The 53,904-nt window shown below is 38.2% G+C and carries 61 protein-coding genes and 2 riboswitches (1 of these 63 running past the window's edge); of the genes, 56 read left to right on the top strand and 5 right to left on the bottom strand.

Features of this window, described 5'->3' with window-relative positions; translation table 11 throughout:
- Both ACE1TI_RS06685 and uppP read right to left on the bottom strand, forming a co-directional pair.
- Positions 1-165 (bottom strand): helix-turn-helix domain-containing protein (locus ACE1TI_RS06685; RefSeq protein WP_375006816.1); only part of this gene is annotated, 165 nt, incomplete at its 3' end.
- 367 nt (positions 166-532) lie between these two features.
- Entirely contained in the window at positions 533-1,366 is an 834-nt protein-coding gene (gene uppP / locus ACE1TI_RS06680) for an undecaprenyl-diphosphatase UppP (RefSeq protein WP_375006810.1), read from the bottom strand.
- Between the two features lie 200 nt (positions 1,367-1,566).
- On the opposite strand from uppP, the gene ACE1TI_RS06675 reads away from it, so the two are divergent.
- The 26 genes from ACE1TI_RS06675 to ACE1TI_RS06550 all read left to right on the top strand — a co-directional run bounded on the left by ACE1TI_RS06675 (position 1,567) and on the right by ACE1TI_RS06550 (position 23,449).
- Complete coding sequence (locus ACE1TI_RS06675; protein WP_375006809.1) at positions 1,567-2,091, top strand: peroxiredoxin family protein; 525 nt, start codon at positions 1,567-1,569, stop codon at positions 2,089-2,091.
- Positions 2,092-2,138: 47 nt separating this feature from the next.
- Entirely contained in the window at positions 2,139-3,197 is a 1,059-nt protein-coding gene (locus ACE1TI_RS06670; RefSeq protein ID WP_375006808.1) for a DUF3866 family protein, read from the top strand.
- A gap of 48 nt (positions 3,198-3,245) precedes the next feature.
- Positions 3,246-3,782 (top strand): NUDIX hydrolase, encoded by a 537-nt coding sequence (locus tag ACE1TI_RS06665; protein ID WP_375006815.1) that lies wholly within the window; start codon positions 3,246-3,248, stop codon positions 3,780-3,782.
- Positions 3,783-3,885: 103 nt separating this feature from the next.
- Positions 3,886-4,524 carry a stage II sporulation protein M gene (gene spoIIM / locus ACE1TI_RS06660; protein WP_375006807.1) on the top strand — a complete coding sequence of 213 codons (639 nt, stop codon included), beginning with the start codon at positions 3,886-3,888 and terminating at the stop codon, positions 4,522-4,524.
- A 127-nt stretch (positions 4,525-4,651) separates the two neighbouring features.
- Complete coding sequence (fur, locus tag ACE1TI_RS06655; protein WP_375006806.1) at positions 4,652-5,146, top strand: ferric iron uptake transcriptional regulator; 495 nt, start codon at positions 4,652-4,654, stop codon at positions 5,144-5,146.
- 332 nt (positions 5,147-5,478) lie between these two features.
- Positions 5,479-5,664 carry a DUF4227 family protein gene (locus ACE1TI_RS06650; RefSeq protein WP_375006805.1) on the top strand — a complete coding sequence of 62 codons (186 nt, stop codon included), beginning with the start codon at positions 5,479-5,481 and terminating at the stop codon, positions 5,662-5,664.
- Positions 5,665-5,694: 30 nt separating this feature from the next.
- Positions 5,695-6,582 carry a site-specific tyrosine recombinase XerD gene (gene xerD, locus ACE1TI_RS06645; protein WP_375006804.1) on the top strand — a complete coding sequence of 296 codons (888 nt, stop codon included), beginning with the start codon at positions 5,695-5,697 and terminating at the stop codon, positions 6,580-6,582.
- Positions 6,583-6,635: 53 nt separating this feature from the next.
- Entirely contained in the window at positions 6,636-7,829 is a 1,194-nt protein-coding gene (gene deoB, locus ACE1TI_RS06640) for a phosphopentomutase (protein ID WP_375006803.1), read from the top strand.
- 5 nt (positions 7,830-7,834) lie between these two features.
- Positions 7,835-8,668, top strand: a complete 834-nt coding sequence (locus ACE1TI_RS06635; RefSeq protein WP_375006802.1) for a purine-nucleoside phosphorylase — start codon at positions 7,835-7,837, stop codon at positions 8,666-8,668.
- Position 8,669: 1 nt separating this feature from the next.
- Entirely contained in the window at positions 8,670-9,491 is an 822-nt protein-coding gene (locus ACE1TI_RS06630) for a purine-nucleoside phosphorylase (protein ID WP_375006801.1), read from the top strand.
- 72 nt (positions 9,492-9,563) lie between these two features.
- Complete coding sequence (locus ACE1TI_RS06625) at positions 9,564-10,868, top strand: pyrimidine-nucleoside phosphorylase (RefSeq protein WP_375006800.1); 1,305 nt, start codon at positions 9,564-9,566, stop codon at positions 10,866-10,868.
- A gap of 194 nt (positions 10,869-11,062) precedes the next feature.
- Positions 11,063-12,238: a D-alanyl-D-alanine carboxypeptidase family protein gene (locus ACE1TI_RS06620; RefSeq protein ID WP_483860641.1), complete on the top strand. Its 1,176-nt coding sequence runs from the start codon at positions 11,063-11,065 to the stop codon at positions 12,236-12,238.
- Between the two features lie 137 nt (positions 12,239-12,375).
- A complete protein-coding gene (gene spoIIAA, locus ACE1TI_RS06615; protein ID WP_375006799.1) occupies positions 12,376-12,726 on the top strand; it encodes an anti-sigma F factor antagonist in 351 nt (116 codons plus the stop codon).
- Positions 12,727-12,728: 2 nt separating this feature from the next.
- Positions 12,729-13,169 carry an anti-sigma F factor gene (gene spoIIAB / locus ACE1TI_RS06610; protein WP_375006798.1) on the top strand — a complete coding sequence of 147 codons (441 nt, stop codon included), beginning with the start codon at positions 12,729-12,731 and terminating at the stop codon, positions 13,167-13,169.
- An 11-nt stretch (positions 13,170-13,180) separates the two neighbouring features.
- Positions 13,181-13,930, top strand: a complete 750-nt coding sequence (gene sigF / locus ACE1TI_RS06605; RefSeq protein ID WP_375006797.1) for an RNA polymerase sporulation sigma factor SigF — start codon at positions 13,181-13,183, stop codon at positions 13,928-13,930.
- A gap of 128 nt (positions 13,931-14,058) precedes the next feature.
- The gene (locus ACE1TI_RS06600) at positions 14,059-14,703 is read left to right on the top strand and encodes a stage V sporulation protein AA (RefSeq protein WP_375006796.1); all 645 of its coding nucleotides are present in this window, start codon (positions 14,059-14,061) and stop codon (positions 14,701-14,703) included.
- Positions 14,664-15,086 carry a stage V sporulation protein AB gene (locus ACE1TI_RS06595; protein WP_375006795.1) on the top strand — a complete coding sequence of 141 codons (423 nt, stop codon included), beginning with the start codon at positions 14,664-14,666 and terminating at the stop codon, positions 15,084-15,086. Before ACE1TI_RS06600 ends, ACE1TI_RS06595 begins: the two co-directional genes overlap by 40 nt.
- A 28-nt stretch (positions 15,087-15,114) precedes the next feature.
- A complete protein-coding gene (locus tag ACE1TI_RS06590) occupies positions 15,115-16,647 on the top strand; it encodes a spore germination protein (RefSeq protein WP_375006794.1) in 1,533 nt (510 codons plus the stop codon).
- 110 nt (positions 16,648-16,757) lie between these two features.
- The gene (lysA, locus tag ACE1TI_RS06585) at positions 16,758-18,077 is read left to right on the top strand and encodes a diaminopimelate decarboxylase (protein ID WP_375006793.1); all 1,320 of its coding nucleotides are present in this window, start codon (positions 16,758-16,760) and stop codon (positions 18,075-18,077) included.
- Between the two features lie 58 nt (positions 18,078-18,135).
- Positions 18,136-18,570, top strand: a complete 435-nt coding sequence (locus ACE1TI_RS06580; RefSeq protein WP_375006792.1) for a peptidylprolyl isomerase — start codon at positions 18,136-18,138, stop codon at positions 18,568-18,570.
- A 71-nt stretch (positions 18,571-18,641) separates the two neighbouring features.
- Positions 18,642-18,782: a hypothetical protein gene (locus tag ACE1TI_RS06575; RefSeq protein ID WP_375006791.1), complete on the top strand. Its 141-nt coding sequence runs from the start codon at positions 18,642-18,644 to the stop codon at positions 18,780-18,782.
- Between the two features lie 79 nt (positions 18,783-18,861).
- A riboswitch (FMN riboswitch) is annotated at positions 18,862-19,012 on the top strand.
- 250 nt (positions 19,013-19,262) lie between these two features.
- The gene (gene ribD, locus ACE1TI_RS06570) at positions 19,263-20,351 is read left to right on the top strand and encodes a bifunctional diaminohydroxyphosphoribosylaminopyrimidine deaminase/5-amino-6-(5-phosphoribosylamino)uracil reductase RibD (protein ID WP_375006790.1); all 1,089 of its coding nucleotides are present in this window, start codon (positions 19,263-19,265) and stop codon (positions 20,349-20,351) included.
- A 5-nt stretch (positions 20,352-20,356) separates the two neighbouring features.
- Entirely contained in the window at positions 20,357-21,007 is a 651-nt protein-coding gene (locus tag ACE1TI_RS06565; protein WP_375006789.1) for a riboflavin synthase, read from the top strand.
- Between the two features lie 24 nt (positions 21,008-21,031).
- Complete coding sequence (locus ACE1TI_RS06560) at positions 21,032-22,240, top strand: bifunctional 3,4-dihydroxy-2-butanone-4-phosphate synthase/GTP cyclohydrolase II (RefSeq protein ID WP_375006788.1); 1,209 nt, start codon at positions 21,032-21,034, stop codon at positions 22,238-22,240.
- A 69-nt stretch (positions 22,241-22,309) separates the two neighbouring features.
- Entirely contained in the window at positions 22,310-22,783 is a 474-nt protein-coding gene (ribH, locus tag ACE1TI_RS06555; RefSeq protein ID WP_375006787.1) for a 6,7-dimethyl-8-ribityllumazine synthase, read from the top strand.
- A gap of 282 nt (positions 22,784-23,065) precedes the next feature.
- Positions 23,066-23,449 (top strand): GNAT family N-acetyltransferase, encoded by a 384-nt coding sequence (locus ACE1TI_RS06550; RefSeq protein ID WP_375006786.1) that lies wholly within the window; start codon positions 23,066-23,068, stop codon positions 23,447-23,449.
- A 34-nt stretch (positions 23,450-23,483) separates the two neighbouring features.
- On the opposite strand, the gene ACE1TI_RS06545 is transcribed toward ACE1TI_RS06550, so the two are convergent.
- Positions 23,484-24,020 (bottom strand): DUF309 domain-containing protein, encoded by a 537-nt coding sequence (locus ACE1TI_RS06545; RefSeq protein WP_375006785.1) that lies wholly within the window; start codon positions 24,018-24,020, stop codon positions 23,484-23,486.
- 158 nt (positions 24,021-24,178) lie between these two features.
- Between ACE1TI_RS06545 and ACE1TI_RS06540 the strand changes: the two genes are divergently transcribed.
- Entirely contained in the window at positions 24,179-24,934 is a 756-nt protein-coding gene (locus ACE1TI_RS06540) for a segregation/condensation protein A (RefSeq protein WP_375006784.1), read from the top strand.
- Positions 24,934-25,509 (top strand): SMC-Scp complex subunit ScpB, encoded by a 576-nt coding sequence (gene scpB, locus ACE1TI_RS06535; protein ID WP_375006783.1) that lies wholly within the window; start codon positions 24,934-24,936, stop codon positions 25,507-25,509. The genes ACE1TI_RS06540 and scpB overlap by 1 nt, the downstream gene beginning before the upstream one ends.
- 28 nt (positions 25,510-25,537) lie before the next feature.
- Here scpB and ACE1TI_RS06530 read toward each other — a convergent pair whose 3' ends face one another.
- Positions 25,538-26,230, bottom strand: coding sequence for a DUF421 domain-containing protein (locus ACE1TI_RS06530; protein WP_375006782.1), 693 nt, complete (start codon positions 26,228-26,230; stop codon positions 25,538-25,540).
- 95 nt (positions 26,231-26,325) lie between these two features.
- A complete protein-coding gene (locus ACE1TI_RS06525; RefSeq protein ID WP_375006781.1) occupies positions 26,326-26,658 on the bottom strand; it encodes a hypothetical protein in 333 nt (110 codons plus the stop codon).
- A 326-nt stretch (positions 26,659-26,984) separates the two neighbouring features.
- On the opposite strand from ACE1TI_RS06525, the gene ACE1TI_RS06520 reads away from it, so the two are divergent.
- From ACE1TI_RS06520 to ACE1TI_RS06385, 28 genes are all read left to right on the top strand, one after another.
- Entirely contained in the window at positions 26,985-27,287 is a 303-nt protein-coding gene (locus ACE1TI_RS06520) for a hypothetical protein (protein WP_375006780.1), read from the top strand.
- 92 nt (positions 27,288-27,379) lie between these two features.
- Positions 27,380-27,850, top strand: a complete 471-nt coding sequence (gene spoVAC / locus ACE1TI_RS06515) for a stage V sporulation protein AC (protein ID WP_375006779.1) — start codon at positions 27,380-27,382, stop codon at positions 27,848-27,850.
- Positions 27,851-27,852: 2 nt separating this feature from the next.
- Positions 27,853-28,863 (top strand): stage V sporulation protein AD, encoded by a 1,011-nt coding sequence (gene spoVAD / locus ACE1TI_RS06510; RefSeq protein WP_375006778.1) that lies wholly within the window; start codon positions 27,853-27,855, stop codon positions 28,861-28,863.
- Between the two features lies 1 nt (position 28,864).
- The gene (spoVAE, locus tag ACE1TI_RS06505) at positions 28,865-29,215 is read left to right on the top strand and encodes a stage V sporulation protein AE (RefSeq protein ID WP_375006777.1); all 351 of its coding nucleotides are present in this window, start codon (positions 28,865-28,867) and stop codon (positions 29,213-29,215) included.
- Between the two features lie 454 nt (positions 29,216-29,669).
- Positions 29,670-30,755: a D-alanyl-D-alanine carboxypeptidase family protein gene (locus tag ACE1TI_RS06500; protein ID WP_375006813.1), complete on the top strand. Its 1,086-nt coding sequence runs from the start codon at positions 29,670-29,672 to the stop codon at positions 30,753-30,755.
- The gene (locus tag ACE1TI_RS06495; protein ID WP_375006776.1) at positions 30,755-31,351 is read left to right on the top strand and encodes a nucleoside recognition domain-containing protein; all 597 of its coding nucleotides are present in this window, start codon (positions 30,755-30,757) and stop codon (positions 31,349-31,351) included. The genes ACE1TI_RS06500 and ACE1TI_RS06495 overlap by 1 nt, the downstream gene beginning before the upstream one ends.
- The gene (locus tag ACE1TI_RS06490; RefSeq protein ID WP_375006775.1) at positions 31,351-31,884 is read left to right on the top strand and encodes a spore maturation protein; all 534 of its coding nucleotides are present in this window, start codon (positions 31,351-31,353) and stop codon (positions 31,882-31,884) included. Before ACE1TI_RS06495 ends, ACE1TI_RS06490 begins: the two co-directional genes overlap by 1 nt.
- A 128-nt stretch (positions 31,885-32,012) precedes the next feature.
- The gene (locus ACE1TI_RS06485; protein ID WP_375006774.1) at positions 32,013-32,735 is read left to right on the top strand and encodes a pseudouridine synthase; all 723 of its coding nucleotides are present in this window, start codon (positions 32,013-32,015) and stop codon (positions 32,733-32,735) included.
- Positions 32,736-32,940: 205 nt separating this feature from the next.
- A complete protein-coding gene (gene resB, locus ACE1TI_RS06480; RefSeq protein ID WP_375006773.1) occupies positions 32,941-34,569 on the top strand; it encodes a cytochrome c biogenesis protein ResB in 1,629 nt (542 codons plus the stop codon).
- Positions 34,570-34,593: 24 nt separating this feature from the next.
- Complete coding sequence (gene ccsA, locus ACE1TI_RS06475; protein WP_375006772.1) at positions 34,594-35,781, top strand: cytochrome c biogenesis protein CcsA; 1,188 nt, start codon at positions 34,594-34,596, stop codon at positions 35,779-35,781.
- A gap of 103 nt (positions 35,782-35,884) precedes the next feature.
- The gene (locus ACE1TI_RS06470) at positions 35,885-36,601 is read left to right on the top strand and encodes a response regulator transcription factor (protein WP_375006771.1); all 717 of its coding nucleotides are present in this window, start codon (positions 35,885-35,887) and stop codon (positions 36,599-36,601) included.
- Positions 36,601-38,388 carry an ATP-binding protein gene (locus ACE1TI_RS06465; protein WP_375006770.1) on the top strand — a complete coding sequence of 596 codons (1,788 nt, stop codon included), beginning with the start codon at positions 36,601-36,603 and terminating at the stop codon, positions 38,386-38,388. The genes ACE1TI_RS06470 and ACE1TI_RS06465 overlap by 1 nt, the downstream gene beginning before the upstream one ends.
- A 30-nt stretch (positions 38,389-38,418) precedes the next feature.
- A complete protein-coding gene (locus ACE1TI_RS06460) occupies positions 38,419-39,150 on the top strand; it encodes a class I SAM-dependent DNA methyltransferase (protein ID WP_375006769.1) in 732 nt (243 codons plus the stop codon).
- 60 nt (positions 39,151-39,210) lie between these two features.
- A riboswitch (cobalamin riboswitch) is annotated at positions 39,211-39,400 on the top strand.
- Between the two features lie 132 nt (positions 39,401-39,532).
- A complete protein-coding gene (locus ACE1TI_RS06455; RefSeq protein ID WP_375006768.1) occupies positions 39,533-40,519 on the top strand; it encodes an ABC transporter substrate-binding protein in 987 nt (328 codons plus the stop codon).
- Positions 40,500-41,549: a FecCD family ABC transporter permease gene (locus tag ACE1TI_RS06450; RefSeq protein ID WP_375006767.1), complete on the top strand. Its 1,050-nt coding sequence runs from the start codon at positions 40,500-40,502 to the stop codon at positions 41,547-41,549. Before ACE1TI_RS06455 ends, ACE1TI_RS06450 begins: the two co-directional genes overlap by 20 nt.
- Positions 41,550-41,566: 17 nt before the next feature.
- The gene (locus ACE1TI_RS06445) at positions 41,567-43,054 is read left to right on the top strand and encodes a heme ABC transporter ATP-binding protein (RefSeq protein WP_375006766.1); all 1,488 of its coding nucleotides are present in this window, start codon (positions 41,567-41,569) and stop codon (positions 43,052-43,054) included.
- Entirely contained in the window at positions 43,045-44,010 is a 966-nt protein-coding gene (cbiB, locus tag ACE1TI_RS06440) for an adenosylcobinamide-phosphate synthase CbiB (RefSeq protein ID WP_375006765.1), read from the top strand. Before ACE1TI_RS06445 ends, cbiB begins: the two co-directional genes overlap by 10 nt.
- Positions 43,997-45,073 (top strand): threonine-phosphate decarboxylase CobD, encoded by a 1,077-nt coding sequence (gene cobD, locus ACE1TI_RS06435; protein ID WP_375006764.1) that lies wholly within the window; start codon positions 43,997-43,999, stop codon positions 45,071-45,073. Before cbiB ends, cobD begins: the two co-directional genes overlap by 14 nt.
- Entirely contained in the window at positions 45,073-45,663 is a 591-nt protein-coding gene (locus ACE1TI_RS06430; RefSeq protein WP_375006763.1) for a bifunctional adenosylcobinamide kinase/adenosylcobinamide-phosphate guanylyltransferase, read from the top strand. Before cobD ends, ACE1TI_RS06430 begins: the two co-directional genes overlap by 1 nt.
- Entirely contained in the window at positions 45,620-47,122 is a 1,503-nt protein-coding gene (locus ACE1TI_RS06425; RefSeq protein WP_375006762.1) for a cobyric acid synthase, read from the top strand. Before ACE1TI_RS06430 ends, ACE1TI_RS06425 begins: the two co-directional genes overlap by 44 nt.
- Positions 47,119-47,922 carry an adenosylcobinamide-GDP ribazoletransferase gene (locus ACE1TI_RS06420; RefSeq protein ID WP_375006761.1) on the top strand — a complete coding sequence of 268 codons (804 nt, stop codon included), beginning with the start codon at positions 47,119-47,121 and terminating at the stop codon, positions 47,920-47,922. Before ACE1TI_RS06425 ends, ACE1TI_RS06420 begins: the two co-directional genes overlap by 4 nt.
- Entirely contained in the window at positions 47,880-48,488 is a 609-nt protein-coding gene (locus tag ACE1TI_RS06415; protein ID WP_375006760.1) for a histidine phosphatase family protein, read from the top strand. Before ACE1TI_RS06420 ends, ACE1TI_RS06415 begins: the two co-directional genes overlap by 43 nt.
- The gene (locus tag ACE1TI_RS06410) at positions 48,437-48,883 is read left to right on the top strand and encodes a bifunctional adenosylcobinamide kinase/adenosylcobinamide-phosphate guanylyltransferase (protein WP_375006759.1); all 447 of its coding nucleotides are present in this window, start codon (positions 48,437-48,439) and stop codon (positions 48,881-48,883) included. The genes ACE1TI_RS06415 and ACE1TI_RS06410 overlap by 52 nt, the downstream gene beginning before the upstream one ends.
- 13 nt (positions 48,884-48,896) lie before the next feature.
- Complete coding sequence (locus tag ACE1TI_RS06405) at positions 48,897-49,478, top strand: cob(I)yrinic acid a,c-diamide adenosyltransferase (RefSeq protein ID WP_375006758.1); 582 nt, start codon at positions 48,897-48,899, stop codon at positions 49,476-49,478.
- A 116-nt stretch (positions 49,479-49,594) separates the two neighbouring features.
- A complete protein-coding gene (locus tag ACE1TI_RS06400) occupies positions 49,595-51,097 on the top strand; it encodes a spore germination protein (RefSeq protein WP_375006757.1) in 1,503 nt (500 codons plus the stop codon).
- A 20-nt stretch (positions 51,098-51,117) separates the two neighbouring features.
- Positions 51,118-52,215, top strand: coding sequence for a GerAB/ArcD/ProY family transporter (locus ACE1TI_RS06395; RefSeq protein ID WP_375006756.1), 1,098 nt, complete (start codon positions 51,118-51,120; stop codon positions 52,213-52,215).
- Positions 52,212-53,309, top strand: a complete 1,098-nt coding sequence (locus ACE1TI_RS06390) for a Ger(x)C family spore germination protein (RefSeq protein WP_375006755.1) — start codon at positions 52,212-52,214, stop codon at positions 53,307-53,309. The genes ACE1TI_RS06395 and ACE1TI_RS06390 overlap by 4 nt, the downstream gene beginning before the upstream one ends.
- Before the next feature lie 76 nt (positions 53,310-53,385).
- On the top strand, positions 53,386-53,904 hold the 5' portion of the coding sequence (locus ACE1TI_RS06385) for a M23 family metallopeptidase (protein ID WP_375006754.1). The gene runs 66 nt beyond the window's last position; only the first 519 of its 585 coding nucleotides appear in the window; it begins with the start codon at positions 53,386-53,388; its stop codon lies off the right edge, out of view.

The raw sequence follows: 53,904 nt of genomic DNA, 5'->3' as shown, positions 1-53,904 counted from the left end.
AAACCGATACATCTCTCCCGTTTTATACCACTTCATCCATGTTTTAATTTGAGAGACATTTTTAATCCCATACTTCTCCATTATTTCTTGGTTTGTCCGTTTTCCACTCAGTTTGTCTTGAACAACCGCCCACTTTATTTCTTTAGAATAAACGTTTTTGCCCATGCAAAAACACCTCCGAGAATGTACTTAATTGATTGTACCATTTCGAAGGTGTTTTATATTGTCCCATTATTTTAGGTTAGTCCAATCAGTGCGTTTACTGATCCGGGCTTTTTTTACACAGTATAAGCAAAACTACGGCTTTCAACGTACAGGAGGTACTAACACCACCGTTCCTACAGGACGTACTTCCACACGATGTAGTGACTTATGCGTTGCGCACTCGTCGCCAAAAACGCCACGTCCCTGTGGCATTGGCGACATTAGAACGTCCTGTGTGTCAACGTTCACGAACTTAGCAGAAGTTCCTTTAACTTAGGCGGTTTCCTTTAAAACGGCGACAAGCCAAGTTTTTCTAAGGATACAAACCCTATCCTTCTTGTATGATTGTTGAATTATCGAGCATTGTAATAACAAGGATGGCTAATAAAAAACAGTAGATGGCAAAATAAATAAGTCTGCCTTTATTTAAAAAGTTAATAAGCCATACAATACCGATCCATGATGTGATAAATGAGGCAATAAACGAAATAATCAGCGGAATTGTTCCTATCGATGCAAGACTGCCTGTGTTTAAATCATCAACCGCTAGAACAGAAGAACCTAAAATGACAGGTATGGATAATAGAAAGGAATAGCGTACAGCTGTTTTTCTATTTAAACCTGCATATAATGCAGCAATTAGTGTACTGCCGGAGCGCGAAATTCCGGGAAGAACAGCCAAGGTTTGGGCAAGGCCAACGACAATGGCATCAAGAAGGTTCATATCTTTTTCTGTACGGTGTCCGATTCTATGAAACCTTTCAATTAAAATTAAAAAAAAGCCTGTTAATGCTAGAGAAGAAGCTACAAAAACAGGAGTTTTTATAGAGTCTGCAAGCACATCTTCCAATATAATTCCTAAAATACCGGTTATGCCAGTTGCTATGATAATATAAATGACAAAGAAAAATTCAGGACGATCCTGCGGCAGCCTTTGTGATAAGTAACGGAAAAATGCTTTTATAAGATGGATAATGTCCTCACGAAAATACAACACTACTGCCACGATTGAACCTAAATGAAGAATAACTTCAAACGATAATCCGGGAAAGGAATATCCAAATAATAATTGAGCAATGACAATATGAGCAGTACTAGAAATTGGGAGAAATTCTGCAATACCTTGTACTACTCCAAAAATTAATGCTTCTAACACACTCATTTATTTCACTCCTTCGTGTTTTTGCGATCTTTGTTCCCTTAGTAAGTGTAGCAAACCCAAGTTATGCTGGGAAGATAATTTTGTCTTAAGGATCTATTGATCACTGACCGTTCACATAATCAAGGTAGGAGATGATTTTAAAAACTAGTAAAATAGAAGAATAATGAAAGTTTATGCAAGGACAGGGGGAAATATAAAAAGTGAAACAAAAATACATCACAAGTCTTGTAATAGCTGCAGCTGTTGTAGCAATTGGGTATGTATTGTTTACGAACATTTCGGTACAAAAAGTAGGTACCGAAAAAGGAGATGCAGCAGCGGACTTTACATTACCCATGTATAATGGAGAAAATCACTCTTTATCTTCATATGAAGGAGATATTGTAATTATGAACATGTGGGCCTCCTGGTGTGAACCATGTACAAAAGAAATACCAGAATTAATGGAACTGCATAAAGAATATAATGATCAAGGAGTAACTGTCTTGACCATTAATATGAATTCATATGAACGTAACCAAACAGAAGCAGAGAAGTTTGTAGAGGAATTTGATATGACGCAGACACCTGCCATGATAGATGAAGAAGGGGAAGTCGCCGATCTGTACAATTTGCAATACCTGCCAACTACTTACGTCATTGCAAGTGATGGAACTATTACAGAAAAAATTGCTGGTGAGACAAACTTTGAACAGCTGGAGGAAATAATAGAAGAACTTCTCTAATAATTATATAGACTTATCTACGTAAGGGGAAAGAGAGGTGAAAATAAATGTTTGAAGAAAAAACTGTACAAGTCATAGAAATAATAGAAGAAGACGAATGGCTGCAAAAATTAAAAACTGACGGAGGAGCAGGGAAAGCAATATTGTATTTCGCTTGTTGTGCAAGAGTAGAGGCTGGAGAATCAATAAAAGTGAATACTACTGCAGAAAGACTGAAATTGGGGACCGGCGGATGGGATATTGTAATAACTTCTTACAAAAATAATCATTTTATAAAAGGAAGCGGGCATATTATGAAGGCACGTTATACAGCTTGCCAGCATAGTGTTTTTGCAATAGATTCTCCAGAACATCCTGATCATGCTATTTTCAAACTCCCCTTTCATTTAAATGATAAAAAAGTATTGCTCGCTGAACTCCATAGTATGCTTCCTATTATTCTGGGAGCGCTTTTTATGCAAAGAGAAAATCAACGAGTAGGAATTGTTCTATCGGATGAAGCTGCATTGCCAGCAGGGCTTAGTGATCATATGAGAATGTGGAAAAGCGATCCAAGAGTATCTGTGGTCACAACAGGACAATCATTCGGTGGTACGTTTGAAGCAGTTACGATTCCAAACGCATTACAGTGGCTGGTTTTAAAAAAAGAAGTAGATGTTCTTATCGTATCTATGGGGCATGGGACAGTTGGCACAAATACGCCTTTTGGGTTCAGTGGAATGGCGGTGGCTGGGTGGGCGAACTTAGTTGGAGCACTAAAAGGTCAATCGGTCTGGGTGCCTCGTTTATCTTTTCAAGAAAAAAGGCAGCGCCATTTTGGTTTGAGCCATCATTCTGTTACACCATTAAAGCAATTCACCTACGCTCCTTCGACTATGGTTCTTCCTATTTTGGCAGAAGAGAAGATGATTCAGCTGGAAGAACAGATAATGAGCCTTCGTGACCTTCCGTTTTTAAAAATTTATTTTGAAGAGATAGAAGAATGGATGATGGCATGGTTAGAATGGTATAAAGCATATCCTTCCTCTATTAGTACAATGGGAAGTGATATCACAAACCATCCTGACTTTTTAAAGGGAGTTATTGCTTCAGTGAAATATATCTAATCTCACTAGTTACACAAAGAACAATACAATATTAGCGTGGAGGGTTCTATCTTGAAATTAACAGAAAATACAACACATAAAAAATCAATCTATCAAGGAAGAATAGTGGATTTAAACATTCATGATGTGGAGCTGCCTAATGGTAAAACAAGTAAAAGAGAAATAATTAATCATCCCGGAGCCGTAGCGCTTATTGCAATAACAGAGGATGATAAAATTTTGATGGTTAAACAATTTAGAAAAGCCCTTGAAAAAGAGATTGTGGAAATACCAGCAGGGAAATTGGAAAAGGACGAAAAGCCGGAAGAGACGGCAGCGAGAGAATTGGAAGAAGAAACAGGCTATAAAACGAATCAGTTAAATAAAGTGCTGTCCTTTTATACTTCTCCTGGCTTTGCAGATGAAATTGTTCATATTTTTGAGACAGATAAGCTGATTAAAGGTGATACGTCATTGGATGAAGATGAATTTGTGGAGATTATGGAAGTCACTTTAGAAGAAGCAGAAGAAATGATAGAAACAGAAGAAATTCATGACGCCAAGACAGTGTTTGCGGTTCAGTACATAAAACAAAAAATGAAATGAGATTAATTTACAATAAAAATAAAACAAAAGAGAAACAGTAATAGTTTTGCTTCCCCGTTCATAGAGTAGAACATGTCCTATTAAGGCAGGGAGGCAGTATGTAATGTTCCAGACGATGTCGTTACTTATACAAAAGCATTGGCTTGAATATCGGTCTTTTTATTGGTTTTCCCTCATTTTATTATTTATGGGAGTGGTTTTTGGAGCTGTATTAGTTAATAGCTTGTCTCTCCCGTTAAAAAATGATCTTTATAATTATCTTCAGCAATTTCTTTCCCAATTTAATTCAGGAACAGACATAACAGCCCGTCAAATTTTTTTACAAAGTATGTCTCACCATGCTGCTTATATTGGTTTAATGTGGGTATTGGGATTGTCAGTAGCAGGGGTTCCTTTTATTTTAATTCTACTGTTTTTAAAAGGGGTTGTTTCTGGCTTTACCATCGGATTTTTAGTTCAGCAAATGGGAAGCGGAGGTTTTTTTCTTGCCTTTGCTTCCATACTCCCTCAAAATATCATTGTTATTCCTGCATATATGATAATGGCTGTTATTTCAATTGGCATATCTTTAAGCATTATCAAACATTTATTCAAACAAAGCAGGTCTACTCCTGTTCCTGCCGTTATTTTAAGATCCTTAATAATATCAGGAGGAATACTAGTACTTCTTAGCGGTGCCGCGGCAATAGAGGGTTTTTTATCTCCTGTTATGATGCGGAGTGTTATAGACTGGGCCATATAAATGAACGGAAATCCTACTTTCAGATTATAATAATTTTAATTTAATGATAATTATTATTATCATTTGACACTCTTCCCAGCTGTGATTATAATAAAAACGTAGCCGCTTATCAGGGGGAGGGTAATTAATGGAGCAAAGAATTGAACGGATTAAAAAACAACTTCATTCTCAAAGTTATAAACTTACGCCCCAGAGGGAAGCGACTGTGCGAGTGCTTCTTGAACATGAAGAAGATCATCTTAGCGCAGAAGATGTTTATTTGCTCGTAAAAGAGAAAGCTCCGGAAATTGGTTTAGCAACGGTTTACCGTACACTGGAACTACTTAATGAACTAGAGGTAGTTGATAAAATAAACTTTGGAGACGGCGTGTCAAGATATGACCTTCGCAAAGAAGGAGCTGATCACTTTCATCATCATCTTGTCTGTATAGAATGTGGATCTGTGGACGAAATCCAAGAAGACTTACTCGGTGATGTTGAAAAAATAGTGGAAAAAGATTGGAACTTCAAAATTAAAGACCACCGTTTAACGTTTCATGGTGTATGCCACCGCTGTCAGAAAAATGAGGAATCAGAGAAAAAAAACGAAACTTCAGAAAAAGAAATGAATAAAGTACGCTAAAACCTTTTCGTCAGGAAGAGGTTTTTTTATTGTTTAGGAAATTATGTTTTTACAAGTTGTGGAGTAACTATCTCCATATTGTTTGATCCGCGTCTAGCTTCAGCGCCCAGCCTCTCGGGGTTAAATAACCTCCAGTCATGAAAGGCAAAGAGCACCTTTCATGACTGAAGAACATTTACCTGTCGAGGCTGATCAGGCGCTTGCGCTTTTGTTCTTTTCGCCGTCACTTTGAGAAAACGCGTGTATTACGCTGTTTTGTAATTAAAATGTATATAATAAGCTGTTTTTGTCATAGATAATTCATAGTTTCATTAAGAAATGAGGGATTTGTCTTGGAAAAATGGTTGTCATATGGAATGGAAACGGTTAAAATTTTCATTGTTTTTATTGTGTGCCTGCTGGCTTTTTATTATGGTATTCTATGGTTAAGTAATAGTTATGAAGCAGACGAAAGATTAAATAAACCACAGAAAAATTATGAAGAAGTTAAATTAAACAGTGAATTAATTTATTCATAAAAGACAGGTACTTTGAAGGAGCGATCGGCTTTGTATAATGAAGTATTGGATTTCATCCATTATTGCCAGGTGGAGAAAGGACTATCTACAAACACCACAAGCTCCTATAAGCGGGATCTGCATCATTACATTTCTCATTTGGAAAAGAAACAAGTGACTAGTGTAGAGAATATTGAACGGTCTCATATTGTTGACTTTCTATACACACTAAAAGAAAATGGACGATCTGCCTCTACTATAGCTAGAACGATTTCATCGATACGAGCGTTTCACCAGTTTTTACTGAGAGAACAGCGGTCAAAAAAAGATCCTTCCGAGTTAGTAGAAATACCAAGAGGTGAAAAAAAATTACCCGATGTACTAACTGCCTCTGAGGTGGAAAAGCTGCTGGCAGCTAGCGATGGAACGACTGCATTTGCACTTAGAAATAATGCGATGCTTGAGTTGATGTATGCGGCCGGCCTTCGAGTAAGTGAACTGTGCAATCTTGAGGTTGGTGACATACATTTGCAAATGGGGTTTATCCATTGTATTGGAAAGGGTAATAAAGAGAGAATAATACCGCTTGGTAAAGTGGCAGCAGAGGCTGTAGAGCGGTACATACATAAAGGCAGGCCTTATTTAATGAAAAAGAAAAGGCATGAGATATTGTTTGTGAATCATCATGGCAATCAGTTATCCAGACAGGGCTTTTGGAAAATATTAAAATCGACGGCTGAAAAAGCAAACATTACAAAAAAGTTGACCCCACATACTCTTCGCCACTCATTTGCAACCCATCTACTTGAGAATGGTGCAGATTTACGGGCAGTACAAGAAATGTTAGGCCATGCAGATATTTCCACAACACAAATATATACACATGTTTCTAATCACAAATTAAAAGATATTTATTTAAACTTCCATCCAAGGGCATGATCGTTTATAAGAGGACAGTGTGAAGATTACATTTAATGAAAAGGTGATGAAAAATGTCGGAATATGGTTTTAAAAGAGTGTTTGTTATCGTTATGGATTCAGTTGGTATAGGAGAAGCTCCTGATGCAGAAGAGTACAATGATAAAGGAGCGGATACATTAGGGCATATAGCTGAAAAAATGAATGGTCTCCAAATGCCTCATATAGAGAAGTTAGGACTTGGCAATATAAAAAAAGCAGCCGGAATAGCTCCTGTAGATCAACCAGGTGCTCATATCGGAATTATGCAGGAAGCTTCACACAGTAAAGATACGATGACGGGTCATTGGGAAATGATGGGTCTGCATATTAAGGAACCTTTTCGCACCTTTCCAACTGGATTTCCAGATGATCTTATTTCCAAACTAGAACAGGAAACAGGACGAAAAGTCATTGGAAATAAAGTTGCGTCTGGAACAGAAATTATTAAAGAACTTGGAGCTGAACATATGGCTTCAGGAGATCTAATCGTTTATACATCCGCTGATTCGGTTTTGCAAATTGCGGCTCATGAAGAAATCGTACCAATAGAAGAACTTTATGATATCTGTGAAAAAGCTAGAGCGATGACTTATGAAGCTCCGTATATGATCGGCAGAGTCATTGCACGGCCGTTTATAGGAGAAGAAGGTGCGTTTGAAAGAACTGCTAATCGTCATGATTATGCTTTAAAACCATTTGGCCGAACTGTAATGAATGAATTAAAAGATGCGGGGTTAGACAGTTTAGCTATTGGTAAAATAAGTGACATTTATGATGGAGAGGGTGTAACGGAATCTCTCAGGACCACTTCTAACGATGATGGAATGGATAAAATTATTCAAACAGCAAAACGAGATTTTACCGGGTTATGCTTTTTAAACCTGGTTGATTTTGATGCTAAATTTGGTCATAGAAGAGATCCTATAGGTTACGGAAAGGCCTTAGAAGAATTTGATGCAAAGCTGCCTGATTTATTAAAAGAATGCGGGGAAGAAGATGTAATTATCATTACGGCTGATCATGGAAATGATCCGGTTCACCATGGTACAGATCATACGAGAGAACTTGTGCCGCTTCTTGTTTATACTCCTGCTTTTACTCCTGGAAACGATTTAGGTTTGAGAAAAACGTTTGCAGATATCGGCGCTACATTGGCTGATAACTTTAATATTAAGCGTCCCGAAAATGGAACGAGCTTTTTGAAAGACATTACGAAAAAAGGGTGATACAAGTGACAACTAAACGGCTCCTAGAAAACGCGGCGAATAAGTTAAAAGAAAAAATTGATAATCAACCAAAAATAGGGCTGATATTAGGTTCTGGCTTAGGAGTGCTAGCTGAAGAAATTGAAAATGCTGTAAAGGTCCATTACGAAGATATACCAGGCTTTCCTGTATCTACTGTAACGGGGCATGCGGGACAGCTTGTGTTTGGCCATTTAAAAGGGGTACCTACAGTGGCAATGCAAGGAAGGTTTCATTACTATGAAGGCTATACAATGCAAGAGGTTACCTTTCCAGTAAGGGTAATGCATGCAATGGGTGTACAAACATTATTAGTTACAAATGCAGCAGGAAGCGTGAATGAATCATTTACACCTGGCAACTTAATGCTGATTAAAGACCATATAAACTTACAAGGGGATAACCCTCTGCTTGGAAAAAATGATGAAGAATTAGGTCCGAGATTTCCAGATATGTCGTCGGCCTATACCGCTGAACTTTGTGATACCGCAAGAAAAGCAGCTGCTTCTCTTGATATCACATTACAAGAAGGAGTATATGCTGCAAATACAGGGCCTGCTTATGAAACGCCAGCAGAAGTAAGAATGATACGAACATTAGGAGCAGATGCCGTTGGGATGTCAACGGTACCTGAAGTTATGACAGCTGTGCATGGCGGAATGAAAGTGTTAGGAATTTCATGCTTATCCAATATGGCAGCAGGTATATTAGATCAGCCATTAAGTCATGATGAAGTCATAGAAACGACGGAAAAGGTGAAGGAAGAATTTCTTCAGTTGATGAAAGAAATTATATATCAAATTGGTAAGGGAGAGGCATAGTATGCAGCAACTAGCATTAAAAGTAAAAGAAGCAGCTGATTATTTAAAAGAGCAGATTGAAGAACTGCCGCATATTGGTTTAATTTTGGGTTCAGGGTTAGGTGACTTAGCGGACGAAATAGAAGGAGCCGTGCGAGTTGAATATAGTACTATACCGCATTTCCCTGTTTCTACAGTAGAAGGACATGCAGGAAGGTTAGTAATGGGTACATTACAAGGAAAAAAAGTTATAGCTATGCAAGGGCGTTTCCATTACTATGAAGGATATTCCATGCAGGAAGTTACGTTTCCGGTAAGGGTGATGAAGGAACTGGGCGCAGAAACACTTGTGGTTACCAATGCATGTGGTGGGATGAACCCCTCTTTCCAGCCAGGTGATTTAATGGTGATAGAAGATCACATAAATATGACAGGAACAAACCCATTAATCGGGCGAAACGATGAAAAAATGGGACCGCGCTTTCCAGATATGAGCCAGGCCTATGATGAGACTTTGCGAAAAACGGCAGTGAATGCTGCTGAGTCACTAGGATTTTCTTTACAAAAAGGTGTATACGCAGGTATTTCTGGACCAGCTTTTATGACAGGGGCCGAACTTATTATGCTACGCAACTTAGGAGGAGATGTGGTCGGTATGTCTACGGTTTCGGAAGTGATTGCAGCAAGACATGCCGGGCTTAAAGTGCTGGGGATTTCCTGCATTACAGATATGGCCGTTGGAGAAGAAATTGAAGGAGTTTCTCATGAAGAAGTTATGGAAACCGCAGCTAAAACCAAACCCCGGTTTATTTCGCTTGTGAAACAAATCCTTTCATCTATTTAAATATAAGCTTTTCTTTTATGAAGCAAGTTTCACAGGATAAAAAGGCGGAAAAATAAAAGGAGTGCGCGGTCAATGAGAATGGTAGATATAATAGCAAAAAAACGTGACGGTGAAGTTCTCACAGATGCTGAGATTCGTTGGTTTGTAAATGGTTATAGTAACGAAGACATCCCGGATTATCAAGCTTCTGCTTTTGCGATGGCTTTATATTTTCAAGGAATGAACGAGGAAGAAGCTGCCTCTCTTACATTTGCGATGGCAGAATCAGGAGATCAGCTTGATTTATCTGCAATTGAAGGAACAAAGGTGGATAAACACTCCACTGGGGGGGTTGGGGATAAAACAACTCTCATTTTAGGTCCCCTCGTTGCTGCTCTTGGAATTCCCGTAGCAAAAATGTCTGGAAGAGGATTAGGTCATACAGGTGGTACCATTGATAAGCTCGAAGCGTTTAAGGGTTTTCGAACAGAACTTAATCAAAATGAATTCATCAGGCTTGTAAATGAAAACAAAATAGCTGTAGCTGGACAAAGTGGAAATCTTACCCCTGCCGATAAAAAGTTATACGCCTTAAGAGATGTGACGGCTACCGTAGACTCGATTCCGCTTATAGCAAGTTCAGTAATGAGTAAAAAAATTGCTGCTGGTGCCGATGCAATTGTGCTAGATGTAAAAACCGGTTCAGGTGCGTTTATGGAAAATTTAGAGGATGCTAAATCATTAGCAAACGCTATGGTGAAGATTGGTCATTCTTTAAACCGCAACACGATGGCGGTAATTTCTAACATGGACCAGCCATTAGGACGTTTCGTAGGAAACGCACTTGAAGTAAAAGAAGCAATAGAAACTCTGCACGGGAAAGGACCAGAGGATCTGCATGAATTAAGTGTTACACTGGCTGCTCACATGGCAGTTGCTGGCGGTAAAGCTTCAAACGAAAAAGAAGGCCGTCAATTAATTGAAGAGGTCATATCTAACGGCAAGGCTGTAGAAAAGATGAAGCAGTTTATACAAAGCCAGGGAGGAGACCCATCTGCTGTAGATACCCCGGAAATATTAAATACTGCTAAGTTTATAAAGGATATCACAGCTCATGAAGCTGGATCTGTTGAAACCATGCATGCCGCTCAAATAGGTAAAGCTGCTATGATGTTAGGTGCCGGAAGAGCGACAAAAGATGATGAGATTGATCATGCAGTTGGTATAAAACTTCATAAAAAAATAGGTGACGAAGTACATGAGGCTGAACCTATTGCAACCTTATACAGCAATCAGGAGGATACAGCTCATGTAGAAGAGATAGTAAGAAACGCATATACGTTTGTTCATGGAAAATCCAAAAAGCCAATGCTGATTTATGAAACGATTTACAAATAATAAACATATTGCTCAGTCTGTATGGATGTGGTTCGACATCTATACAGACTTTTTTTGTGAATGTTTACAAGTGTATTAACACGCACAGAAAGCAATTTTTTCCAAAAAGAAACTAATTCTTATAGTATACACAAAGAAAATAATGGAAAAAATAGTTTTATAATCATGGGAGGTGTCTGGAATTGATAAAAAATATACCTGCACTGCGAACCAGTTTGTTATGCATACTAATCCTGGTTTTGTTTATACATCCCGAGTCCGTTGCTGCTAATGAAGACAAAGAATCACCTTCATTAGCAGAGGAAGCCAGATCGGCTGTTATTATGGAAGTGGACACCGGAAAAATGCTATTTAACAAAAATGAAAATGAGAAACTTCCTCCTGCAAGTATGACAAAAATTATGACTATGCTGCTTATAATGGAAGCGTTAGATGAAAAAGATATTCAGCTGGACGAACAGGTTACTGCAAGTGAACGTGCTGCCTCTATGGGCGGGTCACAAATCTTTTTGGAACAAGGAGAACAAATGACCGTTCATGAACTGCTAAAAGGGGTAGCTGTAGCTTCCGGAAACGATGCTTCCGTTGCATTAGCTGAACATATTGCAGGAACAGAGGAAAAATTCATAAGAAAGATGAATGAAAAAGCTGAAGAACTAGGGTTGAAAAATACACAATTTAACAACACAACCGGATTATCTACTAAGGATCATTACACAACGGCTAGAGACCTTGCCGTCATGAGTCAGGCTCTGCTGAAACATGAAAAGATTTTAGAGTATACAAGTATTTACGAAGATTATTTACGGCAAGGGACCGATAAAGAATTTTGGCTTGTTAACACGAATCGACTGGTGAAACATTACGACGGAGTAGATGGTTTAAAGACTGGATATACTTCAAAAGCCAAATATAATCTAACCGCGACAGCAAACAGAGATGGAATGCGAGTAGTAACAGTTGTAATGGGAGCAGAAACTCCAAAAGAACGGAACAAACAATCAACTGCATTGCTGGATTATGCCTTTCAAAATTATCAAAAAGTGACATTAGTGGAAAAAGGAGAAGAAATCGCTGCGGTTCCGGTGGAAAAAGGAAAAACAACAACCGTTCCTGTTACATTGGAAAGAAATGCTGCTATTGTTCTTCCAAAAGGGAAAAAAATTGAAAAAATTGACCGGAAATTAAATATTTCCGATAAAATAACCGCTCCTGCTGAAAAGGGTGCAGGTGCTGGAACGATAGAGTTCTATGATGGTGAAAACAAAATAGCAGAACAAGAGCTTATTTTAAACGAGGAAGCTCCATCTGCCAGCTGGTATGTATTGTTTAAAAGAACCTTATCCTCCATGACAGGAGTATTGTCGTAAGGAAGAAGGATTTTATGCAAATGTACACTTCTTTTACCGAATGAACACTAGTTTTGTCAGGAAGAAAGGAAATGGCGGAAGGATCACCGAATTAGTAGAAGCACAAGCTAAAACTTAAAGAATCAGGGGGGACAGATATGAGCTTAACAGTCGATCTTGAGCAAGTCAGTGATGTTCTTTGTATTCGCTTAAAAGGAGAATTAGATCATCACTCTGCTAGACAGTTACGAAACCAAGTTGATGGTTATTTAGAAGGCAATCAAATCCAACATATTGTTTTAAATTTAGAAGAACTCGTTTTCATGGACAGTTCCGGTATTGGAGTAATTTTAGGCAGGTATAAACAAGTGAGGAGAAATGGAGGAGAAATGGTTGTTTGTTCCATTTCTACACCAGTGAAACGGTTGTTCGAGCTGTCGGGTCTCTTTAAAATCTTGCGTTTAGAAAGCCGGGAGACAGATGCACTACGAAAGCTGGGGGTGGCCTGAAAGTGAAAAATGAGATGAAACTGGAATTTTCCGCGGTAAGTGAAAATGAAGCGTTTGCCAGAGTGAGTGTTGGTGCTTTTGCTGCTCAGCTCGATCCTAATATGGATGAGTTAACAGAATTGAAAACCGTTGTTTCTGAAGCTGTAACCAATTCTATTATTCATGGATACAACGAGAACCCGGCAGGTACAATTACTATTTTAGTGAAAATTGATACCGATACGGTTGAACTTACAGTGAAAGACCGTGGTGAAGGCATTGAAGACATAGGAAAAGCAAAAGAGCCGTTATATACTACCAAACCAGAATTAGAACGTTCAGGCATGGGTTTTACGATTATGGAAAATTTCATGGATGAAGTCGAAGTGATCTCCAAACCAGGTACCGGAACTACTGTTTACTTAAAAAAGCGTTTAGCTAAAAGCAGATCACTTTGTAATTAAGGAGAGTCTGTATGGATGTAAAATTAAAAAAGCACCAGCCTCTTCAAGATGACAAAGTAAGAGACCTAATTCAAAAAAGCCAGGATGGAGATCAAAAAGCAAGAGAAGAAATAGTAAATAAAAATACAAGGCTGGTTTGGTCAGTAGTCCAACGATTTATTAACCGAGGTTATGAAGCAGAGGATCTGTTTCAAATAGGCGTGATTGGTTTAATCAAATCGGTAGACAAATTTGATTTGTCCTATGATGTTAAATTTTCAACGTATGCGGTCCCTATGATTATAGGTGAAATTCAGCGCTTCATTCGTGATGACGGTACTGTAAAAGTAAGCAGATCGTTAAAAGAATTAAATAATAAAGTACGCAAGGTAAAAGAAGATTTAACAAAAAAATTAGGCAGAGTTCCGTCCTTGCAGGAAATAGCTGATTCGATGGATATGCCAATGGAAGAAATCGTATTTGCAACCGAAGCAACCAGAAGCTTATCTTCATTGCACGAGACGGTTTATGAAAATGATGGTGATCCGATAACGTTAATGGATCAAATCGCTGACCAGGGCGATTCTAAATGGTTCGATTCAATAGCTTTGAAGGAAGTGGTTGAACAATTAGAAGAACGGGAACGTTTAATTGTTTATTTAAGGTATTATAAAGACAAGACGCAATCGGAAGTGGCAAAAAGGCTTGGGATTTCCCAGGTGCAAGTATCAAGGCTTGAAAAAAGAATTCTGCATAAAATGAAAAGTCAGTTGTCAGAATAGACAGCTGGCTTTTTTTGCAGCAACTGCTTTAAGAGCATTAAAAATTTTTCAGTCTTTATACGGTAATATGGAGCAGAAGTATGATCTGTACAATAACGTTTATACTAAACGAAAGGGAGGGAACGGAAATGCAGCAAAAAATCTTTATACAGTTATACGCAAGTATAACAGCAAAGCCAGGTCAAGAGCTGTATCTTAAAGATATTGCAAGGCTTGAGGGGGAAGAGACAGCCCTTCGTCCGTTAATGTCTGTTCATCTTCATAGTATAAGCCGATTAGATAAAACTCATGTTGTTCTAGATATATTAACGATTTTGCAAAAAATACACCATCATTTTCCAGAAGTTGATATTACGGTCGTAGGTCCGGAACAAACAGTTGTAGAAATCAGCATAGAAAAAAAACTTATATCTCCTCTTATGCTGCTTTTCGTCTGGTTTTTATTGTTTACAGGCGCTGCTCTTGCCATTATGAATTTTCATGAAGATGTAAGCATGCTGGCTGTACATCAGAAGCTGTACAGTCTTGTTACAGGAAATGAAAGTGAACAGCCTTTATTACTTCAAGTTCCTTATTCTATTGGACTAGGGCTTGGTATGATTTTATTTTTTAACCATGTATTTAAAAAGAGAATTAATGAAGAACCTAGCCCGCTTGAAATTGAAATGTTTCATTATAAAAAAGATATTGAAGACTACCTTGCAGATACAGAATCAGATCGGAGTTCTAAACCTTGGCAGTCGAACCTTTATTCGCCATCCTCATCGGATTAAGCGGTGGATTGGCGGTCGGAAGCGGGCTGGTTGCTTTTATCACTGTTCTAGGGATCATTCCCAGGCTTGTCCAGCTGACAAAAACTCACAAAGCCATTCAAGCATATGAAGTTGCAGTTATTACGGGTGCGGTTATAGGTTCTATTGCTACTCTTCATGATATAAAAGGGTCTTTTCCCTCTTTGTTTGTAATCCCGGTAGGTCTTGCTGCCGGAATGTTTATAGGAATGCTAGCTGCAGCGTTAACAGAAGTATTAAATGTTTTTCCAATACTGGCAAGGCGTATAGGGATGGAAAAAAATATTATACTGCTTGTAATGGCCATTGTTCTAGGAAAAATTTTGGGTTCACTGTTTCATTGGATTATTTTCGTGAAGCTTTAAATAAATTTTATTGATTGGGGAAGGTAATATGATTCGGCGTAAAAAATGGAAGTTTCGAGGAAATCAACAAGGCAGGGAGCATGAAGAACAAAATCATAATGAAAAAACACCTATATCTCCACATATTAACGTAAATGAAAGGGATTTAAAAGAACGGCTTGGGATTGGTGTTAGTTTTGATGTGGGAATTCGCACCCTTCATATTTTTGGAAAAGAAATTCAAATATATTTTGTGAATGGCCTTTGTGATATGGAATATCTCATTGAGCTGTTAAAAGAACTAATGAAATTAGAAGCTAGGGGAAGAGAGACTCCTAATGTTAGAGAGGCTATAGAAAATCATCTTACTCAAGTACAAGTAGAGTATAAAGACACACTTGAAGATTGTATTGTAGAGATGCTTTCCGGCCTTGTTTTTATATTGGTGGAAGGTGAAGACAGAGCATTTGTCGTTGATGTTCGTAATTATCCAGGACGAAGTCCGGAAGAACCTGATAATGAAAAGGTCATACGAGGAGCCAGAGATGGGTATACAGAGAATATTATAGAAAACACAGGTTTAACTAGAAGGCGAATACGAGATGAAAGGCTTCGCAATGAAATTATGCGGGTGGGCGTAAGGTCTAAAACAGATATATGCATTTCATATATTGAAGGCATCGCTGACCCTGAACTGGTAAACATAATTCGCAAGGAATTAGAAGCTATTGAAGTAGATGGTCTTCCAATGGCGGAAAAAGTGGTCGAAGAATTTATTGTAAAGCAGGGTAATAATCCTTTTCCACTTGTAAGATATACTGAACGTCCGGATGTGGCGGCAATGCACCTTTTTGAAGGACATGTTATTATTATTGTTGATGCTTCACCAAGTGTTATTGTTACTCCCACTACGATGTTACATCATGTACAGCACGCAGAAGAATATAGGCAGGCTCCTTTTATTGGAAGCTTTATACGATGGATCCGTTTATTTGGAATATTTGTTTCTTTGTTTATTTTGCCTTTATGGCTTTTAATGGTATTAGAACCAAACCTGGTTCCAGATCAATTTGACTATATTGGTCCGAATGAAGATGCAAATGTTTCTGAGTTTATGCAGATTCTTTTTGCAGAGATTGGTCTTGAACTGCTTAGATTGGCAGCTGTTCACACACCTTCTCCGTTAACCACAGCTTTGGGCTTGGTTGCTGCGCTATTAATTGGTGAAATAGCAATAGACGTCGGCTTATTTTCTGCAGAGGTTATATTGTATGTAGCTGTTGCAGCTATAGGATCGTACGCCAATCCAAGTTATGAATTAGGAATTGCTCTTAAAGTGATAAGGCTTATATTATTGTTTGCCGTTATGCTTTTCGGAAGTCTTGGCTTTATTATTACCTCTACTATATTATTTTTAATGACCGTTCATATTCGTTCTCTTAACAAACCTTATCTGTGGCCATTCCTTCCATTTGATGCTCCGTCTTTATGGCACATTATTGTAAGAACAACAGTGCCTACAATGCGCCGCAGACCTAGAATAGTAAATCCGCAGGATCCTACAAGGCAGGTTACGGAATAGGGCACCGGAAATTTATCCGGTGCTTGCTTTTTTATGTATGACTTTTTATCAAACGAAAATGATGCTAAAATATAAACATTCATTTGTCGTAGATAAGGAGAGAACGTATCATGTATTTACATGGAACGAGTAAAATAAATAGTCTCGGCCATCTTGAAATTGGCGGAGCGGACACCGTTGAAATTGCCAAAAATTATGGAACGCCTGTATATGTTTATGACGTTGCACTTATAAGAGAGCGGGCCCGTGGATTTCAAAAAGCTTTTGAAGAAGAAGGCGTACAATACCAGGTAGCTTATGCCAGTAAAGCTTTCAGCTGTATTGCAATGGTTCAATTGGCAGAAGAACTGGGAATGAGTCTGGATATTGTATCAGGCGGTGAATTAATGACGGCTAAAAAGGCAGGTTTTCCTATGGAACGGGTTCATTTTCATGGAAACAATAAAAGTCCAGAGGAAATAAAGCTCGCACTGGACCTGGGTGTTGGCTGCTTTGTTCTTGATAATTTTTATGAAGTTTCACTTTTACAGCAAGCAGCTTCTTCAAGAAACCAAAAGGCAGATGCATTAATAAGAACAACCCCTGGAGTAGAGGCTCATACTCATGAATATATTTCCACAGGGCAGGAAGATTCTAAATTTGGATTTGATCTTTCAAGCGGTCAGGCTGATAAAGTCATTAAAATCCTTCAAGAAGACACAATGATAAATTTGCGCGGAATCCATAGTCATATAGGTTCACAAATCTTTGACACGAATGGATTTGTTTTGGCAGTAGAAAAGCTTTTTTCACAATTTGCAAGCTGGAGAGAAGAGTATGGTTTTGTGCCAGAAATACTCAATGCTGGCGGCGGTTTTGGGATTCGGTATGTAGAAGGAGATGAGCCGCTTCTTCCAGAAGACTATGTCAAAGGTCTCATTCATGCAGTTAAAAAGGAAGCACGTAATGAAAATATGGAAGTACCCGAAATTTGGATTGAGCCAGGTCGTTCTATTACCGGAGACGCTGGCACAACACTTTACACGGTAGGGTCAAAAAAAGATATTCCGGGAGTGAGGAGATATCTGTCAGTAGATGGTGGTATGACAGATAACATCAGACCTGCGTTATATCAAGCAGAATATGAAGGAATTTTAGCAAACAGAGCAAACGAGCAGGCAGAAGATAATTTTGCTGTCGCAGGAAAATGCTGTGAAAGCGGAGATATGCTAATTTGGAAGCTTCCTCTTCCAGAAGCAGACCACAATGATATATTAGCTGTGTTTTGTACAGGAGCGTATGGATACTCCATGGCAAATAATTACAATCGCATAACAAAACCTCCAGTCGTTTTTGTAGAGGATAATCAAGTTGATTTAGTTGTAAAAGGGGAAACATTAGAAGATATAACAAAAAATGATCTTCCGTTACGCTCAAAAGAACGAGTATAATATATTGGAAGGAACCAGTTTCCAGCTTTGAATCTATTATTCCAAGGGAGAGAAAAACATGAAAAAAGGAAGCATTGCATTTGAAAACGGAGAACAAACTACAATTGAATTCTTTCCTGATGCCGCTCCAGGCACAGTAGAGAACTTTGAAACTCTTGCAAACAAAGGATTTTATAATGGACTGAACTTCCATCGAGTCATTCCGGGGTTTGTAGCTCAAGGAGGCTGTCCTAACGGAACAGGAACTGGCGGACCGGGTTACACCATTAAATGTGAAACAGAAGGAAACCCGCATAAACATGAACGTGGATATCTTTCAATGGCACATGCTGGAAAAGATACAGGAGGCAGCCAATTTTTTATTTTGTTCGAACCTCAGCCTCACTTAGACGGTGTGCATACTATTTTTGGAAAAGTAACGGAAGGTATGGATTCTGTTGACAGAATTCAGCAGGGAGACATAATGAAAGAAGTAAAAGTATGGGATGAATAAATCGACTGCCGGCAGCTGACAGCACTGCCGGTATTTCTATATCCGTTAAATGGAAACGGAGGAGTTGCATCATGAAAGAAAAAGTTGGCAGCTGCTATATTTGTGGAAAGGAAATATTATGTTTAAACGGATTTTTAAATGGCGTGGTGGATGAGTGTAAGCATCTGTTCTGTTTTGATTGTGCAGAAGAAAAGGATGACCAAGAGGAATGAGTTGACGTTTTATATAAAAACGGTATAAAATCAGTTTATATAGTTCATGAGTATGATTCACTAATTCAATATATAAAAAAGGTACCTTCGGGGTCGGGTGTAATTCCCAACCGGCGGTGATAAAACAGTCTATGTTTTTTAGTCCGTGACCCGTATTGGCATTAGTCTATGCGGTGGATCCGGTGCAATTCCGGAGCCGACAGTAACAGTCTGGATGGGAGAAGGATAAGCCGTGTTCAAAATCATATACAACAGCCATAGGACAAGTGCATCTTTTAAGTTATCCTATTGCGATATAATGATTTTAAGTCCCTTTTTAAGGGCTTATTTGAGCACGTTTTTAACCCTGAAGAATTTTTATATTCTTGAGGGTTTTTATTTTGTATGAAAAAAGCGTTATTATTTGTTCCATTTTCAATAACAGTGTGGGGAATTAAAATCGAATACTCTCTTTTACCAAGAAATGAGGGCGCGTGTAATATGACTGATAAAGATTTTATGAATTTGGCTATGCAGATGGCACGTTCTACAAAAGGACAGACTTCTCCCAATCCTGTTGTGGGAGCAGTAGTAGTGAAAAATGGGAGAGTTGCAGGAATGGGAGCTCATTTAAGAGCAGGAACAGAGCATGCTGAGGTACATGCTTTGAATATGGCAGGCAGTGATGCTGAGGGAGCCTCTATTTATGTAACGCTAGAACCGTGCAGTCATTATGGAAAAACGCCCCCGTGTGTGGATCTAATTATAGAAAAAAAAGTGAAGCGTGCTGTTGTGGCAACACTCGACCCAAATCCTCAAGTCGCCGGCAGGGGAGTCGAAAAATTAAAAAAAGCAGGTATTGAAGTTACAGTGGGAGTTGAAAAGGAAACAGCTGATTGGCTGAACCGGCATTTTTTTCATTATATTCAAACTGGACTGCCCTATGTAACTCTAAAATCAGCGGCTTCATTAGATGGGAAAACAGCGACGAATAAAGGAGAGAGCCAATGGATAACTGGCTTAGCTGCCCGACAAAACGGACATGTTCTAAGACATCAACATGATGCGATTTTAGTAGGTATTGGAACCGTGTTAAAGGATGATCCTTCTCTGACAGTAAGAGTTCCAGAGGAAGGTATACATCCGGTTCGGGTAGTACTCGATCACCAATTAAACATGCCGCCTGCAGCAAAAATGCTTAGAGATAATAAATCCCCTGTTTGGATTATTTGTTCAAACAAAGCAGACATGGACAAAAAAAAGGAGCTGGAAAAAGCCGGTGCCGAGGTTCTGCCTTTGTCTTCTAGAATAAACGTGATGGATGTGCTTCAACTTCTTGGCAGGCGGAAAGTTCTGTCTGTATATGTAGAAGGAGGAGCAGCCGTTCATGGCAGTTTTCTAGAAGCAGGAGCTTTTCAGGAAATAGTATGCTACATCGCCCCTAAATTGATTGGTGGCAGGACGGCTCCCACCGTTATAGGAGGATCAGGATTTGAGTCAATGGCTGACGTTTCAGAGCTGCATATAGTTTCATTAGAACAGCTTGGGGAAGATATTAAAGTCGTTGCGGTTCCAAAAACGAAGGAGTGACAATATTGTTTACAGGTATTATTGAAGAAAAAGGCGTTATAAACAAAATGCAAGAAACCGATGAAGCAATGATATTAAAGATACAAGCTAATACTGTGATGGACGGTATCCGTTTAGGAGACAGTATTTCAGTGAATGGTGTCTGCTTAACTGTTACTTCATTTGAATCCAATCATTTTACAGTAGATGTTATGCCTGAGACGATGAGATCTACCAGCTTAAGGACCTTAACAGAGGGAGCAAAGATCAACCTTGAACGCGCCATGCCCGCAGATGGAAGGTTTGGAGGACATTTTGTTACGGGGCACGTTGACACCACAGGTATTATCAAAACGATTACCCCTTATGAAAATGCTTATTACATTAATATTGAACTTCCTGAAAAAATAATGCCATATATTATGTTGAAAGGATCGGTTGCCGTAGATGGAATAAGCTTAACGGTATTTGGAGCTGATGAAGAGAATAAAATCCTCACCATTTCCATTATTCCTCATACATGGCAGGAAACAATATTAAGTGAAAAAAGCAGCGGAGATCCTGTCAATATTGAAGCTGATATGCTAATGAAATATACAGAAAAACTGTTAAACCTTCGCCAAAGAACATTCGATACGATTACTGCTCAAACGTTAAAAGACAATGGCTTTATGTAAAATACAGGGAAAGAAGGGATTAAAGTGGCAGAGGACCGAGTATTTGATCCGATAGAAGAAGCTATATATGAATTAATGCAAGGAAAAGTTGTGATTGTATGCGATGATGAGGACCGAGAAAATGAAGGTGACTTTGTAGCTCTTGCTGATAAAGTAACACCAGAGACTATAAATTTTATGATCACACATGGACGTGGTCTTGTGTGCACTCCTATTTTAGAGAACAGGGCCCAGGAATTAGAACTCGTTCCAATGGTGGACAACAATACGGACCCACATGGCACTGCATTTACAGTTAGTGTCGACCACAAGTCAACAACTACTGGTATTTCTGCTCATGAACGAGCCGACACTATAAAAGCGCTGCTGCACCCTGAAAGTAAAAGCCATGATTTTAAACGGCCAGGACATGTATTCCCATTGGTTGCTAAGAATGGAGGAGTTCTTCGAAGAGCAGGCCACACTGAAGCAGCTATTGACTTAGCCAGATTAGCAGGATCTGAACCTGCAGGTGTGATATGTGAGATCATTAAAGATAATGGTGAAATGGCAAGAGTTCCGGACTTAAGAAAAATTGCAGATAATCACGAATTAAAAATGGTTACGATTAAAGATTTAATTCAATACAGGCATAAAAAAGACAAACTGGTAAAAAAAGAAGCAGAAATTAAACTGCCAACTGATTTTGGAGACTTTAGAGCGATTGGATATACATCCATTGTCGATGATAAAGAAAGCGTTGCCCTTGTAAAAGGACAGCTTATTCCAGATGAACCAACTCTTGTGCGGGTACATTCAGAGTGTTTAACAGGCGATGTGTTCGGTTCCCATCGCTGTGATTGCGGCCCTCAGCTTCAAGCTGCACTGCAGCAGATCGAAAAAGAAGGCCGTGGTGTATTGCTGTACATGAGACAGGAAGGCCGCGGAATCGGGCTCATTAATAAAATGAAAGCATATCAGCTTCAAGAAGAAGGATATGACACAGTAGAAGCTAACGAAAAGCTTGGGTTTAAACCAGACCTGAGGGATTATGGAATAGGAGCCCAGGTGCTGAGGGATCTTGGAATTTCAAAAATGAAGCTTTTAACAAATAATCCAAGAAAAATAACAGGTTTAAAAGGATATGGTCTTGAGGTTGTAGAAAGAGTAGCACTGCAGCTTCCTTATAACAAGGATAATGAAAGGTATTTACGAACTAAATATTCAAAGCTTGGCCACATGCTTCATTTTTAATTGGCTAAATAAGAAATATAGCAGTATTGATTGAATATATTTTACTATACAAATAAAGGAGTTATACCATTGGCAAATACTTACGAAGGAAATTTAGTAGGAACGGGATTAAAAATAGGTATCGTAGCAGGACGATTTAATGAATTTATAACTAGTAAACTTCTGGGCGGAGCGGAGGATGCATTAATACGCCATGGCGTAGAAGACAACGGAATTGATGTAGCATGGGTTCCAGGAGCTTTTGAAATTCCGTATGCGGCTAAACGAATGGCTGAAACAGGAAAGTATGACGCTATTATAACTTTAGGAACAGTTATAAAAGGTTCGACTCCTCATTTTGATTATGTTTGTGGAGAAGTAGCAAAAGGTGTGGGAAGCTTATCTCTTGAAAAAGGACTTCCCGTGATATTTGGCGTATTAACTACAAATACGATTGAACAGGCAATTGAAAGAGCTGGAACGAAAGCAGGGAACAAAGGAGCCGAAGCAGCTTTAGCGGCAATTGAAATGGCTAATCTTGATAAAAACATAAAAAGAGAGTAAACTAATAACGAAAAAGGAAAACATGACGGACATTGCGTCATGTTTCTCTTATGTTCATCCGTCCTATACATTAAAAAAATGACAACAATGAGAAATTTGGGCGAAATTTAAAGGGAAAATTGTATAAAATGTTGATATGGTTGGCGATGATAAAAAAGGTGTAGAGAAAAACATTTAAATCCTCCACAGCCTCTTTTCAAAAGAAAAATTTGAAGTATAATGAGAGAAAAGTGTCTTTATTGTTTAACATCAATTTCTCTCAAGAATAAGGGATGATCACAAATGTTTATCAAGTTTAAATCAGCCTATAAAAAAATTGCCATGGGATTGCTATCTTATATGCCAGAAGAGAAAGATGTTAAAAAGCTGCAGGAAACCATAAGAAATTACGAAGAAAATGAACGCTGGCAGCTTTATTTATGGAAAGAAGAAGAAGATATTATTGGGGTCCTTGGACTTTATTTTTATGATGACGGCACAGCAAAATTACAACATCTATGCGTAAATCCGTCTTATCGTGATGAGGGGATCGGAAAGAAAATGGTCTTGACGATTAAAGAAAGATTAGACGGTGAGCTTATAGGCTGTGAAGAAACAATGGAATTTTTAGGAACATGTACTGAGACAGAAGCTGCACGAGAACAAACTGGTGAAGTAAGCGGATAAACTGGTTGTAATATAGAAAAGGCTGTTCTTGAAACTAACTCCAGGACAGCCTTTTTTGTTCTCTTAATACTTTTTGTTTAAATCGTTCTTGTGTTACATTGCTGCGGTCACGTAAAATGTGACGATGCACAATATAAGGATCATTTAGATCACTTTCAGCGAACCAGGTGACATTTTTTGCGTTACATTCCTTTTTACAATGTTCTATTAATGATGGATCTGTAATAGGAAGGTTCATGTCTGTATATGGATGCTGAAGCAGAATATCAGACAATCTTTCATCAATTAATTCGATTAAGCGGTTAGTATCTAAAGCCAAGTGTTGCAGGTAGTAAACATTTTCCTGTAAAATACTACGTGCGTTTTGTAAAGTTTTTTGAGCTCCGCGCCAATTTTCTCTTCTATGATGATAAAGCCCTACGGCAACTTGGATTAAGCCAACCCAATGTTTATCTCTTTTGCCAGCCTCTTTTTCTTTCCAATGATCTTCAAGAATTTCGTGGCATTCAAAAAAATCTCTATAAGCATGAAATTGTATTAAATATTGAATGTATGCTTCGGGATACATCATACGTACCTTCTTTCCTTACCGGTTTACTGTGTACAATAAAATCAGTTTAACATAGAAAACCGTACGAAATCTAATCAAAGGGAAACTTAGTCGTAACACGGATTTTAAGGTGTCTATGCTATAATTTTAATTAATAAATTTTACTGCGGAGGTTACAAATGAAGCGATACAACGTTAAGATCGATAGCTTCGAAGGACCACTAGATTTATTACTTCATTTGATTCGTCAAGCAGAAGTTGATATTTATAATATACCGGTGGCAGTTATTACGGAACAATATGTTCAATATGTAAAGACCATGCAGGAACTTGAACTCGATATTGCAAGTGAATATTTAGTAATGGCAGCAACTTTATTAGAAATTAAGAGTAAAATGCTGTTGCCAAATGATATAAGTGACGAAGACGAAGAATTTGATGACAAAATAGAAGAAGATCCTCGCGAAGAACTATTAAGCAGACTAATGGAATATAAAAAATATAAAGAAGCCGCTGAAAAATTAAAAGAAAAGGAAAAATCAGCAAGTATGCATTATGCTAAAGCACCTACACTAAATCACGAGGAATATGCTTTATCAGAAGAAAATACTTTACAGGAAGGATTAACTTTGTTTGACATGCTGGAAGCCTATCAAAAAATAAAAGAAAGAATACGTGTATCTTCTTCCCCGGTTACTACAGTAAAATCAGAAGAAATATCAATTGAAGATAGAATGGACGATATCGTTACTCTTTTAGAAAAAAAACATGGGCAGACCAGGTTTTTTGACTTGTTCACTTCGCGAGAAAAACCTCATATTGTAGTTACCTTTTTAGCTGTTTTAGAATTAATGAAAAACAAGAAAGTAACATGCATGCAATCAAATAACTTTGAAGAGATCATGGTGGAATATACAGAGGAGGCAGCCTCTTAATGGAAGAATTAGACATACAAGCCGTTATAGAAGCACTATTATACGTCTGCGGAGATGAAGGGTTAATGATAGAAGATGTGGCGAGAACGCTTCATATTTCAGAAAAAGACGCTGAACATCAACTACATATATGTCAAGAAAGAATGGAGCAATCAATGCCAGGATTAGCAGTGAAAAAGACAGGAAATAGATTCCAATTAGTAACAAATGAAAAAGTGGCTCCATTTATTGAAGAGTTAGCTAAGGTCCCGGAAAGAGGAAAATTATCTCAAGCTTCCTTAGAAACTTTAGCAATTATTGCTTATAATCAGCCAATCACAAGGACAGAAATTGATGATATTCGCGGAGTTAAATCTGAAAAAGCCATTCAAACATTAATCAATAAAGCACTTATTACCGATGCAGGTCGTGCACAAAGCACTGGCCGCCCCATCCTTTATAAAACAACAAATCGGTTTCTGGAATATTTTAACCTTGCTTCTTTAAATGAGTTGCCAGCATTGGATGAACCAGAAGACCATCGCTTCACAGAGGAAGCCGATTTGTTTTTTGATAATATACAACAAAACGAATAAAGCAAACTCGCCTTTTTCGGGCGAGTTTTTATGATTCATACGTTTGGATATACAAAGGAAACGAACCATTCCATTCTGCATATAAAATCCGGTTGATGTCTGGAATATTCCTTGAATAAATATGTTGCAGCACTTGTTCTTTTGAGATCTCTGTTTCTAAAATGTTATCTTCTACCCATTCTCCGTCTAAAATTAAGGCTAATGGTAATTTGGGTTCGGCAGGCAGCTCAGTCATCCACTCTTTATTTGTCGGAGTGGAAGCCTCAGATGTTTTTAAAACGTTCACCGTTCCATTCGCTTCTAATATAGCATAGTGAACATCTTTTAAACTGAATATCTCCCTGTCTCTTAATAAATGCTGAAGCTGGTTTAGGTCCAGCTTGTTTTTTTTCATTGCTTCGTAATCTAGTTTTCCCTTTCTAATAATTATCGCAGGCCTACCCTCAAACCAGCTCCTAGTGCTTTTCTTCTTCTGTGTTATGGTTTCAATTGTACCAATCAGCACAGCCCATAATACAATAGCATACAAAACGTAATGAAGACCGATTTCTCTATCATAAATAGCATTACCGACTAACTCGCCAAGGACAAGCGCTGATATAAAATCAAAAGGGGTCAGCTGATTAATCTGTGTTTTCCCAAGTACTTTGGTTATAATAAGTAAAGCAAAAAAACCACTGGTCAATTCAATAGTTAAGTGCAAAAAATTTATTTGCTGCATAGCTGTCCTCCTGTTGTCAGTTATGCTTTTTTTAGTATGGTCCTTTCCTCAAAAAATACCCTTTAAAGTTAAACAAGAAAAATAAAATCCCGTCTCTAATGGATAAAAAAGACGAGATTACGATCAAGTTTTTTTAATAATTGAGACGAGGCTTCTGTAATTTGTTCTTTTTCACTTGATCCGTGGCGTGAATTTTTCCGAAATACTTTTTTTATTTGACCTTCAGGGCCTTTCCAATACGTATTTATGTATTCTTCATAATAGATAAAGAATTGTTCGATACCCCTCGCCTTGTCAGCAGGAAAGTTTTTATACAATGTCTTTTTATCATATGATATTAAACTAGGCGTATCTTCAATTGCTTTAGGATGCGGTGATTTTGTCTGTTTATATACAATGTTTCTAATTTCTAGAGCCTGCATATGCAAATGGTGTCGAATTTCTTCTCTTAGTTCCTCTTCATTTAAAGCAATTCCTTGATTTATTACTGATAATAATTTTTGCTCGCTTTGTCATTAAAACTTTTAATTTAAGAAACATTAAATATAAAATCATCAAGTTACAAACGGACAATAAAAAACAAATCAGTAATAAAAATATACTGCATTTTCCATTTTCCTTTCTTTATAATCCTAATATTTACAAATGGTAATTTTCATAAAAAAGTGGATCCTATTTCATACTATAAAGGGCAGGGCTTACAGGGAAGGAAGAAAATTAATGCAGAAAAAACATATTAACGATTATATTGTTGGTGTGTGTATTTTTAATAGTTATTGCAGGCTGTCAAGAAAACGCATCTCCTGAGCCAAAAAAAATTATTAATACAGAAATGAACGAAGAAGAAGAGCTGTTAGAAGAATTAGAATCTATTACTTCTGCCGTAGCAATAACAAGCGGGAAAAAACTGTACGCTGCAGCCGAGGTAAAACAAATGGCCAGATTTCAACTGGAGTCGCTGAGAAAAAAAGACATGAACGGTTATCAAAACATTGGCCGGATTATAATATCCATTTTTTTACAGACAAAAAGGCAATGCTGGAATTACAAAATATAAAAAAAGACATGGCAGTCAAGCAGATGAAAAAAAGAACGGGAACAGCGGTTAGCAAAATTTGAAGAATTCATGAAAGGGTAACAGGTGGTTATATGAGCAAACAAAAACAGAAAGAAGATATTAAAACAACCTATCAAAAGTTTGCCTCCAGAGAAGAACCAAAGCGCCCGGTAGTAGCAAACTGTATAAAAGCTTTTTTTATAGGAGGGCTTTTATGCATACTAGGGCAGGCCATCCAGAACTTTTTTCTCTACAACTTTAATTTTAATGAACAAACGGCGGGTAATCCCACCATTGCAGTATTAATTTTTATTGCAGTGTTACTTACAGGATTTGGAGTTTATGATAAGTTTGGACAGGTTGCCGGTGCAGGATCAGCAGTTCCGGTTACCGGCTTTGCCAACGCAATGGCAAGTGCAGCTATCGAGCATAGAACAGAAGGACCAGTTTTTGGAATAGGATCAAATATGTTTAAACTTGCTGGACCGGTTATCGTATTTGGAACTACGGCGGCGTTTGTTATTGCTCTTATTAAAACAATATGGCAAGGAATAGGGGGATAAAAATGCTGCAAGGTAGCCAGTCTTGGGCGTTTGCGAATTCCCCTGTTATTTTATCAACGGGGGTAGTGGGTGGTCCATTTGAAGCAGAAGGAAATCTAGGAAGAGATTTTGACCACTTATTTTCCAATATATGGATGTATGAAAATTCATTTGAAAATGCTCAAAAAAAATTAATGGAAGAAGCAGCTTATACTTCTCTTTCTAAAATAAATAAACAGCCAGAAGATATGCAATTTGTATTTGCTGGAGATTTGATAAATCAAATGACCGCAACTAGTTTTGCATGCCGGTCCCTCTCTATACCCTATATTGGTTTATTCGGGGCTTGTTCTACTTCAATGGAAGGACTTGCTTTAGGGAGCTTTATCATAGATAAGGGTGGAGCAGATTATATATTAACGGGTTCAGCGAGTCATAATGCTGCAGTGGAGAAGCAATTCCGATATCCTACCGAATATGGTGCGCAAAAGCCGCCTACTTCTCAATGGACGGTAACAGCTTCAGGGGCAGCGGTAGTTGGCAAAAGCGGCACGGGACCAAAAGTAACCTCTGCTACCATTGGGAAAGTTATTGATATGGGGTTAACAGATCCATTTAATATGGGAGGCGCAATGGCACCAGCTGCAGCCGACACAATAGAAGCTCACTTTACCGATTTGGATAGAGATCCTTCTTACTATGATTATATAGTAACTGGAGATCTGGGAAGTGTAGGGCTTCCTTTAATGAAAGAATTACTGCAGCAAAGAGGACTAATGGTAACAGATGACCAATGTATAGATTGCGGGCTCTTAATATATAACGAAGACCAACAGGTGCAGGCAGGGGCAAGTGGTTCGGGATGCTCTGCAGCGGTTGTTTATGGGCATCTGCTTAATAGAATGGAAAATAAGGAGATCAACAAAATGTTAGTCGTAGCCACTGGTGCTTTATTAAGCCCGCTTTCTTACCAGCAAAAAGAATCCATTCCATGTATCGCTCATGCTGTTTCTATTGAAAGGGGTGAGAGTTGACATGATGTATTTGTGGGCTTTTATCGTAGGAGGAATAATTTGTGTTATTGGTCAACTCTTAATGGATATAGCCAAACTGCCGCCAGGACATACATTGAGTGCATTGGTCGTAGGAGGAGCCATTCTTGATGGCCTAGGCTGGTATGAACCTTTAATAGACTTTGCGGGAGCTGGGGCGACTGTTCCCATTACCAGTTTTGGAAACTCACTTGTTCACGGGGCAATGGCTGAAGCTGAGCAGCACGGTATTATAGGAGTAATAACTGGGATATTTGAAGTAACAAGTGCTGGTATTTCAGCTGCAATTATATTTTCTTTTTTAGCAGCCCTTTGTTTTAAACCAAAAGGGTAGAAAAAAATTCTAAGGTGTCTTCTTTACAATAAGAAGGCGCTTTTTTCATTGTTTAGGAAATTATGTTTTTACAAGTTGTGGATAACTATCTTCATATTGTTTGATCCGCGTTTAGCTTCAGCACCCAGCCTCTCGGAGGCCCAAGACGGTTTAAGGAACTTTTGCTAGAATCGCGAACATCGGTTCGCAACGCAGAAGTCACCACATCCTGTGGAAGTAAGAGCGCCTTTAGTGACTGGAGAACATTTACCTGTCGAGGCTGATCAGGGCGTTTGCGCTTTTGTTCTTACAAGTAAGGCTCATTACTAAAACAAGACGAGCATATTCACCTCTTTTACACATACAATTTAACAAAGCATTCGATGGACAAGGCAAAAAATGAACAAGGAAGCCGGGGTGGCAAATGAAAAAATTCTTCATACTCATTGTAATAAGCACACTGCTCGCAGCAAGCATGCCTCCTTATAAACTAGATGCTGCAAATGAGAATGCCGTGAATGTATCTGGAAAATCAGCCGTATTACTTGAACAAGACAGCGGGCGGGTATTGTTTGGAAAAAAAGAACACGAAAAACGAAAAATCGCGAGCATCACTAAAATTATGACTTCGATATTAGCTGTAGAGTCAGGCAAATTCGATGACATAGTAAAAGTTAGCGCTGAAGCATCTGGAGTAGAGGGTTCTTCTTTATTTTTAAAACCAGGTGAGAATATAAAATTAAAAGATTTAACCTATGGGTTGATGCTTCGTTCTGGTAATGATGGAGCGGTAGCAATCGCAGAGCATGTGGGAGGCAGTTTGGATGGGTTTATATATATGATGAATGAAAAAGCGGAACAAATTGGCATGGAGAACACTCAATTTACAAATCCGCACGGTTTAGATGATGGAGAACATCATTATTCTTCAGCTTATGATATGGCACTGCTCATGCAGTACGCTATGAAAAATGAACAATTTCGTGAAATCTCCCAAACAGAACGCTACAAAGCTCCTCAAGAAGGAGAGGAGTGGGACAGGGTTTGGTCTAACAAAAATAAATTATTAACCTCCTTGTATGACTACTGTACAGGTGGGAAGACAGGGTATACCAAAGCAGCAGGGAGAACACTTGTATCTACTGCTGAAAAAGATGATATGTCGCTAATCGCTGTTACCTTAGACGCACCATCTGATTGGAACGACCATATATCAATGTATGAATGGGGATTTTCACATTTCGATATGGAAGAACTGGGAGAAAAAAGAGAACAAGTAAATATTAAGGAAATAGAAGAAGGAACATTTTTTATACCATATACTATTTATTATCCATTAATGGAAGAAGAAAAAGAAAGTATAAAAAAGAAAATAACTTTAAATGACAACTTTTTTCATAATACAAGTGATGTTTCAAACGCCGGAAAAATAGAGTGGCTGATTGGTGAGAAGGTAATACACAGCATGCCTCTTATGTATGAAAGGGACAAGGTAAAAAAAGAAGGATTTTTCCATCGGTTAGGACATTTTATTCGGACCTTCACAGGGGGGGCTAATTAATGGTCCATGCGATTTGGATTTTTATGATGACAGCAGGAATTGTTACGGCTATGTTCAATGGACGAATGGACAAAGTTTCTGAAGCAGTCTTTTCAGGTGCGGAAGAAGCTGTCACCCTATGTTTTGGATTAATCAGCATCATGGTTTTCTGGCTTGGGATTATGAACATTGCCAGAAAAAGCGGACTGATGGATAAATTCACAAAGCTTTTAAGGCCGATAGCTGTTCGATTATTCCCGGATGTTCCAGCAGGACATCCAGCTATGGGTTACATTATGTCTAACATAACAGCTAATTTGATGGGACTTGGCAACGCAGCTACCCCCATGGGGATAAAGGCAATTAAAGAATTAAAAAGGTTAAACGGAGGAAAAGATGAAGCAAGCCGTCCAATGATTACATTGATGGCTCTAAATACCGCAAGTTTAACGTTGATACCAACTACTGTTATTGCTATTAGAATGAATTATGGTTCTGCAAGCCCAGCTGAAATTGTGGGAACGACCATTTTTGCAACAGCTTGTTCTACTGCGGCTGCATTATGTATTGATAGGTATTTTTATTTCAGAAGATTACGAAAAAGGAAAGGTTATTAATGAGCTGGATGAGCACAGTGTCTTTGTGGATACTTCCTTCATTGCTGCTAACCGTCCTGCTTTATGCTGCTATAAAGAAAATTCCAGCTTATGATTGTTTTGTTGAAGGGGGGAAAGATGGATTTCAGCTGGCAATTTCTTTAATTCCTTATTTGGTAGGCATGATGGTTGCTATATCAGTTTTTAGAGCTTCAGGAGCTATGGAGTTGTTACTTGAGGCCATAAAACCTTTTCTAATTCTTATAGGTGTGCCTGCAGAAATAGCACCGCTGGCTTTTATACGCCCAATTTCTGGAGCAGGAGCTCTGGGTATGATAAGTGATCTTATATCAGAGCATGGCCCTGATTCGTTTATCGGAAGACTGGCTTCAACTATGCAGGGCAGTACTGATACTACCTTGTATGTATTAACTGTATATTTTGGCGCTGCCGGTATTAAGTATATGGGAGACGCGCTAAAGGTTGGTCTTCTTGCGGACGCTGCAGGTGTTGCAGCCTCTATAATAATTGTAACGATAGTATTTGGATCATAATCACCCTTCATTTTCGGGGTGACTATTTTTTTGATTACATAATTCATAATATATAGATTTTTCTTTATTATCTTACGCTTGTGAAATGGAATATGGATGGTTATGATGGACAATGAGGTGAAAAAGAAATGGAACGAATTCAAAAAGTAATTGCAAATGCTGGAGTAACGTCTAGACGAAAAGCAGAAAAATTAATAGAAAAAGGAAGAGTAAAAGTAAACGGACAAACAATTCGTGAGTTGGGTACAAAAGTAACGCCGCATAAAGACACAGTAGAAGTAGATGGAGTACCTGTTGATAAAGAGGAACCGGTATACTACTTATTTTACAAGCCCCGGCAGGTAATCTCAGCGGTCGAGGATGATAAAGGAAGAAAAGTGGTTACAGATTTTTTTGAAGAAGTAGAACAGCGGATCTTTCCGGTTGGGCGTTTAGACTACGATACATCGGGCTTGCTGCTGCTTACTAATGATGGAGATTTTGCCAATCTCATGATGCATCCCAAAAATAAAATAGACAAAACATATATTGCGAAAGTCGAAGGAAAGCCTAACAAAGAAGCTCTGCAGCAGTTAAAGAACGGTTTGAAAATCGATGGAAAAAAAACTGCCCCTGCAAAAGTAAGAATAAAGTCAGCAAGCAGAAAAACAAATTCTTCCATTATAGAGCTCGTTATACATGAAGGAAGAAATCAGCAGGTTAGAAAAATGTTTGATGCCATTGGCCACCCTGTAAAGAAGTTAAAACGAGAAAAATATGGATATCTAACTTTAGAAAATTTACAGCCAGGAGAAAAACGTGTGTTAAAACCGATAGAAGTAAAAAGGTTGAAGGACAGCGCTGTCACATAAGTTTCATAAAAAGCAGCCTGTAATAACACTTATTATAGCGTTATAATTAGAAGTGAATGATTTTTTACAAATAACAAAAAGAAAAACTAGTGGGTTCCTATTTTAGGTTATTGATTAACAGTTATAGAAGATCTGGGTTATATTACGCTGGAGCTTGAAGTACTTTTTTGTTTTAGGCTCATGTTTTTCTTATAGAGGTGTTCTTATGAACCAAGCAAAATGTGATTGCGGTCATTTAAACCCTTATGGGACACAGTTGTGTGAACATTGCGGTAAACCATTGGGAGAAAAAAATAAAAAATCTCCTTTAGTAGATATGAGATATGAAGGGGCTGCCAGAAGATCGCAGACATATAATAAATCTTTTGTAGATAAAATTTGGAATTTCTTCTCCTCTGTTAAAGTCGGAATATGGATTATTGTATTGACGTTAATTGCTTCTTCCATAGGCACTATCTTTCCACAGGAAATGTACATACCAAATACGGTAGACCCCGCCCAGCATTACAAAGATGAATATGGAGCAGCTGGTCAAATTTACTATACACTCGGTTTTCATAATTTATATGGATCCTGGTGGTATATGGCGCTGATTGCGTCTTTAGGCATTTCTCTTATAATAGCAAGTATTGACCGGGTTGTGCCTTTGTATCGGGTATTAAAAAATCAAAGAGTCACTAGGAATACAGGTTTTCTGAAAAGACAGCGCCTGTTTGGAAGAACCAATACAGAAAAAACAGATGATATACTAGTAAAGGCTGAAGCTTTATTAGAAAAAAGAAAATTTAAGGTGAGAACCGAAAATGGAAGTATATTAGCTGAAAAGGGACGATTTTCCAGGTGGGGACCATATATCAATCATCTTGGACTTATTATATTTCTGACGGGCGCAATGCTTCGATTTTTTCCCGGAATGTATGTAGACGAATTAGTATGGGTTAGAGAGGGAGAAACAGAAGTTATTCCTGGTACTGACGGTGAGTATTATATCGGGAATGAAGAGTTTTTTATTGAGCATTACGATGAAGATGATAAAACTTTCAGTGCTGCTATGGAAAGAGCTGGAGGACCGACTGTTCAAAACTATCAGACAAACGCTGTCCTTTATAAAAAAGAAGAAACGGGCACAATTGGTGCTGAGCCAGAATTAGAAGAAGTGAAAAAAGACGAAATACGAGTGAACCATCCATTGCGATTTAATAACTATGCACTTTATCAAATGGATTATAAATTAAATGAATTAAACACGATGACTTTCACTCTTGATAATCGAGAAACTGGTGAAAGTGCAGGCACGGTTGAAATTGATCTCTTTGATCCTCAAGATGAGTACGACCTTGGGGACGGTTATAAAGTAGTCATTGACTCTTATTTCCCTAATTTTGAATTTAATGATGACGGTGAACCATCAACTATTTCAAGCATACCCGATAATCCAGCTTTTATTTTTCAGATGTTTTCCCCCGAGCACCCTGACGGTGAATATAGTTTTGTAGGCATACAGCGTAATGAGGATGTCTTTGGAGAAAATGATTATCAAATGAGCTTTGCCGATGTAGATACTAAAGATGTTACAGCATTGACTGTTCGAAAAGATCTAACGCTTCCTTTTATTATCACTGGAGGAATTATTTTTATGATTGGTCTTGTACAAGGATCTTATTGGTCACACAGACGTATTTGGCTTCAAAAAGTTGACGGTGAAATATGGGCAGCAGGCCATGCAAACAAACATTGGGAGTCATTGAAGAAAGACTTTAGGGCATTATCAGAAGAAACAGGTATACAAGTCCCGGAAGACCAGTCAGCATTAAAAGCAAATAAAGACAAGTAAACAGAATTGGAAGGGATGACGGGAATGGCAGAAATAAGCGGAAATTTCTTGCTGATAACTTTTTTCATGTATTTAATCGCTACCGTTTGCTTTGTTGTCTCTGTAACAGGGAAAAAATGGCGGGATAAACAAGGAGAAATGACAGGAAATCGGTGGGGAACTTTCGGGTTCATCACTACGATAATTGGTTTTGTATTTGCGATTGCCTATTTTGTGACAAGGTGGATAGCTGCTGGTCATGCCCCTGTCAGCAATATGTTTGAATACACAACCTTTTTAGGAATCGCGCTTAGCTTTGCGTTTATTATTTTGTATGTTATTTATAAAACAAACGTCCTTGGTATGTTCACTATGCCGATTGTGATGCTTATAATTGCTTATGCGTCGGTGTTTCCTACAGAAGTAGAACCGCTTATTCCGGCATTACAAAGTAATTGGCTGAAAATACACGTAACTACAACTGCAATTGGCCAGGGAATTTTGTCTATTGGTTTTGCAGCAGGTCTAATATATTTAATTCGCACCCTGGACTTTTCGAAAAGAGATAAAAAAGTATTTTGGCTCGAATTTATTATGTACAGTTTGATTAGCATAATAGGTTTTATTTTGGTTCGTTACATTTTTGCTATGTTTCAGTATGAAGCGGAATTTCAGTATGTGAATGAAAATGGAAACGAAGCAGAAATGACCTATAACCTCCCTCCTTTGTTAGGGCCAAATGAGGGCGAGATGTTAACAACTGGCGCCATGGAGCCGCTCATTTCTATGCCTGCCTGGCTGCGCAGTGACGACGCTAATGCTGTGGTTTGGTCTTTGGTAGCAGGGGCACTTTTGTATTTATTATTACGCTTAATCTTACGCAGACCAGTTGGCGGTACGCTGCAGCCATTATTGAAAGGGATCAACCCTGACACTGTCGATGAAGTAAGTTACCGGGCGATTGCAATCGGATTTCCGGTGTTTGCTCTCGGAGGCTTGATTTTTGCGATGATCTGGGCGCAGATAGCTTGGACAAGGTTCTGGGGATGGGATCCAAAAGAAGTTTGGGCTTTAATCACTTTCTTATTTTATGCCGCATATCTGCACCTTCGTTTATCCAAAGGCTGGCATGGCGAACGTTCTGCCTGGCTTTGCGTTATTGGTTTTGTTATTATAATGTTTAACTTGATATTTGTTAACCTAGTAATAGCTGGTTTGCATTCCTACGCTTAAAATCGATAATATTAAGCTGTTCCCGGAAGGTTAGGCAGGGAACAGCTATTTTTAAAGCAAATCATCTAAATAAAACAATAAGAAGGATTAGGGGGCGTGAACGATGGCTGAAGAAGCAAAAGTACTCATCGTCGATGATGAAGAACGGATCCGCAGGTTATTAAAAATGTATCTTGAACGTGAGGATTATATAGTGGAAGAAGCAGAAAACGGTGAAGAAGCCCTGGATTTAGCTTTGAACAAAGATTTTGATTTGATATTGCTTGATTTAATGATGCCAGGTATTGATGGGATTGAAGTATGCCAGGAATTGAGAAAGTCAAAAGCTACACCAGTAATTATGCTGACTGCAAAAGGAGAAGAAGCAAACCGTGTGCAGGGATTTGAGGTAGGAACAGATGATTATATCGTTAAGCCTTTTAGTCCAAGAGAAGTTATATTACGTGTAAAAGCACTTCTTAGACGCTCTTCTTCTACAAAATTTCTTCAAACGGAAACCCAGGCGAAAGACGTGCTGGTATTTCCTCATTTAACTATCGATAATGATGCGCATAGAGTTACCGTAAATAATGAGGTAATTAGTTTGACTCCAAAAGAATATGAGTTATTGCTGTATCTCGCTCAAGCTCCAGATAAAGTATTTTCAAGAGAGCAGCTATTAAAAGATGTATGGAATTATGATTTCTTTGGTGACTTAAGAACCGTTGATACTCATATAAAACGGTTGCGAGAAAAGTTAAGCAGAGTATCACAGGAAGCTGCTGATATGATTTCTACTGTATGGGGAGTTGGGTATAAGTTTGAGGCAGTGAACGAGTAATGCTTTGGAGAAGTGTAGTTGGTAAACTGTGGTTTACCATTCTTTTATTAGTTCTTGTCGTCCTATTGAGTCTAACCTTCTTATTATTGCAGTTTTTTGAGCAATTTCATATTACAGAAGCTGAAGAACAACTGACTAACCATGCAAACGTTATTGTTTCTGTATTAGAGGAATATGAAGATCCGGAAGAAGCATTGGATACGGTCGAAAAAATTGCTGATTCATATGATACTACCGTTGTTGTTTTCCAAAACGGCGATGAGTGGGAGTCATCGAATACGGAAACGGAAGTCCATCTTCCTCTTTCTATATTTAAAGAAGATGAACAGCTATCTTCTGTACAGTTTGATGAACCGGTTATCACCCATGGCGATTTTCCAGTTTACGAAGATGGAGAAGAAATTCATAATGAGATTTTTGTGGTAGGAATGCCATTTGAAACAACTAATGGGGAAGCCGGTTCTCTTTATCTTTATCAATCATTATCTATTATTGAAGACACCACTGGAGAAACAAAACAGATTATACTATTATCAGCAGGAATAGCTATTATTTTAACTACGGTTTTTGCTTTTTTTCTTTCTACAAGAATTACTGCACCTCTTCGAAAAATGCGTCAGCTTGCATTAGAAGTGGCTAAAGGAAATTTTGAAACAAAGGTGCCTATTTTAACAAATGATGAAATAGGTCAGCTAGGTAATGCTTTTAACAAGATGAGAAGAGAACTAAATCAAAATATAACTGCTTTAAATCAAGAAAAAGAACAGTTAAGCAGAATCTTAAGCAGCATGGCTGATGGTGTGATTACCATGGATAGAAAAGGATCCATAGTAGTGACCAACCCTCCGGCGGACCGGTTTTTACAAGCCTATCAATACGAATACTATCACGAAGTAAACAGTGAGAAAGAGCTTCTTCCAAAAGACGTTAAAAAATTGTTTCAAAGAGTGGTAGCACTAGAACAAGAACAAATAACAGAAATGGAAGTACAGGGGCGCAGTTACGCAGTTCTGATGACGCCACTTTACGATAAGCAGTTTGTACGTGGAATTGTCGCTGTCATTAGGGATATGACGGAAGAAAGACAGCATGATAAACTTCGCAAAGATTTTATCGCTAATGTATCCCATGAGCTGCGTACTCCGATTTCCATGCTGCAAGGCTACAGTGAAGCAATTATAGACGACATTGCTGCGAGCGAAGAAGAGAAAAAAGAAATCGGCCGAATTATTTATGATGAGTCAATGAGAATGGGCAGGCTTGTTAATGAACTTCTTGATCTGGCACGTATGGAAGCTGGACATCTTCAGCTAGAAAAACAATGGATTCATATTCCCTCATACAGTGAAAAAGTTTATAAAAAATTTCAAGGTTTGGCCAAAGAAGCTGAAATAGAGCTGGATTTAATACAAAACAATGAAAAGGAACAAGCATTTATTGATCCAGACCGCGTGGAACAAGTGATGACAAACCTGCTTCATAATGCAATTCGACATACAAGTGTACAAGGCTTTGTCAGAATGATTGTAAACAATGAAGAGCATGGGTTAACTGTAGAGATTAAAGACAGCGGCTCTGGAATACCTGAAGAAGATTTACCATATGTCTTCGAACGTTTTTATAAAGCTGACAAAGCAAGAACCAGAGGAAAAGGTGGTACAGGCTTAGGCCTTGCTATAGCTAAAAATATTATCGAGGCGCACGATGGAGAAATAACCGTTCACAGCAAACTGCATGAAGGAACAACATTCCGGTTTTACCTTCCAACGGAAAAAGGTATAGAATAAGAATGGCTTTAATTTTTTGGAGGAAATTCTATGAAATCATGGTTTGAAGAACATTTTCAAGAAGATTATCTGAGAATATATGACCATAGAGACGAAGAAAAAGCGGCTGATGAATTATCTCATATTATGGACTATCTTCCGCTTGAAAGGGGAATGAAAGCAATAGATTTATGCTGCGGAAACGGCAGGCATACCAGGTGGCTGGCGCGGAAGGGCATCCATGTAACCGGAGTAGATTTGTCACCAGCACTTTTAAAAAAAGCAATAGAGTTAACATCAGGGCTGCCGGTTCAATATCAACGGGCAGATATTAGAGATGTGCCCCTGCTTCAGGAGTTTGACGCTGCATTTAACTTGTTCACCAGTTTTGGTTACTTCTCTGATGACACAGAAAATGAACTAGTATTTACACGAGCTGCAGAGTCACTGAAGAATCAAGGATGGTTTTGCTTCGATTATTTAAACCCTGTTCATGTTAAAAAGACCCTTGTCCCGAAAGATGAATCGGTTAAAGATGGCCTGCAGGTTACACAAGAACGGAAAATATCGTCTGGCTTTGTTTATAAAAGAATCACTATAAAAGAAGAAGGCTATAAAAGAGAATACCGCGAACGTGTTAAATTATATGAACCAGATGCTTTAATAAACATGCTGAAACGGAATAATTTTAAAGTGGTGCATCTATTCGGTGATTATGATACTTCCTGTTATCAAAAAGAAAATTCACCTCGGCAGATTTTTATCTGCCAAAAAAATAATTGAGAAAACAACTGTCATAAGGTGAAATTTTATGTATAATTAAAAAAGACCTGAAAAAAAATAAAATATTTCATTGCGGAAGGTCATGCATAAACCATGCATGTTAAAAGGGAAGCCCGGTGTAACTCCGGCACGGTCCCGCCACTGTAATCGCATGCATTTTAAATGTTCTTTAAGCCACTGTCAAATGATTTGACGGGAAGGTGGACATTTGCGCGTAAGTCAGGAGACCTGCCTTCTAGCACGGTGATGAACCTTCGAGGAAAAGGTGCAGCCGAATGACTGTTCTGTTTTGTGAAATTATTGACATAATAGCTCATTCCGCTCTCCTGTTCGAAGGGGAGCTTTTTTAATTTATTTTAAGTACATATTAGGGGGAAATGTTGTGAAAAAGTGGTTAGGTTTAATTTTTACTTCCTGCAGTCTCATATTCGCATCAGCCTGCGGAGGAAATGAAGAGAGCGCTTCAAATAAAGAAAAAAATAATTCAGATGAAAGTGAACAAATCGAACAAAATGAAGGTGAATTTCCCGTCGCAGTTACAGATGGCATGGGAGAGGAAGTAAGTATTGAAGAAAAACCGGATCGCATTGTAAGCCTGATACCGAGTAACACAGAAATTGCATTTGCTCTTGGACTTGAGGATGAAATTGTAGGGGTTACTGATTATTGTAATTTCCCAGAAGAAGCAGCGGAAAAGCAAAGTGTCGGTGATATGGACTTCGATATGGAAACTCTTCTTTCTTTAGAACCAGATCTTGTTCTTGCTCATGCATCATCTGTGCATGGTTCAGAAGAAGGATTGAAACAAATAGAAGAGGCAGGGATTGATGTTTTAATTGTAAATGATGCTTCTTCGTTTCAAGATGCTTATGGGTCAATAGAAATGATTGGTCAAGCTACCGGAACAGAAGAAAAAGCCGAATCGATTATTTCTGATATAAAAGAAGATGTTACAGAGATTGAAGAACAAGCAGAAGAGATTTCAGAGGATGACCGCAAAAGGGTCTGGGTAGAAATTCAACCGCCGCCTGAAATTTATACAACAGGTCAAGGAACGTTTATCCATGAGATGTTAGAAACAATTAATGCAGAAAACGCAGCAGCAGAAGAAGAAGGCTGGATTCATTATAGTGAAGAAGAGGCAGTCGCCTTAAATCCAGATGTTATAGTAACTACGTATGGATATTATGTAGACGATCCTTCCTCTAAAATAAAAGACCGATCCGGATGGGGAAATGTTCCGGCTGTAGAAAACGATCAAATTCATGACATAGATAATGACACAGTAAGCCGGCCGGGTCCTAGGCTGACTGATGGCATTGAACAATTAGCTGAACTGGTGTATCCAGATGTATTTAAAGAACAGTAAGATTATCTCTGTTTATTTCATCGGGGCAGTATTTCTTATCTTATGTGTAATTATTGGTATATCAGCAGGAAGCTTATCAATTCCTTTATGGACAACAACTGAAATTTTGTGGAGATCCCTATGGAATTTGGATATACCACATTCATTCAATGAAACGCACACAACGATCATTTTAAACATCCGGCTGCCTCGGGTATTATTAGCAGCTCTAGTTGGCTCTTCCCTTGCATTGGCTGGAGCTGCTTTTCAAGGACTATTAAAAAATCCGCTAGCTGATCCTTACACACTGGGCGTTTCATCTGGCGCAGCTCTAGGAGCTGTTTTTGTATTGTTTTTAGGGGTTACCTTACCAATCTTAGGGAGCTTCACCCTGCCGATTATCAGTATTGTGACAGGGTTTATGACACTTCTGTTTTTATTGGGGTTTGTACGATTTATAGAAAAATCTATTACTACAGAAACCATTATTTTAGCAGGTATTATTGTTAGTTCATTTTTAGGGTCAGTAATCTCTCTCTTAATTGCTTTAACTGGAGACGAGTTAAGGCAGATTATTTCCTGGCTGATGGGCAGTGTGGCTATGAGAGGCTGGGATTACATATGGTTACAATTTCCCTTTTTTGTAATAGGCACTGCCCTGTTATATGCGAACAGAAAAGAGTTAAATGCTTTAGTTTTTGGAGAAGAAACAGCAAAAACACTAGGAGTAGATACAGATAAAAGGAGATTAACTATATTAGCTGGTGCTTCCCTTTTAACAGGAGCAGCTGTTTCGGTATCTGGAACGATAGGATTTGTTGGTTTAGTAGTTCCCCACCTTGTCCGCCTTCTTTTTGGGCCGGACCATCATTTGCTGCTGCCCATGTCGATGTTTGCCGGGGGAGGTTTTCTTGTATTAACAGATCTAGCAGCAAGAACTATTATTTCTCCAACAGAACTTCCTATTGGCGTAATAACAGCAATCATTGGTGCGCCAGTATTCGGAATTCTTTTGTTTCAGCAGCGCCGAAGAAGAATGAAACAATCTTAGAAACGGCGGGTGATAAGGTGCTCGAAGTAAAAAATGTAACCGGCGGATACGACTCAAAGCCTGTAGTAAAGAATATTAATTTTCGGATGAATGCAGGCGAAGTTCTTGGAATCATTGGTCCTAACGGGAGCGGTAAATCCACGCTGTTGAAATTTATTTATGGTTCTTTGCAGCCGGAAAAAGGGAAGATTTTCATTGATAACAAACCACTGGCTGCTTTTACTCAAAAAAACTTAGCAAAAAAGATTGCAGTACTTCCACAGCAAGCTGAAAGTGCTTTTTCTTATACGGTTAGACAAGTAGTTGAACTTGGAAGATACCCTCATCAAAAAGGATGGTTTTCGTCTAACAGTAAAAAAGATGAAGAAATAGTCTACCAAGCTATGAAAGAAACCGGGGTATTGTCATTTGCAGATCAGCCAATTGATCTGTTGAGTGGTGGAGAAAAGCAGCGGGTGCTGTTAGCAAGAGCATTAGCACAAGAGCCGGATATCCTGCTTTTGGATGAACCCACGAATCATTTGGATATATCCTATCAACTAAACTTACTAGATACCTTAAAAGAATGGACTAAATCAAAACAGTTAACCGTAGTAGCTGTTCTGCATGATTTAAATATGGCAGCTATGTACAGTCATCGTATTCTGTTAATGGATCAAGGAAACCAAAGGGCACTTGATAAACCAGCGTATGTATTGGAAAGATCCCTTTTAGAGAAGGTTTACCATGCACGTCTGCAAAGAAAAGAACACCCTTCTTTTCCAAGCCCATTGATTACTTTAGAGCCATTAAAAAATGTATCCGAGCTCTCATCAGACTTACTGGATACATTAAGTATTAATGAACGGGAAGAGGCTGTTTGCATCACTTCTCCATTTTATTGGAAAACATTATCATCGGCTGTGATAGGAGAAGGTTTTGGATGGCATCGTTTTTTTGTAAACAGACACGTTGATAAAAACTATAATTGTGATAACCCTGCAGAAGAATATGCTTCATACCTTCAAAACATTTCTTTAGATACAGCTGATACTGCAGGAATGATGACGGCTGCATTATTGAAAGATGGAGCATTTGTACAATTGAAAGATGATGAGGGAGATATTTTGGTATATGCCACTGCAGGTACCTCCAATGCAGTAGACGTCTCTAAAGCTTATGAAAAAGAATCTTTACCCTTTACAGTCGGTACTATTAATATATGGATATTTGTAGATGGCAAACTCACCGAAGCAGCTTATGCTCAAGTTATGATGACAGCGACAGAAGCTAAGTCTAAAGCTTTGTTAGATAACAGTATTATAGATAGTGACACTGGAACGGCTGCTACAGGGACATCAACAGATAGCATGCTCATTGCTGCCTCTCAACAGGGCAAAGAGTTCGTATACGGCGGAACAGCCTCGCCTTTAGGTAAAAAGGTGGGTAAAGCCGTGTATGATGCTGTTTCTGAGACATTGGAGAACTACAAACAAAGAAAGAAAGAGAATGGAAAATGGGAATAACAGAAGCCCACCTTATTGCCATCACAATATCTTATCTCTTTGACAGGTTATTTGGGGACCCACGTGTTTCTTTCCATCCAGTTGTTTTAATGGGTAATATTATTTCTTATTTGGAAAAGTATCTTAATCGCGGCCGCTTCGTAAAAGGAAAAGGAATTATCACATGTTTTTTTCCGGCTGTTTTTTTGTTTATAGCTTCAGGTGCGGTAACGTTATTATCTTATCAGCTTTCGGTATGGACAGGCATCCTTACAGAAGCTTTCATATTATGGTTGATGATCGGCGGGACAAGTATGGTAAAGGAAGCTAAAAAAATATATATGCTTCTTTCACAAAATCAATTAGCTAAGGCGAGAAAACAAACGGCCATGATTGTATCAAGAGATACACTTCATATGGATGAACAGCAAATAACACGATCTGTGTTAGAAAGTACCGGAGAAAATATATCAGATAGTGTAACAGCACCGTTATTTTATGCATTTATTGGTGGAGCCCCATTAGCGGTGGTGTACCGATATGTCAACACAGCTGATGCGATGATTGGTTATACTTCACCAAGATTTAAGGAGTTCGGCTGGGCGGCAGCACGTTCAGACGATGTTTTAAACTACATCCCAGCACGTATAACTTCTTTTTTAATGATATGTACGATTTGGAAAATAAAAGCTGCTGATTGGAAGGAAGCATTGTCAGTGGTGAAAGGTTTTGCATCGTTACATGAAAGCCCTAACAGCGGTTATGGAGAAGCCGCTATGGCTGGGGTATTACAGGTGAGACTTGGTGGTCCCACTCCATACCAGGATAAATGGGTGAACCGTCCGTATTTTGGAAGAGGAGATCAACCTTTACATGCAGATCGTATAAAAGAAGGACTGATTGTATGGCATCTGTCCATTCTTTACTTTCTAAGTTTATTATGGATAGCAGGAGGAGTGTATTATGTCTTGGCCTGAACATGGAGCAATGCCCGCTGCTCTATCTGAACAACTGAACCAGGTCTCAAATAAAAGTATTATTGATTTCAGTGTGAACACCAACCCTTATGGACCTCCAGCTGATATAAAAAAGAAGCTTTCTGACTGGGTACATACAGTCCATGAATATCCTGATCCAAATTCTAATACATTGAGAAAACGCCTGGCTCAAAAATTGAGCTGTAATTTTTATAATGTTATGCCAGGTAACGGTGGAGCAGAGCTGATTCAGGCTGCAGCCAGATTGTTTACTAATAAAAAAGTCATATTAGTACAACCGACGTTTACGGAATATAAAAAAGCTTTAGAAGCTAATGGAGCAGAGATTGTTTCATATTTAACAAATGAAGAAGAGGAATGGAAATGGAAGTTTCAAGAGCTCGAGCCATTGCTGGAGAAAGCAGATGGGATATGGTTTTGCCATCCTAACAATCCAACGGGTACTGCCTCAGCATCAAAAGAAATAGAGGAACTGCTGCAATATTGTAAAACCAATAATAAGTTAACCGTAGTAGACGAAGCATTTTATGATTTTCAGGAATCACCTTTTTTATTTGAATCATTTATTAATAAAAATTTCCCTCTCATTTTACTGCGCTCTATGACAAAAATGTATACTCTGCCAGGTTTAAGAATGGGATACATGCTAGCTTCAGAAGAAATAATAAAAAAAATACAAATCTATTTACCGCCGTGGAACATTAATAGTATAGCTGGGCAAGCGATGATGTATTTAATAAATCAAGAAGAATTTGTGCATGAAACAGTTCAACTGATTCAAAAAGAGAAACAACGTGTAATCAAACAAATACAGGCTTTAAAACATATCACGGTATTTCCTTCTGACGTGAATTTTTATTTAATCCGTCACCATAACCGAACAGACATGCAGCCGCTATTAAAGTTTTTAGTACAAAATGGTATTCATGCCAGGCATACTTATCACTTTCCTGGATTAAATGGAAAGTATATTCGCTTAGCGGTAAAAAAGAAAAGTGAAAATGATCAATTACTACATATGCTTACAAGGTGGTCTGGCTGATGCTTACATTTATTTGCGGTGGTGTTAGAAGCGGAAAAAGCAGCTGGGGAGAAGATTATGCTGAAAAATTACAAGCAGGTGGAAGGCTTATATACATAGCAACAGCACGAACGACCGACTCTGAAATGAAAAAAAGAATTGACCTGCATAAAAAAGAAAGGCAATTAAGAAGTGATGCCTGGTTAACAATAGAGCAATCCAAAAGATTAGATGTTTGTGCCAAAAGTATTAGCAAAAATGACATTATTTTTTTGGATTGTTTAACAACATGGCTAAGTAATGAAGTGTTTTCAGATGTAGAGCCTCCGCAGCTTTCATCAGTAGTGAAAGACCGTGTAAAATCAGCAGTTTCCGTGTTAGAGGATGCATGCAGTCATCTCATTATTATAAGTAATGATCTATTTCAAGAACCTATCCCTGAGAGCGAACAAGTGTATAGGTATATAAAAATACTCGGAGAGCTTCACCAATACTTCACAGATCAAGCAGAGCTTGCTGTAAAAATGGAATATGGAATACCGGTGGTAATGAAAGGGGAGGTTCCAAATGAAAGGTCTGATGGTTTGGGGGACAACCTCAGATGCCGGTAAAAGTTATATCGTAACAGGTTTATGCCGTGCGTTAGCCAACCGAGGGATAAAAGTTGCTCCTTTTAAAGGACAGAATATGTCGAATAATTCTTATGTAACTTTATCAGGACATGAAATTGGCAGATCACAGGGATTACAAGCAGAAGCGGCTAAAATTTCTCCATCTGTACATATGAATCCCGTGTTATTAAAGCCTAGAAGTGACCGCAATGCAGAAGTAATCGTACAGGGGAAATCTATGGGTAGTCCGGCCGCAGCAGAATATCGCAGCAATTATTTTATAAATGCAAAAGAAGCAGTAGAAGATTCACTAGCTTTTCTATCTAAGAAGTATGATGTTATTGTGATGGAAGGAGCAGGAAGTCCTGCAGAAGTTAATTTAATGGATAAAGATCTTGCTAATTTAGTTACTGCAGAGATTGCCAATGTCCCTGCTCTTCTAACGGCGAATATCGAAAGAGGCGGAATATTTGCAAGCATGACTGGCACGCTCAATCTGCTTCCGGAAGTTCATCGAAAAAGAGTCAAGGGAATGGTTGTTAATCGTTTCAGAGGAGATCCTGCTCTTTTCCAAAATGGAGTATCATGGCTCGAGGCCAACACCGAAATCCCTGTGAATGGAGTACTTCCGGCGTTAGATATTAGAATGGAACAAGAAGATTCTCTGTCCTTTGCAGCTCTTAATACCATTAAAAGTACTGATAAACAGCAAATCGATATAGCTGTTATAGCCCTCCCCTATGTTTCTAACTTTACTGATTTAGAGCCCTTTGCAGCAGAAAAAGATGTATCTGTTCGGATTGTAAAAGAAGCAGGACAATTTGGTTCACCGGATGCAGTAATTATTCCTGGTACAAGAAGCACCATTGATGATTATGAATATTTATGTTCCATAGGAATCATTCAAAAAATTTGTGAACATAAAAAGAAAGGTACGTATATTGTTGGTATTTGCGGAGGATTTCAAATGATGGGAGAGCTATTAATAGACCAATATGGTTCTGATACGGGAATTTCTGGTAAGACAGCGAGAGGAGTGCAGGTATTTCCGATGAGCACCACGTTTATGGAATCGAAACAGACAAGACAATGGAAAGGGACTTTTGAGCAAAACAGTAAGAGGCTGCTGATCAGCGGCTTTGAAATACATACCGGTATGGACCAAATTGAATATGGAGAAGATTTCCAGCCTCTTTTTTATAACGAGGATAATAAGCCAGAAGGTATCATTTCGACTGATAATAAGTGTATCGGCAGTTATATTCATCACCTTTTTCATAATGACAGCTGGCGTAACTGGTGGCTTAATAACATCAGAAGAAGCAAAGGATTAAGCAATAAGCCGACTGTCCATTATACAGCCAATAAAGAAGAGAGATTAGATGCCCTTGGTAATGCAATAGAAAAACATTTAAATGTCAGCCAAATCATTAGAATGATGGAAATGGGCTTATCATGAGAGAAAAATTAAAACTGATTTTTCAAGGCTTTCAAATGGCGGTAGCTTTTCTTACCATTTTTCCCTCTAAAAATACAGTCTGGAAAGAAGATGCCGCTCGTTTTGCTATATTTTTTTTTCCGGTGTGCGGTTTATTGATCGGTTCAGGGGTTTTTGCTCTGCTTGTAATAAGCAGTTCCATATTTGCGCTGCCAGATTATATTTTAGCTTTTTTCATTGTTGCGCTGTTATTGGTTATGCATGGAGGGCTTCACCTAGATGGGTGGATGGACGTTAGTGACGCAGCTGCTTCTTGGCAGGATAAACAGAAACGGTTAGAGATTATGAAAGACAGCCGCACAGGAGCTGCAGCTGTATGGACTACCATTTTATTAATTGGCAGCCGGTTTCTATTTGTCCTATTTGTCCTTGAAACAGATGTGGTACCGATATGGCTTCTATTATTACTTGTTCCTGTTTTGTCTCGAACAGCTATGGGGCATTTAATTATAGCTGCCCCGCTTGCAAGGAAGGATGGGCTTGCCGCTTGGTTCCAAAGTGAGTCCAAACGGAAAGATACCTGGATTATCTTAGCAGTGTGTGCTTTCGTAATAAGTTTAATACTTGCATTTATTCCAAATGGTATGAACTCGGTAATGTTTATTATTGCTGTGGTAATTATTGCTTACTGGCTTGCACGTTTTTTATTTTTTTCTATGTTTGGAGGAGTCAATGGTGATATGGCTGGAGCTTTGTGTGAAGGAATGGAGACTGTAATATGGATGAGCAGCGCATTATATATTTCTTACGTCATGGCATGACCTATAGTAATTTTTATAAACAATATTGCGGCTGGTCAGACGCACCATTATTAAAAGAAGAGACAGAAAGATTGAAATGCAGCGCAAAACAGTTATCCGTTGACAACGTTTGGAGCAGTGACCTTTCAAGATCAGTACAAACAGCAGAGCTTTTGTTTCCGGAATTGCCTGTAAGCCGTCTAAAAAGTTTGCGAGAAATATATTTTGGTGATTTTGAAGGAAAAACATATGAAGAGCTGAAGGAAAACAAGGCATATCAAGAATGGATAAGCGATTTTTCCAATACCGCCCCTTTGAATGGAGAAAGCTTAACAAATTTTCACCAACGAATTCGAACAGGGTGGGAAACAATTAAACAAAGCAGTCAAAAAAAGATCGCAGTTATCACACACAGCGGATGGATTAGAGAATGGTGCGGATTATATGTTCCTCACTTGACCGTAAATAATCTATGGTATTTGCCATTTGGAGGAGGGCTTGCGGTTAGGTTTGATCTTAAAGGAGGAGATTGGCGTTGTATTTCGTTACAGGAGGTGCATTTAACGGAAAAAAGAAGTGGGTGTTAAAAAATTTCTCATCGATTCTTCAAAATAATTCCAATTGGCACAGTTGTTATGATGAAAAGAATCATCCTTTATTGAGACTTCCTCAATTCGAAGAAAATACTATGGTAATAGAAGGAATTGAACAGAGTTTGAAAGAATATTTAAAGGACGTTGCAAATACAGATTCAGCAGAAGAGTATTTTGAAGATTATATACTTCCTTTAATAAAGTGGGAACAGCAAGAAAGAACAAGGAAATTTATCGTAATTGGAACAGATGTAACAAAAGGAGTTGTACCAATAGATAAAGAAATAAGACGTTTTAGGGATGAGCTTGGGCGTCTTTATCAAAAACTTGAGCGTGTTGCAGATGAAACATATATCGTATGGTTTGGGATCGGTCAACGTTTATCATAGAGGAGGAATTGTGGTGAGATTATATACAAAAAGCGGAGATAAAGGGAAGACAAGCTTAATTGGCGGAAGAAGAGATAAAGATCATATCAGGGTAGAAGCTTATGGTACTTGTGATGAATTAAATTCATTTGTAGCAAAAGCTTCCGCTTCAGTGGATGAAAAATTATTCCCGGATATTCAACCTGAATTGGTTAAAATCCAGCATGAATTATTTGATTGCGGCAGTGATCTAGCTAATATTAAAAAAGAGAGAGAATTTAAAGTCAAAGAAAGTATGATCACTTTCTTAGAAGAACGTATCGATGAATATATTAAGGAAGCACCAGAACTAGAACGTTTTATTCTTCCAGGAGGATCACCGGCAGCAGCTGATATTCATGTGTGCCGCACAGTGACAAGACGAGCCGAACGAGTAACGGCGGCACTTATGAAAGAAGAAGAAATTAACAGTGAAGTCTTTAAGTATTTAAACCGTCTATCGGACTACTTTTTTGCAGTTGCTAGAGTTATCAATTATCGTATGCAAGTTGCAGACGTAGAATATGAAAGAAGTGCTGTTGTATTTCGTTCCCCAAAGAAAAAGAAAGAAAAATAGAAAAAATAAGAAGCTTTCCTGTCAATAACGGGAAAGCTTTTATTATGCTTGAAAACGTATAAAGGCTGGAATATTCCTTATACTAACAATGACTTTCATCTGGAAAGGAGCAGATTATGAATTTTTTTCGACGAAAACAATACTTTCAAGCAGCATCTCCGAAATCAAAAAAATTATCGGAGTGGCTTCCTGCTCTTTCTGATGGAAATGAAGATTTTGTTGAAGAAATAATTGAAACGTCTTATGGAAACCTGCAGTTATTTTATTATAGTACACTTATTGATCATGAACGGTTGAATGTTGATGCATTGCAGCCGTTAAAAAATTCTCCGTGGAAAACGTACAAAGACATTCAGAGAAATATATATGTAGATGAAACAGAAATAACCTCAGATATTTCAAGTGCTAATCAAAAGCTGCTAACAGGGTTTGTTGCTTGTAAACTGCCTGATCAAAAGGAAGACATTATATTAATAAAGGCGCCAGCTGATGTGCAAAGAGAGGTCACTATACCTGAAACCGAATTTAGTGTTATTGGACCGCAGGAGGCATTTGTTGAAAAATTAGAGACGAATATTTTTCTTGTTCGTCAAAGACTTCCAATTGAAGACTTGAGGATTCGAAAGCTGAAAATTGGTACGCTTTCAAATATAGAGACAGGAGTTTTTTATATTGATGGCATTGCGGAAAAAGAGAATGTGAATACTGTTATACAACGTATTCAAGAAGTGGAATTTGATGATGTATTAGGAGCGGCTGCACTCGCGCAAATGATTCAAGACCACTCACGTACAGTGTTTCCTCAATTTGTAAATACAGAGAGACCAGATAGAGTTGCTGCAGCACTAGCAGAAGGAAAAATTGTATTTATGTGTAACGGCTCACCTCAAGCCATTATTACACCGTCAACATTAGTGGAGTTTTTTTCCTCTCTGGAAGATTATTATCTTCCCTGGCATATTGCGTCTTTTGTTCGAGTGCTTCGTTTATTTTCTGTTGTTTTTTCTATTTTTGCAACACCAATTTATGTAGCAGTGCTTACGTATCACTATGAAATGATACCGAAGGATTTACTTTCTACACTGATAGCATCCAGGAGAAATATTCCTTTTCCTCCGTTGATAGAAGCAATGTTTTTAGAATTTACTATTGAGCTTTTAAGAGAAGCAGGGGCAAGACTGCCGACAAAAGTAGGGCAGACGATCGGTATTGTTGGCGGTATTGTTATCGGGCAGGCATCGGTTGAAGCAGGATTAACGAGTAATATTTTATTAATTGTGGTAGCACTTGCTGCGCTTGCCTCTTTCACTGCTCCGGTTTACCAAATGGGGAATACAATTCGTATTATTAGATTTCCATTTATCATTTTGGCAGCAATGTATGGAGCAATAGGCATTGCCATAATGCTTGCCTTTGTTATTGCCCATTTAATCCGTCTTGAATCTTTAGGGCGTCCTTATCTTGCTCCGTTTTATCCTCTCCGCCTAACAGACTGGAAAGACACATTTGTGCGTTTACCTTACAGTGCCTTACAAAAAAGGCCGCAGCAAATGCGTCCGCAATCAAAAAAAAGAATAAATTTTTCAACAGCACATGAGAAAAAAGACATTGATGAATAACAGAAAAGGAGGAGGCGAAAATGCATTCTAAAGTAAAAGAGCAGTTTCAAGTTTCTCCTTCGATGGTATTTTTTTTAATTCATGCAATCCAGGTCGGAGTAGGAATGCTTGGTTTTCAACGGACTGTTGCTAAATACAGCGGCTATGACAGCTGGATTCCAGTAATTATTGCAGGAATCATTATTTCTGTTCTTATCAGCATGATTTATTATATATTAAAAGTTAATCATAACGATATCATAGAAGTCCATCGCAACCTTTTTGGTAAATGGGTTGGAGGATTTTTTAGCATAATAATTATTCTTTACTTTTATGCACTCGGAATTCTCGTATTACGAACATATATTGAAGTGATTCAAGTATGGGTGTTTGAGGATATACCCACGTGGCTTTTAACAGTATTAGCAGCTTATTTTTTTTGTTACCTTATCGAAGGAGGATTTCGTACAGTAACAGGTCTATGTGTAGCAGGTGTGTTTATTCCTTCTATATTATTTTTTGTTTTATTAATGCCGCTTCAGTATGGAGAGTTTATAAATTTTCTTCCAGTGTGGAAACATTCGTTAAAGAATATAATTCTTGGTGTAAGAGAAACCACGATTACTTATCTAGGTTTTGAACTGCTGCTCTTGTTTTATCCTTTTATAAAGGAAGGGCACCGTTCGCAGAAATGGGCGCAGCTCGGTCACTGGACAACTGTGTTTGTCTATACCCTCTTAATGCTGGTAACATTATCTTTTTTTAGTGAAGGACAATTAAACATGACAATATGGCCGACCTTGACCCTTTTGAAAATTATTGAATTTCCGTTTATAGAACGGTTTGAATATTTAGGAATATCGCTATGGCTAATTATTATAATTCCTAACATTGGAATGGCTTTTTGGGGAGCGAGCAGAGGTATAAAAAGGCTGTTTTCCATAAAACAGCGCTATGTCATTATCGTATTGATGACAGCAGTGGTTTTTATTGTCCCGTTTCTAGACAACCGCCAGGCTGTAAATACGTTAAATAATACTATTTCGCACATTGGTTTTTGGATTATAATAGCTTACATTCCGATCATATTCATATGTCAATTTGCAGGTCAAAAAATGAGAAGGAAGCGGAAGACATGAAGAAAAAAACATTTATAACGTTTACCATTCTTATTTTAATAACTGGATGTCTTGATACCCAAATTATCGATGAAATCCTGCTTATTCAGACGGTAGGCCTTGATAAATATGATGAAGAAAAACTCAAATATTCTGTTACCTTTCCTGTATTTCTGGAACAGGGAGAAGAAAGCACACTGAATATGCAGCAGCTCTCCGTCATATCAGAAACAACCGAAGAAGCACGAAGTCTCTTGAATACAAGAGCACAGCAACCGCTCCGATATGGCCAAATACGGGTCATTTTATTTGGAAAAGATGTAGCTGTAGAAGGGGTAGAGAAATATGTTAAATCATTCTATCGCAATCCCCGGATTGGAAGTAAAATATATTTATGCATCACAGAAGGTAATACAGATGAGATATTAAATCTAAAAGGAGAAAATCAGCAGCGGGTAGGCATGTATTTTTCCGATCTTATAGAGCAAAACATAAATTTTGAAAACATACCAAAAACAAATATGCACCTTTTTTTGTTTGATCTGTACAGCGATGGAAAGGATGCTATTTTGCCGTTGATAAAAAAAGAAGGAGATCAGCCACAGTTAATTGGAACAGCACTATTTGATTTCGACCGTTACGTAGAAAGTTTGGATTTAAATAAAACGTATATTCTTAAACTTCTGCGCGACGGAAGTGAGGGTGGTACTAGTCAATTTGTAATAGAGCATGAAGGTAAGAAAGACTACGTTGTAATTGAAAATGTGTTCTCAGAAGTGAAATATAATGAAAAAACAAGAAAACCATATCCTAAATATGATATTGAGCTTAAAATTCAAGGGGAAATTACTGATCATACAGGTAATATAGATCTGAGTGACCCAAAACAAGTTGCAGAAATTGAGACTTCAGTTGGAAATCAAATAAAAACAGAAGGAGATAAATTAATTAAGAGATTTCAGGAATTAAAAATAGATCCGATAGGATTTGGTGAGAAATATAGAAGCAAAACAAGAAATTGGAAACCAAATGAATGGAAAGAAAATATTTATCCCGAAACAAAAGCAAATGTTAAGGTTGATTTAAAAATTTTACAGTCTGGCGCTATTGAGTAAAAAGTAAAATTATTTAGCATAAGGAAGACAAGCGTTCATATGTTAGAACGTAATGTTCTACAGGTGGAGGTTTAGGATGAACTATATTCAAAGGTTTATTATTGTAGGAATTTTTTCTGCAATAATGTTTTTTATCTATTTATTTATAGGCGTTTCAACGACTTATGCAGGTCCACAAGAATACATGTGGCCGGTCCAAGGAGAGTTAAGTGATACATTTGGTACAAGAGATGGAACACATTATGGAATTGATATAGCAGTAGCCAAAGGAACGGAAGTATCCGCTGCAAAAAGCGGCAGGGTCATTAAATCGTATTTCTCTTCTTCTTATGGCAATGTTATTATCCTTTCTCATGAAGATAATAAGGAAACATTATATGCACACTTATCTAAAAGATTAAAAGGTGAAGGAGAGGCAGTTAAACAAGGGGAGGTAATCGGCACTATAGGCAGCACTGGCCACTCTACGGGACCTCACTTACATTTTGAATTTCATGAAAAGGAGTGGAGGGAAGATAAAAAGTTTGCGGCTGATCCTTTAACTGTATTAAATCCTTCCAATTTACCTTATTTGATTGAGCTAAACAGAGAATTT

The sequence above is a fragment of the Alteribacillus sp. JSM 102045 genome, from assembly GCF_041949975.1.
Lineage (GTDB): Bacteria > Bacillota > Bacilli > Bacillales > Marinococcaceae > Alteribacillus.
The sequence above is the reverse complement of the archived record's forward strand: the minus strand, read 5'-3'. Positions and strand labels throughout refer to the sequence as shown.

Coding starts and splice junctions, on each gene's coding strand:
- uppP (WP_375006810.1), bottom strand. CDS start 1,366: ATGAGTGTGTTAGAAGCATTAATTTTTGGAGTAGTACAAGGTATTGCA.
- ACE1TI_RS06670 (WP_375006808.1), top strand. CDS start 2,139: ATGTTTGAAGAAAAAACTGTACAAGTCATAGAAATAATAGAAGAAGAC.
- spoIIM (WP_375006807.1), top strand. CDS start 3,886: ATGTTCCAGACGATGTCGTTACTTATACAAAAGCATTGGCTTGAATAT.
- fur (WP_375006806.1), top strand. CDS start 4,652: ATGGAGCAAAGAATTGAACGGATTAAAAAACAACTTCATTCTCAAAGT.
- deoB (WP_375006803.1), top strand. CDS start 6,636: ATGTCGGAATATGGTTTTAAAAGAGTGTTTGTTATCGTTATGGATTCA.
- ACE1TI_RS06630 (WP_375006801.1), top strand. CDS start 8,670: ATGCAGCAACTAGCATTAAAAGTAAAAGAAGCAGCTGATTATTTAAAA.
- ACE1TI_RS06625 (WP_375006800.1), top strand. CDS start 9,564: ATGAGAATGGTAGATATAATAGCAAAAAAACGTGACGGTGAAGTTCTC.
- spoIIAA (WP_375006799.1), top strand. CDS start 12,376: ATGAGCTTAACAGTCGATCTTGAGCAAGTCAGTGATGTTCTTTGTATT.
- sigF (WP_375006797.1), top strand. CDS start 13,181: ATGGATGTAAAATTAAAAAAGCACCAGCCTCTTCAAGATGACAAAGTA.
- ACE1TI_RS06600 (WP_375006796.1), top strand. CDS start 14,059: ATGCAGCAAAAAATCTTTATACAGTTATACGCAAGTATAACAGCAAAG.
- ACE1TI_RS06590 (WP_375006794.1), top strand. CDS start 15,115: ATGATTCGGCGTAAAAAATGGAAGTTTCGAGGAAATCAACAAGGCAGG.
- lysA (WP_375006793.1), top strand. CDS start 16,758: ATGTATTTACATGGAACGAGTAAAATAAATAGTCTCGGCCATCTTGAA.
- ACE1TI_RS06580 (WP_375006792.1), top strand. CDS start 18,136: ATGAAAAAAGGAAGCATTGCATTTGAAAACGGAGAACAAACTACAATT.
- ACE1TI_RS06575 (WP_375006791.1), top strand. CDS start 18,642: ATGAAAGAAAAAGTTGGCAGCTGCTATATTTGTGGAAAGGAAATATTA.
- ribD (WP_375006790.1), top strand. CDS start 19,263: ATGACTGATAAAGATTTTATGAATTTGGCTATGCAGATGGCACGTTCT.
- ACE1TI_RS06550 (WP_375006786.1), top strand. CDS start 23,066: ATGTTTATCAAGTTTAAATCAGCCTATAAAAAAATTGCCATGGGATTG.
- ACE1TI_RS06545 (WP_375006785.1), bottom strand. CDS start 24,020: ATGATGTATCCCGAAGCATACATTCAATATTTAATACAATTTCATGCT.
- ACE1TI_RS06540 (WP_375006784.1), top strand. CDS start 24,179: ATGAAGCGATACAACGTTAAGATCGATAGCTTCGAAGGACCACTAGAT.
- scpB (WP_375006783.1), top strand. CDS start 24,934: ATGGAAGAATTAGACATACAAGCCGTTATAGAAGCACTATTATACGTC.
- ACE1TI_RS06530 (WP_375006782.1), bottom strand. CDS start 26,230: ATGCAGCAAATAAATTTTTTGCACTTAACTATTGAATTGACCAGTGGT.
- spoVAC (WP_375006779.1), top strand. CDS start 27,380: ATGAGCAAACAAAAACAGAAAGAAGATATTAAAACAACCTATCAAAAG.
- spoVAD (WP_375006778.1), top strand. CDS start 27,853: ATGCTGCAAGGTAGCCAGTCTTGGGCGTTTGCGAATTCCCCTGTTATT.
- spoVAE (WP_375006777.1), top strand. CDS start 28,865: ATGATGTATTTGTGGGCTTTTATCGTAGGAGGAATAATTTGTGTTATT.
- ACE1TI_RS06500 (WP_375006813.1), top strand. CDS start 29,670: ATGCCTCCTTATAAACTAGATGCTGCAAATGAGAATGCCGTGAATGTA.
- ACE1TI_RS06495 (WP_375006776.1), top strand. CDS start 30,755: ATGGTCCATGCGATTTGGATTTTTATGATGACAGCAGGAATTGTTACG.
- ACE1TI_RS06490 (WP_375006775.1), top strand. CDS start 31,351: ATGAGCTGGATGAGCACAGTGTCTTTGTGGATACTTCCTTCATTGCTG.
- ACE1TI_RS06485 (WP_375006774.1), top strand. CDS start 32,013: ATGGAACGAATTCAAAAAGTAATTGCAAATGCTGGAGTAACGTCTAGA.
- resB (WP_375006773.1), top strand. CDS start 32,941: ATGAACCAAGCAAAATGTGATTGCGGTCATTTAAACCCTTATGGGACA.
- ccsA (WP_375006772.1), top strand. CDS start 34,594: ATGGCAGAAATAAGCGGAAATTTCTTGCTGATAACTTTTTTCATGTAT.
- ACE1TI_RS06470 (WP_375006771.1), top strand. CDS start 35,885: ATGGCTGAAGAAGCAAAAGTACTCATCGTCGATGATGAAGAACGGATC.
- ACE1TI_RS06465 (WP_375006770.1), top strand. CDS start 36,601: ATGCTTTGGAGAAGTGTAGTTGGTAAACTGTGGTTTACCATTCTTTTA.
- ACE1TI_RS06460 (WP_375006769.1), top strand. CDS start 38,419: ATGAAATCATGGTTTGAAGAACATTTTCAAGAAGATTATCTGAGAATA.
- ACE1TI_RS06450 (WP_375006767.1), top strand. CDS start 40,500: ATGTATTTAAAGAACAGTAAGATTATCTCTGTTTATTTCATCGGGGCA.
- cbiB (WP_375006765.1), top strand. CDS start 43,045: ATGGGAATAACAGAAGCCCACCTTATTGCCATCACAATATCTTATCTC.
- cobD (WP_375006764.1), top strand. CDS start 43,997: ATGTCTTGGCCTGAACATGGAGCAATGCCCGCTGCTCTATCTGAACAA.
- ACE1TI_RS06430 (WP_375006763.1), top strand. CDS start 45,073: ATGCTTACATTTATTTGCGGTGGTGTTAGAAGCGGAAAAAGCAGCTGG.
- ACE1TI_RS06425 (WP_375006762.1), top strand. CDS start 45,620: ATGAAAGGTCTGATGGTTTGGGGGACAACCTCAGATGCCGGTAAAAGT.
- ACE1TI_RS06420 (WP_375006761.1), top strand. CDS start 47,119: ATGAGAGAAAAATTAAAACTGATTTTTCAAGGCTTTCAAATGGCGGTA.
- ACE1TI_RS06415 (WP_375006760.1), top strand. CDS start 47,880: ATGGATGAGCAGCGCATTATATATTTCTTACGTCATGGCATGACCTAT.
- ACE1TI_RS06400 (WP_375006757.1), top strand. CDS start 49,595: ATGAATTTTTTTCGACGAAAACAATACTTTCAAGCAGCATCTCCGAAA.
- ACE1TI_RS06395 (WP_375006756.1), top strand. CDS start 51,118: ATGCATTCTAAAGTAAAAGAGCAGTTTCAAGTTTCTCCTTCGATGGTA.
- ACE1TI_RS06390 (WP_375006755.1), top strand. CDS start 52,212: ATGAAGAAAAAAACATTTATAACGTTTACCATTCTTATTTTAATAACT.